Below are 47988 nucleotides of genomic sequence, written 5' to 3'. Positions count from 1 at the left end.
CCTGTCATTTCGCCGGAACGTCCGGCCATAACGTTGGAGTCAACATACACGGGGTACACCGGATCAGTTACCGCAACGATGCTGTCCTGAGCAAACAGTTCCTGAAAATTGCCTACATCAGGCTTGGCTCCATCACTGACAAAAACTTCGTCGGCACTGAGGTTCACACCGCGCGCTTTGTAATCGTACTGAACAATGATATCGCGCAAAAAGGCATACCCCTGCTCAGGCCCGTAGCCGTGAAAGTGCGCGGCATCGCCCATTTCGTCCACAGCCTTATGCAAGGCGTTGACAACGGCAGGCACAAGGGGGCGCGTAACGTCGCCAATGCCCAGGCTGATGACGCGCTTGTCCGGGTTGGCTTCCTTGAAGGTGGCCACCTTACGGGCAATATCAGCAAAAAGGTAGTTACTTTGCAGCTTGAGAAAATTGATGTTTACGGTAGTCATGTCAGTCCTCTGCGATCAGATATGGTATTCACCGGCAAAAACGGTTACAGCGCCGCCGGTCATGTACACATGGTTACTGCTTTCATCCCAATGAATTTGCAGGATGCCGCCTTTAAGCTCAACATCCACATCGCGTCCCGTGTAGCCGTTGAGAACGCAGGCAACTGCGACGGCGCATGCGCCTGTTCCGCAGGCAAGGGTTTCTCCTGCACCGCGCTCCCATACTCGCATACGTACTTTGTTGGAAGAGATGACCTCAACAAATTCTGTATTGGTGCGTTTGGGGAACAAGGGATGGTGCTCGAAGTTCGGGCCAATGCGGGGCAGATCCAGCTCGTCAATGCCCTTCATGAAAATAACAGCGTGCGGATTTCCCATTGAAACGGCAGTAATTTCATAAAGTTGACCACCCACATCCACAGGGTGGGCCACAAAGCGCTGTTGTCCACCGTCTGTTGATGCTTCTGTCAGCACGGGAATCCTTGCAGGCGTTAGCTCGGGTTCTCCCATATCAACGGTTGCGCCACAAACTTCGCCAGCTTCAAATAGCAGGCGTACAACTTTAACACCCGCTCCTGTTTCAACAGTGATCACATCTTTGACCTGAATGCCGTGGTCGTACACGTATTTGCCCACGCACCGCACCGCGTTACCGCACATTTCAGCTTCAGAGCCGTCTGCATTGAACATGCGCATACGCACATCGGCCGAAGCTGATGGCAAAATGAGCACAAGTCCGTCAGAGCCGACACCAAAATGGCGGTCACTTATTTTTTTGGCGAGCTCACCGGGGCTGTCAACGCGCTCTTCAAAGCCATTGACATAGACATAGTCATTGCCGATGCCCTGCATCTTCGTAAAGCGCAATGTCGCAGCCATATAGTTCTCCTTTACTCATCAAAGGCGTACAACGCCCTATTAAACATCATTGATTATATAATGAATAAACAACCTATTCTGATTCAAAATAAAAGTAAACACGAAGGCAGGCGCGTAAAATCAAAAAAGGCGAAGAGCCGCCAGACTCTTCGCCTTGTGGCCACCGGCCTTCGCCGTCCGTTGCGGCGAACGGCGAGGCCCGTGGCTCCCTGCGGGTTTGCCGCAGGGGCCGATAGCTGGGAGACCACCTTCCCCCCCGGGATGAGACTCCTGCTATCAACTTTCTTGGAGTACGTTACGTCTGACTGACCTCCACGAGGTTGTAACCGTACATTAATTCAATAACTATCGTCATAAAACCTAATGCACCCACAACAGCTCTGCGTACTTGGGCAGCACCCACAGGGTGTCGTCCACAATGCTTTCAAGGGCATCGGCGTGGTTACGGCATTCATTCATGGCTGAAAGAATGCAATCGCGTGCCACCTTGGCCTCTTCAAGAGCACCTTCGGTGCTGTGGGCTTTGGCTACAGCCTTTTCCAGTTCGGCTACGCCCTTTTGCAACGCTACAACATGGCCGCGCAGAGTATTGAAATATACCTCTTCCGCATCTGCACCCTTTTCACCCAGTACGGCTCGGGTCTTAATGACCGCATCAGCAGCACGAGCCTGTGCTTCAATGCACTGGGGCAGTACAGAAGTACGCAACATGTCGAGCATAAGATTGCCTTCAATGCATATGGTCTTGCAGTAACTCTCCAGCAATATTTCCTGGCGCGAAATGATTTCACGTTCAGTAAGGATGCCGTGGCGCAGGAAGACGTTCATGACCTCAGGGTCACTGTAGTGTTCCAGCGCAGTTACTGTGTTGTTATGGTTGGGCAAGCCGCGACGAGCAGCTTCTTCTGCCCAGGATTCCGCATAACCGTTGCCATTAAAGACCACGGGCATGTGTTCCTTGAACAGGCGGGGAAGCAGTTCCTGCAAGGCAGAATTCAAATCCGTACCTGCAGAAACGGACGCCTCAAGCTCAGTGGCAATGTCGTCCAGGGCGCAAGCCACGGCGGCATTAAGCACAATATTCACCGGAGCCACCGACTGCGAAGAGCCCACCGCACGGAATTCAAACTTGTTGCCTGTGAAGGCAAAGGGGCTCGTCCGGTTGCGGTCAGCAAGGTCAACAGGCAGAGGCGGCAGGGTTGAAACCCCTACTTCCATGAAGCCACTTTTTTTGTTTTTGGAACCACGGCCGCTATTGATGCCTTCCAGTACGTCGGTCAGCTGTTCGCCAAGATAGACAGACAGGATGGCCGGCGGCGCTTCGTTGGCACCAAGACGATGGTCGTTGCCAGCACCCACTGTACCAAGACGCAGAGCCGTACTGTGCTTGTGCACCGCACGCAGAACTGCGGCCAAAAAGACCAGGAACTGAGCGTTATCTTGCGGTGTGGTGCCAGGATTAAGCAGATTCTGACCATCGGAATCGCCCATGGACCAGTTGTTATGTTTGCCGCTTCCGTTCACACCTGCAAAGGGTTTTTCGTGCAGCAAGCACACAAAGCCGTGCCTGCCCGCCAAATGACGCATCATGTTCATTGCGAGCATGTTGTGATCGCAGGCGATGTTGGCTTCTTCGTAAACAGGGGCCAGTTCGAACTGCCCAGGAGCCACTTCATTATGTCTGGTTTTGGCCGGAATACCCAGGGCCAGCAGTTCTTTTTCCACGTCCTGCATGAAGCTCATGACACGGCCAGGAATAGCGCCGAAGTAATGATCTTCCATTTCCTGGCCTTTAGGAGAAGGAGCACCCAGCAGCGTACGGCCTGCCAGCAGCAGGTCAGGCCGCAGGGCCGCAAGGTTTTTATCTACCAGAAAATACTCTTGTTCCGGTCCAACCATGGCGCGCACATAGGCGGCTGAATCGTTGCCGAAGAGACGCAGTATGCGCAGAGCCTGCCTGGACAAAGCCGAAATGGAGCGCAGCAAAGGAATTTTGCGGTCCAGTGCTTCGCCGGAGTAAGAGTAGAAGTACGTAGGAATATGCAGCGTTGCCCCGTAAGGAGCGGGAATTATAAACACGGGAACAGAGGGGTCCCACGCTGTATAACCGCGTGCTTCAAAGGTTGAACGAATGCCGCCAGACGGAAATGAGGAAGCATCCGGTTCACCGCTGATAAGCATTTTTCCCGAAAATTCACTGATAACCTGGCCGTCTGCGGTGGGCGACAAGAAAGCATCATGCTTTTCAGCCGTCAGGCCAGTCATGGGATGAAACCAGTGGGTGTAGTGGGTTGCACCGTTTTCGATGGCCCAATCTTTCATGGCATTGGCCACCACATCGGCAATCTCGGGGTTCAGGCGTTCACCGTCACGAATGGTCTTGGCCAGCTTGCGGTACACATCCTTGGGCAGGCGTTTGCGCATGGTGGCGAGGCCAAATACATACCGGCCAAAACCTTCTTCCACGCCGCACCCTGTATCTTCTTTGCTGGTGGGCAGCACGGGAGAGGTATTTATAGCCTTGAACAAAGCCTTTTTACGGGGGGAACTCATACTTCTTCTCCTTTATCCTTTAAACAAAAGTTACTGCCATCGGAGGGAGCGCTCTTACAGAGCTGCATCGCCACGTTCGCCTGTGCGGATGCGAATGGCATCCTCCACATCACTGATGAAAATCTTTCCATCTCCAACCTGGCCCGTACGGGCTGTTGCCACTACTGCATTAATCACAGATTCTATCATATCGTTATGCAGCACTATTTCAATTTTTACCTTTGGCAGGCAATCCACCTGCATAATGTTGCCCCTGTACACTTCTGTGTGCCCACGCTGGCGCCCAAAACCTTTTATTTCAGTGTAGTTGAGGCCGTGAATACCCATTTCTGAAAGCATATCCCTGACCTTTTCAAACAAGCCGGGCCGGATGATAATTTCGAGCTTCTTCATACTGCTGTTCCTTTTCCTTGCGGCAAGGCTTACAGGTTGTAGCCACGTTCGTTATGTTCACCAAGATCAAGGCCTGTAAATTCTTCTTCAGGCGCGACGCGCAGGCCAACGATGGCATTTACAACATAAAGGATGATGCGTGTCGCGATGTATACAAAGACCCATGTGCCGACGATGGACACCAGCTGAATCCACACTTGGCCAGGGTTGCCGTAAAAAAGACCGTCTACATTGTTGATGGCCGCACTGGCGAAAAGACCAGTGGCAAGGGCGCCCCATGTGCCGCCAAGGCCGTGAATGCCAACCACATCAAGCGCATCGTCGTATCCAAGCTTGCCCTTCATGAAAACGCCGCCGTAGCACACAAGACCACCAACAAAGCCGATGAGCATGGCCGGCAGAATTTCAACAAAACCAGCCCCAGGGGTGATGGCCACCAAGCCCGCCAGCGCACCAGAGATTGCGCCAAGGCTTGTGGGCTTGCCAGTGTGCTTCCATTCGATAAGCAGCCAACCAAGAATACCGCAGGCAGAAGCCATATGGGTTGTCACCAACGCTTGACCTGCAAGGGAACCAGAAGCAAGGGCACTACCAGCGTTGAAACCGAACCAGCCAAACCAGAGGATGCCGCCACCAAGCAGGGTCAAGGGCAAGCTATGAGGAGAATGTTGCGTGCCAGTGGAAATCCGCGGTCCGAGGGCTTGGGCGCAGGCCAAAGCCGCTGCACCGGAAGACATATGCACCACCGCGCCGCCTGCGAAGTCAAGCGCGCCCATTTGTCCCATCCAGCCGCCGCCCCACACCCAGTGGGCCATGGGCGAATATACGCATATCAGCCAAAGTCCGGAAAAAAGCAGCATGGCAGAAAAGCGGATCCGTTCAGCATAAGCGCCTGAAATCAGCGCTACAGTGAGCACCGCGAACATGCATTGAAAGCCCATAAATACAGTGTGCGGAAGTTGGGGAGCCATCGGAGCGGATTCTCCGCCTACCCCTTTCAGGAAAAGGAAGTCGAAGTTGCCAATAAGGCCGCCTACGTCACCACCAAAAGCCAATGTGTACCCAATAAAGGCCCAAAGAACTGAGATGAGTCCCAAACAGGCATAGCTGTGCATATGGGTTGAAAGCACGTTACGTGCGCGAACTAGACCACCATAAAAAAGGGCCAGGGCCGGGGTCATAAGCATGACCATTGTGGCGCAGATAATAATAAATGCGGTATCAGAGGCGTTCATACGGGCATCCTTGATCTTTACGGCCACCTTGCGTCATCAGTGTGTCCACCTATGAAGCAACAGTGTGTCGTGTTGACTGAACCTCTTCAGCGGGTCGGCGCCAGACCCGCCACAACGACACAGTGTCGTTGCCAGTACAGCCCCTCTATCGCATTATTTGTGCCAAAGTCAAAAAAAGCTGTTTCTATTTCAACAACATTATGAAATTTTAGTGTTTTTTTGTATAGAGTCAGTTCGGTTGAGTGTATGGATTCATTTTAGGATGATGTTTTATTACATTTTGGTCGAAATATTTTTTGCACATCAACACATAAAAAATGACTTTTCTAGTTATTTTGCTAAAAGTTAATAAATTTATGATGTTATTGTTATTTTTTTGAAATATACAGTTTTGTCGATTCTTTTTTGATAGAGATATTTTATAGGTCTTAAAAAATAAAAAACCTGAAACAGCGGGCTGCTTCAGGCGAAATAACTGGTAACACTTGGATGTTTGAAATATCTACTTAAATGTAGATTGATATTTTTTTAGATGCTATCAGAGTCCAAAAGAAGGTGCGATGTGAGGAGTATTGCTCTCGGAGTTGAACTAAACTGAAGCGTGAGCTGCAGTGGAGATGGCCGCAGATTGAAAAGAGAAGGCCTGCCCTCTCCCACCACTGTTGGCTATAAGGTCAGGCCCCAAATTCGCAAATACAGCGGCCCGGAATGTAGTCATTGACCGCATAAGCGCACAGATGGTGCGTGAGCAGGCTTTATATCCGTTCACGCCTGAGGCGGAAATCTTTGTAGCTGATACCATATTTCTTCATCCGTAATGCCATTATTCTTTCAGTCAGGCCGAGGCTGGCGGCAGCTTTTCCCATTTGCCCCTGGCTGAATTCAAGAGCTTCAACAATGGAAGCTCGTTCTAGTTCGTCCAGTTGATCCTGCAAGCTGCCAGAGAACCCAGGCCTCAATGTGCAGACGTTTTCTCCATTCACATTGGTGCAGTGAATGCCGTGCAAGGCAGGGGGCAAGTGTTGCGGCAGGACAAGGCCTTCCCGGCCCAGAAGCAATACTGCCCTCTCCATAACATTTTCGAGTTCGCGAATGTTGCCCGGCCACGCATAGCGTTGCAGCATATCCATAACGGCCAGAGAAAGACGCACGTTTTCGCGCCCATTCGTCTGCGCAAATTTTTTAATGAAATGGTTGGCAAGTGGCAGAATATCTTCTGGACGGCCACGCAGCGGGGGAAGATATATGGGAAAGACATTAAGGCGATAGAAAAGGTCGCGCCGGAAACTTTCCTGATTGACCATGTGTTCAAGGTTTCGATTGGTAGCTGTAATAAAACGCACATCAACGTAGTGTGTTTCCATACCGCCCAGGCGTTCAAAAGCTCTTTCTTGCAAAACTCGTAAAAGCTTGGCTTGAGTCATGAGTGAAAGTTCGCCGACTTCATCCAGAAAGAGCGTGCCGCCGTTGGCCAGCTCAAAGCGTCCTTTACGTGTTGCGTTGGCTCCGGTAAACGCGCCACGTTCATGACCAAACAACTCACTTTCAATAAGATTTTCTGGCAAAGCGGCACAGTTCAGTGAAATGAAGGGTTTGCTTGCACGAGAGCTACCCGTATGTATGGCGCGAGCTGCCAATTCTTTACCTGTGCCGGACTCACCCTGCAAAAAAACTGTTGTGGCTGACGGGGCAACCTGTGCAATCTGGGCGTAAACTTTTTGCATGCCTTCCGAGTTGCCCACAAAACCTCTTGGCCGTAAGGGCGAAGAAGTGTCTTCATCCATGCGCCCCTGTGTTTCAAGGGCTGCATGACCCAACAGTGTGGAAACTATCGTGAGAAGCCGCATTTCATCTTCAAGCGTGGCATTATCCACAAGCAGATGGTCCACAGAGAGCGCCCCCACAACCTGATCATTAAGACGAATGGGAACACAGATGAAGGAAATGTCCTCTTTACCCAGATCGCGGGATCGAGTGCGGTTGAGGAACAATGGATCTTCGGACACGTTGGATATGTACATGGGGCGGCCACTTTCTATAACCCCCCCTGTGATGCCTTCACCGCGCACATAGCGGCCACGCCGGAGTTCCGCAGGTTTGAGGCCATAGGCTGCCTCTGTTCTGATTTCTCCGGTATGTGGTGAAATGAGGGTGATGGCGCCGCGCATCATATGAAGCTGATCCGCCATAAGCGAAAGAGCCTTGTTTAATGCCTGTGCAAGGTCCGTAGTGGTGTTCATGATCTGGGCAAGTTCAAAAAGCAGCTTGAGTTGCTGCTCTTGATGATCGCCCGTGGCATTGGATAAAATACCCGTGTGCTGACCGTTTTCAGAGGGGGGGATGGTGGTCTTGCGCATGTTCCCAATATACTCCAGAAATGCCTGGCGTGCAATCCGGCAGGAATGGGCCGAGAACAAGTCTGCGGCGGCCAGGGTGAACCCTATGGAAAGTATCATAAAAAGGGCTGACCACTAAGGTTCAGCCCTTTCAGTTACTCTATATTCCGAGTAGCCATAATTTTTCCAGACTAGGCGTTTGCCCTGCCAATGCAAAAATAGGCAAAACCGTGATCTGCCATAGAGACGGGGGAATACAGATTCCGTCCGTCAAAAAGCAACGGGGCCGTCAGAAGGCTGCGCACCCGTGTAAAGTCAGGATTACGGAACTGATTCCATTCCGTCACAACCATCAGCCCTTGAGCCCCTTGGCAGGCCTCATACTGATCATCCACGATTTCAACCAGCTTGTTGCCCGCAAAAATTGAACGCGCATTGTCAGCGGCAACCGGGTCAAATGCCCGAATTTTCATCCCTTTGGACGTTAGTTCGTTAATAATGGTAATTGCAGCGGCTTCGCGCATATCGTCGGTGTTGGCCTTGAAAGCCAAGCCCCACATGGCCAGAGTTTTGCCAGCAACACCACCCTGCGGTGCAAAGTATTCTTCAACACGGCTCGCCATATGCTTTTTCTGCCGGGCGTTCACAGCTTCCACCGCATTGAGCAGCTCAGGCTGCACGCCAGCATTTTCAGCAGTGCGAATAAGCGCTTTCACATCCTTGGGGAAGCATGATCCACCATAGCCCACCCCAGGGTAGATGAACTGGTAGCCGATGCGGGAATCAGACCCGATACCCGTGCGCACATCACGCACATCTGCGCCAACGCGTTCGCAAATAGTGGCAATTTCATTGATGAAAGAAATTTTGGTAGCCAGCATGCAGTTGGCGGCGTACTTGGTCATTTCAGCGCTGCGCACACCCATAACTATGATTTTGTCACGGTTGCGGGCAAAGGGCGAGTAGAGCTCGCGCATGACGGCGGCGGCTTTTTCCGAATCCGTGCCAATAACCACGCGGTCAGGCTTCATGAAGTCGGAAATAGCGTCTCCCTCTTTGAGGAATTCAGGATTTGAAACAACGTCAACGCGCAAGTTCACGCCACGCTTGGCCAGTTCTTTTTCAATAAGGCCGCGCACTTCATCAGCCGTTCCCACCGGCACGGTGGATTTGTCCACCACAACCATGTCTTTCTGCATATACTGGCCGATTTCGCTCGCGACCTGGCGAACAAAACTCAAATCGCATGAACCGTCAGGCTGGGGCGGCGTACCTACGCAAATAAATGCACAATCGGCTTGGGCAATGCCATCTTCAAGCTTGGTTGTAAAAGTCAGCCGACCATCGGCGCGGCTATGTCGCACCATAGGTTCGAGGCCAGGCTCAAAAATATGCACTGAACCAGCATTCAGCTTTTCCACAACGGCAGGATTAACATCAACGCAGGTAACGGTATTGCCCATTTCCGCAAAGCAGGCGGCGCTGACCAGGCCCACATAGCCGGTGCCGATAATGCAAAGTTTCATATGTAAATCTCCCAATGTTCAAAGCGGGCCGTACCCTTGACGTTACGGCCATGAACGGGTCAAAATAGTTCATCGAATGGCAGCCTATACGATATTTTTTTTCATTGGGCAACCAGCTCTTACTGAGTGAAACTCTCCGTCATACGCACCTTCGCGAGCGGTGGTACTAGATGATGATAGTCGGGTTAGGAATAGACATTGTTGACCTTGCACGCATAGAGAAATGCATTTCTCGTTTTGGATTGCGTTTTATGCAAAAAATCCTTGGTGAGGAAGAATTGACGCACATCCCCGGTCAGCCTGTCAACTATGTGGCCGGGCGTTTTGCAGTTAAAGAAGCCGCAGTCAAGGCTTTGGGAACAGGATTTAGCCAGGGCATAGGGCCGGATCAGATTGAAGCGATTTCCGGCCCTGGTGGCAAGCCGCAATTGGTTTTGCACCATGCTGCTCTGCAACAAGCCAATAGTATGGGTGTAACTCGCTGCCACGTATCAATCAGTCATGACCGATCCTCGGCTGTGGCTGTGGTGATCTTGGAGGCATAGTGATCGACTCCTCATTTATATCACAGTTTCAACTGCCTCCCCTGCCTTTTCCTCAGGAAGTTCGCGCATGGGATCGAGATGCCGAAGCTCTCGGCCTGCCTGAGATACTGTTGATGGAAAATGCTGCCAAAGCGGCATTTGACGTTATACATGAACAGTACCCAGATATTGCAGGCAAAGTCATCTGGTTAATTATGGGCAGCGGCAATAACGGCGGTGATGCCGCCTGCCTGGCCCGCTACCTTCTTGACGCGGGTGCAAGGCCTCTCGTTTTGCATACCAAGGCCTTGGGGCAACTCAAAGGGGCCAGTGGACAGCATGCAAAGGTTGCAAAGGCCTCGGGAGTGCCATTTTATCGCCTGCGCTATCATCGAGGCGGCTGGAATCTGCCGGATAATAGTCTGCCATACATTATTATAGATGGCTTGCTGGGTATAGGGTTTTGCGGTCCCCTTCGCTCTGATGTTCTGACTCTTGTTGAAGCTCTGAACAGCCTTGCGCCGGGACGAGTGGTTGTGGCTCTTGATGTCCCCTCCGGCCTCGATGCCTGTATGGGTAAACCCATGCCCACTGCCGTACGCGCCGACCTCACCATCAGCTTTGCCGCAGCCAAGCCGGGCATTGTTCTGCCTTGTGCCAAAACGTGGACGGGTTCCGTGCATGTATGTGGTATTGGCATCCCCGCTGCAATACGCAGCAAAGAGCGCTGCTCAGCATATCTGTTGGATGTCCAGTGTCTTTCGCCTCTCACGCGTCGTTCTGATCTGCCTGAAAACAGTTTCAAAAACACGTTCGGGCATGTTCTAATTTTAGGCGGCGCGCCGGGTTATGGCGGCGCTGCTCACCTTGCCGCCCGTGCTGCTCTTCGTACAGGGGCAGGTCTGGTAACCGCAGCGGCGCCTGCAGCAGCTGTTGCCGGCATTAAATGCGGCTGGCCCGAGATTATGACATTGGCTCTTGAGAATACAGAGCAGCATTGGCCATCAAGCATCTCGCCAAGGCTCGAATCTTTAATAACGTCTTGTACCAGCTTGGTTGTTGGCCCAGGCATGGGGCGAGGACAAGACGGAGCCGAGTTTCTACATGCCTTGCTGACACTGTCTCACCGTCCCCCAACAGTTTTTGATGCGGATGCTCTGGCTCTGCTGGCATACGACCCCAAACTATTCGCCAAAGTTCGTGAGGAAGATATTTTGACGCCGCACCCAGGCGAGGCTGGCATGCTTCTTGGGCAAACTGCGCAAGCAGTTCAGGCAGACAGGTGGGCTGCTCTGGAAAAATTGTGTGCCTGTAGCCACGGAGTGAATGTTCTTAAAGGGGCAGGCACAATGGTGCGGCAATCGGCCAGCCCAATATTGATTTGCCCCTATGATATTCCACAGCTGGCTGTGGGCGGTTCTGGGGATGTCCTTGCAGGTTGCTTGGGCGGTTTGCTTGCATCGCGGAGCGAAATTATACAAAAGTGCAGTGCAGAGTTGATCTGGGGCTGCCACCCTTCCCTGCTCACTGCGGGCATGGGAGTGGCGCTACATGCTCTTGCCGGGCGTAGCCTTGCCCAGCAATGGCCCTTGCGAGGTAACACATCAACCGAAACAGCAGACGCCCTGCCGCGTGTACTTCAAAGAATCGGCGAAAATCAGGAAGATATTCTTTCATGGTCCAAATAGTACTTTCAAGTATTGACGATACTGACTGCTTTGCCCGAATGCTCACAGAAGCTTTGAGCATTCATCCAAAAGTAAAAACACTTTTGCTGAATGGAGACCTGGGAAGTGGCAAAACTACACTGACACGCTATATGGTCCTGTCGTTACCGGGGGGATCTGAGTCTGAAGTAGCAAGCCCGTCTTTTACTTTATGCAATCACTATCCTACAGAACCGCCGATTCTGCATTGTGATCTCTATCGATGTGCTGGGGCTTTTCCCGAAGAGCTTTTTGAAGCACTTGATAACCCTAAATTTTTGAATATAATCGAATGGTCTGCATTTCTGTCAAAGCAGGATAGACCCGAAGAATATCTGGACATCGCCTTGAAGGCATGCGAAGAAGGTCGCTTGCTGACACTGCAAGCCTATGGACCATGTGCTGAAGCTTTGCTGCGTCATTTGCGCGGTCAATGGCCCATGCGCAAAGCCGATGCTGAGGGCCCGGCTGTTCCACACAGCTAGCCTGTTGTACTCTGTTAAGGATAGTGGGCAATGGATACAGGCATGAAAATTTTGGTGCAAAAGTTCGGCGGTACTTCCGTAGCCAGACTTGAGTGCATGAAGCAGGTGCGGGAAAAAGTTCTGCACGGCCTTGCTCAAGGTAATAAGGTTATAGCGGTACTGTCTGCCAGGTCTGGCGAGACCAACAATCTTTTAGCTCTGGCTGACGAATGGTCAAACACGCCAGACAAGGCCGAATGTGACGCTCTGGTAGCAACTGGCGAACAGGTTTCAATCAGCTTGTTCACTATGCTGCTTAAGGACGCAGGCATTCGCGCCCGGTCCTTGCTGGGATGGCAAATCCCTATTACCACAGACAATGATTTTGGCCGCGCGCGTATTCTGTCCATCAACAGTAAAGCCTTGCATGGGTTTCTTGAAGACTACGATGTTCTTGTAGTCGCGGGTTTTCAGGGCTGTACTGAGGACGGGCGCATCACAACGCTTGGCCGGGGTGGCTCCGACACCTCGGCTGTGGCTTTGGCTGCTGCGCTGGGATCAGTTGAATGTGAAATTTACACAGATGTTGACGGTGTTTATACCACCGATCCCAACATCTGTTCTACAGCACGTAAAATGGACCGTGTAGCCTACGAAGAAATGCTGGAAATGGCCAGTATGGGGGCTAAAGTTCTGCACATACGCTCTGTGGAATTTGCTAAAAAATATAAAGTTCCCGTGCGGGTGCGCTCCACATTCAGCAGTGATCCCGGCACTCTTGTTACTCAGGAGGATTCCAGCATGGAAGCCGTTCTTGTTTCCGGCATTGCTTATGACAAAGATCAAGCCCGTGTAACTATCCGTGACCTGCCCGATGTGCCGGGAATGGCTGCTGCGGTATTCGGCCCCTTATCTGAAAAAGGTATCTTGGTTGACATGATTGTTCAGAACACCAGTCTGGACGGTCATACAGATATTACGTTCACTATTTCCCGCAAGGACTTGCAGCAGACGTTGCAAGTCATGAAAGAAGTTGCCGAAAAAACGGGTGCTTCAGAAGTCCTGCACGATGTGAGCGTGGCCAAGGTTTCGGCCATCGGCGTGGGCATGCGCAACCATTCTGGCGTTGCTGCACGCACGTTTGCTGCCCTTACGCAGGAAGGCATCAATATTTTGATGATCAGCACCTCTGAAATCAAAATTACCATCTTAATCCAGGAAAAATACGTTGAATTGGCCGTGCGTATATTGCACGACACTTTCGGCCTTGATTGGGATATTGGTTAGCCAGCTTTTTTCCACATCTTGATAGTCTTTGCCACGGCAGATCCGTGTCGTGGTAAAGACTATCAGAGGCGGTTTTTTGTCTATGGCGCTAGTAAAAGTAACCGTTACCGAAATCAAGCCAGGAATGTTTATAGTTAATCCTGGGATTTCTTGGATAAAGGCTCCCCTCTTGTACATGCAAGAGGGGCTGATAACTTCGCACGAAGAAATTGACTATATTGTCAAGCAGGGCTACGCAGAGGCCTATCATGACCCTGCCCGCTTTCGTCGCATGGAGGAGTTTGCTGAAGACCCGGATGCAAATTCTCCTATTTGGCCAGCACCACGTGGCCCTCAGGTCTCTTTAGATGAAGAGATGCTGCAAGCCAGGGCTGTCTATGCCGATTCCTTTGAGCATGTAAAAAGCTTCATGCAGGCAGCTCAAGGCGGCGCGGTAGACGTTGCTGCATCCCAGCCTTACGTTGAATCCATCGTGAACAGCCTCAACCGAAATGTTGACGCGCTCATATCTTTGTCCAAACTCAAAAGCTCCGACGAATACACCTACACACATTCGGTTAATGTGACCATCTTTGCCGTGGCATATGCCCACTATCTTGGCCTTTCAGAGAACAAGCTGCATCTTGTGGGCATGGCTGGCTTGTTTCATGATTTTGGTAAAGCATTTGTTCCGCAAGAGATTCTTAATGCCCCCCGGCCGCTGACGCCCAAAGAACAGGAAATCATGCAATCCCACGTGCTGCTTGGCTACAATCAGCTCAAAAAAGTGGAAAACATGCATCCAGAAATTTTGCAGGGCGTAGTACAACATCATGAAAAGCACAATGGCACAGGCTATCCATACCGTTTGGCCGGAAAGAAAATTGGAATTTACGGCCGTATTCTTTCAGTGAGCGACAATTATGACGCTCTTTCAGCTAAAAGAGTGTACAAAACGCCAATGCCCGCAAATGTGGCGCTGGCTGTTATGTATAAAATGCGTGGCCAAACCTGGGCGCCCGGCTATGTTGAGCGGTTCATAAAAATGATGGGAATTTATCCTGTAGGTACCCCCGTACAGCTATCCAGCGGCGAACGTGGAGTTGTTTGCCGCTCGAACCCCAGCTTTCCCGCTCAACCCTGCATTATGGTTGCCTTTGATCCGGTAGGTAGACCCATAAAACCCAGCGTTCTGGATTTGAGCAAACAACCAGGTCTTGAGATTGAGCGCTCTCTATCAGGTAATGAAGCTGAAGATATGGATATCACCCTGCTTCTGTCCCAAAGCAATCATTAACGCAGATAAACTTTGAGATAACACAGGCTCGTTACGGCGTTTACAGCGCAAATATATAGTATTTGCGTTTGCGTGGCGAGGGTTGCTCATGCAGCTGTCAGAGCGTTTCAAGATGAAAGCTTCCGAGCCTTACTGATCTGTCAGCAGCTTACGCAGTGCTTCCATGTCACGGCATATCCAATCCGCCTCGGCCTGTATCAACTCAGATTCTGGACCATAACCGTATAATACTGCGGCACAGGGCATGCCCACCTCATGTGCTCCCAGCACATCGTATTTACGGTCCCCAACCATGATGCAGCTGGAAGACGGCGAAACGCCCAATTTCTGACATGCATAATGTAGCACAGCTGGCTTGTTGTTGCGCGGCCCGTTCAATTGCGCCCCGGCCACGCAGCTAAAATAGCTGGCAATGTCAAAATATTCGACAATACGCACCGCAAACGGCTCAGGTTTTGAAGTAGCCAATGCAAGCGTTTGCCCGCTTTCTGCCAGATGTTGCAGCAACTCACGAGCGCCGTCATAAAGACGATTTTCAAAAATACCACGTTCGGCGTAGTATTCTCTGTATTTATTGATTGCCTCTTGAATTTTGTTTTGATCATCAGGAAAAAACTGAGCAAAAGAATCCCGCAACGGTGGCCCAATAAAGGGAATCAGTTTTTCTTGCTCAACTGAGATGTCAAAATATTCCAGCGCATATTGCACGGATTTGATGATTCCCTGTTCCGAGTCGGTAATGGTGCCATCCAGATCAAAAAAAATGGGATTGAATTTCACGCTGCTTACTCCGTGTAGGGTTGCTCTATGGGGTACAAAAGCCGCCCCGTACTCACAGGGCGGCTTTTGTAATGCTCTTTAACTGCCAGGCTTCGCTATGGAATATCGCTCAGCATCGGCATTTCTTTGGATGAGGTAATAGTCACGGAATGCTTAACTTCAGCCTTTCCGTCGCCAGGCACCTCAATATTCCACAACAACATCTGTTCGTCGGTCACATGTTGCGCTGGCGGCGTATCATTATAGGTAGCTGTCACACCCTGATCAACAATCATCGGCATTGGCCGCTCAAGGCGAACATTAACAGGAGACTTGTGGGTATTGGTCAGCACGTACGTCCATGCCCAGGTCCAGGTGCGGCTTTTTTCAATAAAGCCACTTTCACCGCGTCTTCTGCTGTTAACAATGACATTAACATGCACACGCGGGTCTGGCCCGAAATACAATGTGGCTTCGCCACCTCGCGGAGTGAAAAAGCCCTGGCCAACACCTTGGCCGTCCACACAGAACTCTGCGGATCCATCTGGCCAAGAGTGTTCCGAAGGTAGGGTGTATTTGCCCATAAGCCATACGCGGCTATCACCCACCATAGGACGGGTCAGCCACTGCAGGGCAGTTTTCCACATATCCTCAACGATGAGCAAACGGGAGCGTCCTTCAGGCAGACCGCGTACGGCCAGGTTCCAGCGGGCAAAAACAGCGCTGTTGTCATGCACCACAGGGGGGTCAATAGAAGCAGTGTCAGCCTCTGCTGCCATCATCATGACACGGCCCGCCGCCTTGCGTGCGGTGGGAGCAGGCTGCGGCGCAGGTGCGGCCTGAGAATCAACAACCCACTTGTTCAACGGTGAAGGTTCTCGTGGGCCCTCGCCCCTGGAAATAAGGGTAATTTGGGCATTTTGCCAATCAATGCCCGAAAGTTGCCAGATTTCTGCCATCAGGCGAACAGAGGTTTCATTGCTTTTGCCGTTACCGGTTTTGGCGTCAAAAGTATAAACTGGCCGCCAGCCACAGTTACGCAATTGATAGCTGTAGGTCACGGGCAGATTTTTAGCCGTGACCGGTTTACGTAGAGCAATGGTAACGCGCTGTCCCATTTCAGGGCTCAGAGGCGTTTGGTCCAGTTGCTGGCGCAATACAGACAAATGGCTTTCGAGGTTCGCCTGCTCCACAATCAGTTCGGGAATGGCGCCGCTTTGCCTCTTTTCCCGCTGGGTAAGATCCTGAAAGGTACTGCTGGTCGGCGGACTTTGCCAGAGAGCCAACTGTGCCTTGATTGCAGCCAGTTTGCCGTTGATCTGATTTATTTCTGCAGTCAAGCCTTCGCGAATGGCGGCAAGATGGCCTTTACGTTCAAGGGCTTGCGGAGTTGAAGTCCAACGGGCGATGACATGTCCCGGCACACTGACCTGTAAGTTTTCAGCTCCGCCAGGCAAGACAAAACTCAAAATTCCCAAATCATCATTCATAACGACAGGCAAAATTTCTTCAACCTGTACCTGCCCACCGGATGGTGAAAGAATTGCGGAAATAGGGCTTGTTGGCGCAATTGCTACAGTTCTTTCCGCAGCAGCCCATGCGCCATCGGCTGCCATAAGGCCCACCAATAAAACGAGAAATAAAACCTTAACGCAATCGGAAATCTTGCCGATGCGAACGCGGTTCTGTGAAGTTTTCCCTGTGCGCATCTGCCCTCCCAAGGACCTGTTCCCCCGCGTCAGCCGTCTGCCACGGGGGAACGGCGCTTATCGTGTCAGTTTACGGAATTTGAGGCGGTGTGGCGTATCGGCATCCTTGCCGAGCCTTTTTTTGCGGTCTTCATCATAGTCCGAATAGTTGCCTTCAATAAAAACTACGTTGGCATCGTCTTCAAAAGCCATGATGTGCGTGGCTACCCTGTCCAGGAACCATCGGTCATGGCTGATAACCAGTACGCAGCCAGCAAAGTTGTCCAATGCGTCTTCAAGGGCGCGCATGGTGTTGACGTCTATATCGTTGGTAGGTTCGTCAAGCAGCAGTACATTGGCCCCTGATTTAAGCATGCGAGCCAAATGCAACCGATTACGTTCACCACCAGAAAGCACGTCGGCTTTTTTCTGCTGGTCTGCTCCGTGAAAGTTGAAGCGGGTGCAGTACGCACGCGCGTTGATTTCACGGTTGCCAAGTTTGACCGTTTCTGCCCCATCACTGATGAGTTCATATACCGTTTTGCCCGGCGTAAGGGATTCGCGTCCCTGGTCAACATGAGCAAATTGTACGGTTTCTCCGATTTTCATAGTGCCGGAATCAGGCTGTTCCAGACCCACCAGCATTTTGAAAAGAGTCGTTTTACCAGCCCCGTTGGGGCCGACAATGCCAACAATGGCTCCGGGAGGGATGATCCCACTTGCGCCATCCATCAGCATGCGGTCACCCACCGCCTTGCTGAGACCGGCAATTTCAATGACGCTCTTGCCCAGACGCGGTCCCGGCGGAATATAAATTTCCAGGTCTGGGGCCCGCTTTTCACTTTCGTGCGAAAGCATAGCCTCATAGGCATTGAGGCGAGCTTTGCCTTTGGCATGACGCCCCTTGGGCGACATACGAACCCATTCAAGCTCACGTTGCAGTGTCTTTTGCCGCTCGGCTTCGCTTTTTTCTTCGTGGGCCAGGCGCTTCTGCTTTTGCTCAAGCCAGGACGAGTAGTTACCCTTCCAGGGAATGCCCCTGCCACGATCGAGCTCAAGAATCCAGCCTGCCACATTGTCGAGGAAGTAGCGGTCATGCGTAACGGCAATGACTGTACCCGGGAATGTGGACAGATAGCGCTCAAGCCACGCCACCGATTCAGCATCAAGGTGGTTGGTAGGTTCGTCGAGCAGCAGAATATCAGGGTTCTGCAACAGCAGGCGGCACAGTGCTACACGACGGCGCTCACCACCAGAAATCTGCGGTACAGGCATGTCGCCAGGAGGACAACGCAACGCGTCCATCGCCATTTCAAGCCTGGAGTCCAGATCCCAGATATTTTTGGCATCCATGAGTTCCTGCACTTCAGCCTGCCGCGTGATAAGCGCGTCCATTTCCTCCGGTTCCATAGGTTCGGAGAATTTGGCATTGATTTCTTCAAACTGGCGGGCAATGGCAGTAAGCTCACTGACCCCGTCTTCAACAACCTCACGCACAGTGCGCGTTTCGCTGGCAAGTGGTTCCTGCTCCAGATAGCCAATGGTGTATCCGGGTGCCAGAACGGTTTTGCCTTCAAATGATTGGTCCACACCAGCCAGAATTTTCAACAGGCTGGATTTACCCGAGCCGTTTAACCCAAGTACGCCAATTTTGGCCCCATAAAAATAGGAGAGGGAAATGTCTTTCAGCACTTCCTTCTGGCCGTGGCGCTTGGTCACACGGATCATTGAATAAATAATCTTGTCCGGTTCGTTGCTCATGATGCTCCTCAAAATTTGGTGACGTTTTCGCCCCGTGCAAAGTGCGGTGCGAAAACGCGCGCCAAATGGGCGCGCTCTTAAAGTAGTAGACTACCTGCTTGGGAAAGCTTTTTCAAGTGACGTTCATGCTGAGAGGTGGCTGAATCATAATCCTTGTTTCATCCAACCCATTATTCTCAGTAACTTTTTATCTCGCCTATTGCCAAGCCAACGTCACTCTGCCAGTATGCCCCACATAATCTTGTAACGCCTCAGGCGGAGGGATTGTCTTGCTGCGCCTTGCAATTAAAATCAGCGCCACCATCACACGCTATATGGGCATAGTGGTTATTGCCTGTTCGGTTCTGGCTCTCTGGAAGCCAGAGTTTTTTTTGTGGGTGGCCCCATATATCACAATTTTTCTGGGCCTTATCATGTTCGGTATGGGCATGACCCTGCGAGTGGGCGATTTTAGCCATGTATTGGCCAACCCCGGCCGCATTTTAATGGGGATAACCGCCCAGTTTGTTATTATGAGCTTGCTGGCCTTTATCCTTTGCCATCTTTGTGCTTTGCCACCCGACATAGCTATGGGACTTATCCTTGTTGGCGCTGCGCCAGGAGGCACCGCGGCAAACGTTCTGGCTTACATTGCCAAGGGTAATGTGCCGTATGCCGTAACCCTGACTTCGGTTGGAACCTTTCTTTCGCTTATTCTCATGCCCCTGTTTACCTGGTTTCTTGGTGGCGTGTGGATTCCGGTGGATGTTTGGGGCTTGATGCTGTCCATCAGTAAAATTGTCGTCGTTCCCGTCTTGTTGGGCCTTGTGGCACACCGCTTTTGTAACAGTTTTACCCAAACTGCCCTGCCCTTTCTTCCCCTGCTTTCGGCACTGATCATCACTCTTGTTGTGGCGGGCATTCTGGCGATTAACGCTGAAAACATCTTGATGGCTGGCCTCGACATTCTGGTAGCTGTTGTATGCCTTAATATTTCAGGGCTTGGACTTGGTAGCTTTCTTGCCCGTTTCATGCGTTTTGATACAAGTACAGCGCGTGCCTTTTGTCTTTCAGTCGGAACCAAAAACTCAGGTCTTGCCACGGCGCTGGCTCTGGCACATTTCTCTTCGTCAGCAGCCATTGCAGGCGCTCTTTACAGCGTGTGGCAAAATATTTCTGGTGCCCTGCTCTCCAATTTTTTTCATACCCGCCAGCAAGAATTCCCCCCAACCAAGGATAAATAATGAATTTTCGTCTCCCTCCTGTACTTGGCGGCACGACCCTTGTGGCCGGAACCGCCATTGGCGCTGGTATGCTGGCCTTACCTATGGCTTCGGCAGGAATGTGGTTTTACTGGTCCACTGCTCTCATGCTGGTGTCGTGGTTTATCATGCTGCGCTCAAGCCAAGCCTTGCTGGAAGTGAGCCTGCACTTTGAACCTGGGCACAGCTTTCACACAATAGTGCGAGATTTACTTGGTCCCAAATGGAGTTTCGCCAATGGCTGCGCTGTCACTTTTGTGCTTTACACTCTTATCTACGCTTATGTCAGCGGTGGTGGCTCAATCATTGAACAAAGCATAACTTCAATGACCGGAGATGCGCCGCCAAGGGTTCTCGCCAGCCTCATTTTTGCACTACTGCTTACAACTTTTATCTGGTGGAGTTCCAAGGCCGTGGATAGGTTTTCCATTCTGCTTGTTGGCGGCATGGTTATAACCTACCTCTTTTCTATCAGCGGTATGGTAACCCATTTGCGTATAGATACCCTGATGGATAGCAACGGCGGCGGCGGGGAAATGATTTTCCTGTGGGGAGCAGTTTCAACCTACCTGACATCATTCTGTTTTCACGCATCAGTGCCCAGTTTGGTCAAATATATGGGCAAGGAGCCTCGCACAATTAACGCAAGTTTGCGTTATGGAACAGTTGTGGCCCTTGTTTGCTATGTGTCGTGGTTAACGGCGGCCGATGGCAATATTTCCCGCGAAGACTTCAAAGCAGTCATTACCGCTGGTGGCAATGTTGGCGACCTTATGGCTGCGACAGGCAATAACCTTGGCAGTTTTCTCATCCTGCGCATGCTGGAAAGCTTTTCTTTGCTGGCAGTGGCAACGTCTTTCCTTGGAGCAGGGTTGGGGCTTTTTGACTATATAGCCGACCTGTGCAAATTTGATGACAGCAATTTGGGCCGAACCAAAACACTGCTGGTTACTTTTGCCCCGCCCATTCTAGGTGGTATTATCTGGCCTGACGGCTTTTTGCCTGCTATTGGCTGGGCTGGTCTGGCATCGGCATTCTGGGCGGTCATTATACCAGCGTTACTTTTAGCCGCAGCCCGCAATCAGTTCGGAAAAACTAGCTACGTGACCCCAGGGGGCAGTCTTACCATCCCCATGTTGCTGTTTTATGGTTGCTTTGTGGCTGTCTGTCATACACTTTTTGTTTTCAATCTTTTACCCATGTACCACTGATAGAGGAGCGAAACATGAACAAGCAAGTCGTTAGCACGGATAAAGCCCCTGCCGCTGTTGGCCCCTACAGCCAGGCTATCAAAACAGGAAACCTCATGTTTCTTTCCGGTCAGGTACCAATTGACCCGGCCACAGGCAAACTGGTTGAAGGCGACGCTGCAACCCAGGCTGCTCAAAGCTGCAAAAATGTGTTGGCTATTCTTGAATCGCAAGGTCTTACAGCCGAAAACCTGGTTAAAGTCACGGTCTTTATTACGGACATCAGCAAGTTCGGCTCTGTAAATGAAGTATACAAGCAGTATTTCACAGCGCCTTGCCCCGCGCGGTCCTGCGTCGAAGTGAGTGCACTTCCCTTGGGTGCCAAAGTTGAAATTGAAGCCATTGCAGCTTGCTAAAGCTGGGTGACAATTAAAAAGAGGCGGGGTATGCAATCCATCCCCCGTCTCTTTTTCTGTCTTTTCGAGCGATAAAAGCCCCTTATTGAGCTTTACATACGCCCAATTTTGATGTGACAGTTTTCCCTTGCCATTTTGACTGCTTTGCAAAATAGTGATGAAAGACATAGCTGGCGGCCATAAAAAAGGCAGACTACATGAAATGGTTGAATTGGAACATTAAGGGAAATTCAGCCCTCAGTAAGCAGCAGAATTTGTTGCAGCAGTGTTTGGCTGTCTGGCCGCGCAGAGGAAAAACACTGCTGGAAATCAATTGTGGTCAAGGGGTGTTTTCTCCGTTGTTGTGGGAATGCGGTTTTGACCTGACTGTCACGGAATTGCGCCCTGAATTACGGTCTCAGGTTGCCGCCATTATGGGGGGGCGGGCTGAAATATTGGCCGCTTCCGAAAATTACCTGCCTTTTGATGATAGTTTTTTCGACAGCGTGGTACTGCACCTTGCCGCCATCGATAAAAAAGGAATTGACATTGCTGTGCGCGAAGCCTTGCGCGTTGCTTCCAGTGGTCTTGCGGTTACCTTTTGGAATAGTGCTTCTTTGGCCTATGCCTTGCATCGCATTCAGGGGAGCAGGAGTTCCTGGTCAGGCCCGGTACACAATTGGTGGCAAGTCTGGCGAGCACTCAAAAATACAAAAGTTGGCCGACTTTGTGGAACAAGCACGCTTGCAGGTCCACGAAGTTTTTGGAATGGTATTTGCCCGTTAAGTTGTTGCACGCGCATGTTGAGCTTGCCCTTTGGGGCTTGGGGCGTCATTCGCCTTGATTTGGAATCGGCACGCCCGGTCACTCCTATGCCGCTCAAAATCAAGAGGCCCCGTTTGCGCAGCCCTCAACCGGCAATGGAGTGCGGTTCAAAAAATTCTTTGAATTCTCCATAGAAGTTCTTGCCACAGGTATATCATGAAGCTCCCTTTTCTTCCTACGATCGTAGCTTTTGTAAAAAAACATACGCTTGTGTTGGCAGCGGCTGTTCTTGTTATTATTGTCGTTGTTATGGGGGTCAGTGGCTGGCGTTATTTTCAGTATCGCCAGTCGAGTCAGTATGCCTATGAAACTTTGCGCGACGCCCTAAAAACAGCTGATACTGAAAATATTGCTGAGTTTGTTGATTTCAATACGTTTTCAGCGAATTTGAGCAAAAACTTGATGCAGAGTTATCCTTTCCTCAAAGCGGGGCCAGATCAAGAACGGCAATTGCGTGATATGATACAGACTTCTTTACTCAAGCAGGTTCGTACCAAACAGGAACCCGCTAAAGAAGAACAGGATCTGAAAACAAGATTAAGAACCCCCCTGTATGCTTTGCCGCAAGATTTCATCACTCAGATTGTCAACACCCTTAGCTTGCAAACTTCCAGCGAAGGCACTGCCCTTCTGACAGCCAAGGTGCATCATCCTCTTCTGGATAAAAATTTCTTGCTCATTTTTCGAATGGACATGGCACCTGAGGGATGGCGTGTGCGCAGTTTGATAAATGGCCCTGAACTGGTGCGCCAGTTCCGTGAAGCTCAAGAAGAGCGCATGAATGCGCAACGCCAAATGATTTTAGATAAAAACATACAGACTGAGCGGCGCATCAAGGATCTTTTTCCTCTTCAGTCCTGCTCGGCCAGTGCAGGGCTTATTTCAGATGGCACCACGCTGCTTTTGGTAACGCGTGTTCTGGCGCGCAATATTGGCACTGTCAGTGTGAATAATATGAACCTATTTGCTGAATTTAGCACTGCTTCAGGATCTGTTTTGCTGGCACGTAATCTTAATGCGGTTCAGCCCACGCACCCTGGTGAGGACTTTGAACACAGCTGGACAATTGAGCTTGATGGCAGCAGCGATCTCGGGAAGCGTATTTTGAGCGGGCAACCTTTGCAATGCAAGGCTTCTTGGAAAACACTTGGACTCAACAGTGGCGAAGTACTGCATATATCAGAAGCTCCAGCCCCAATTGAAGAATTTCAATAATCGTGGCACGTAATTGACGCAAATATGACTTTTCTCTCCCCTGCTTCTATGGCATAGTCAGAATTGTTATTCTGGCCACGTGGAACCAAAATTTATGTTAAAAATCGGTGCGCCTACTGCCGAATCTGTTCAAAAATATAGGCGTATTGCCGTACCCGTGTGATTGATTTTTTTTTGACGTCACAGTTATTGTTTAGCAGGCAAGTTTCAGCAGGACGGCCTTGGCCTTGAGCCTGACCGTTCCCATCGTCAACATCTAAGGAGCCGTCACATGTCGGGCCTCAGCCGATCCATTCATCTTACGGTGCATATTCATAAAGATCCTGCGGCTATGGCGGAACGTGCCGCGCATATTCTTGCTGCCGCCTGCGAAGAAGCTGTTGCTGACAGAGGCGTTTTCCGTATCGCTCTTTCTGGTGGTCAGACCCCCATCCCTCTTTTCCGGCTTTTGGCTGGCGACGACTGGGCTGATAGGTTGCCGTGGGATAAAATGAGCATTTTTTGGGTTGACGAACGCTGCGTCGGCCCTGAGCACGCTGACAGCAATTACGGTCTGGCACGTAAAGAATTGCTTGGTCATGTTCCCGCTACGCATTTCTATCGCATGCGTGGTGAAGAGGACCCTGTTGAAGCTGCCGTCAAATATGAAAAGCAGCTACGGACAGAATTCGACCTTGGCCCGCAGGAGATGCCCCGCTTTGACTTTGTGCTGCTTGGTATGGGCGAAGATGGCCACACTGGTTCCATCTTTCCTAACTCGCCTGCTTTGGCAGAGAAAAAACGCCTTGTTATTGATCAGTATGTACCGGAAAGGAAGGCTGACCGCCTGACATTGACCCTTCCTGTCATCAACAATGCGCGCTGCTGCATGTTTCTTGTGACTGGTGCGGAAAAGCATGCCGTTCTCTCACGAGCTCTTGACCTGCTTGCTCCCCCAACCTTGCCGGCGCAAATGGTGCGCCCAGGTTTTGGTGATCTGGTGTGGGTTGTGGATGAGGCCGCGGCAACAGGCGTGTAACTCGAGCTGACTCGCTTTTGAAATTGACGACAAGTTCAAAGCCGGCATTTAGTTGAAAACCCGGGTTTCGACATAATCAAAGCTTTATTGCGAGCAGAGGGCTCTGTCTATCCGCCGCCAGCAGATATTTCGAAGTTAAAATACTCCAGGAATCAAACTTTCAGACGATAAAGGCCCCCTGCTTTCGCGGAGGGCCTTTATCGTCTGACTTGAAAGGTCAGCAAATATATTCGCTGCTCATAAATTTTGTAGTTACTATTGCAGTTTTTTTGCCAACAGTTCGTTAACGAGAGCCGGATTGGCCTTACCCTTGGTAACGCGCATAATTTGGCCCACAAAGAAGCTTATGAGTTTGGTTTTACCACCCTTGTACGCTTCAACTTCCGAGGGGTTGGCGGCAATGACTTCGTCGACAGCCTTTTCAATTGCTGAGGTGTCGGAAATCTGAACCAGCCCTTTTTCTTTCACATAGGTTTCGGGCATGGCCCCACTTTCAAAAATATCGCTGAAGATGTCATTGGCAATCTTTGCGCTGATCAGTCCTTGGTCAACAATGTGTACCAATTCTGCCAAAGCTTCAGGACGCATGCTCCATTGGGCGGGATTTGCGGCGCTGACGCCACGAATATTGCATTCGCGCAACAAGGGGCCAAGTACAAGATTGGCGGTTTTGCGTGCATCTGAAAGTTTTGCAGCGGCTTCAAAAAAGTCGGCCAGCCCACGGCTCTGAACCAAAACTTCAATCTCAGCTTCGGGTAAACCTGTCATCTGCATAAAACGGGCAGCCCTGCTTTTGGGCAACTCAGGCAGCTCTTCCTTCCATATGGCCATTTCTTCATCGGAAATTTCAACGGTCAAAATATCCGGATCAGGGAAGTAGCGGTAATCGTGCGCTTCTTCTTTACTACGCATAGAGGCCGTGGTGTTTTTCACGGCGTCATAAAGGCGCGTTTCCTGTATAACCTTATCACCGTCGTCCAGCACATCTTGCTGCCGGCCAATTTCATATTCGATGGCCCGCTGTACATTGCGGAATGAATTGAGATTTTTCAATTCAGTGCGTGTGCCGAAAGCTTCTGCGCCCACAGGCCGTAAGGATACGTTTGCATCACAGCGGAAGCTGCCTTCTTCCATATTTCCATCACATACGCCAAGGTACGTTACAATAGCGTAAAGAGCCTTAAGGTATGCTACAGCTTCAGCTGCGGATCGCATATCCGGCTCAGAGACAATTTCTACCAAGGGTGTGCCAGCCCTGTTCAAGTCGACGTAGCTGACGTTTTCACCCTGGGCATGAATGTTTTTACCAGCGTCATTTTCCATATGAATTCTGGTAATACCTACCCGTTTGACAACGCCATCTGTCTCAATATCCAGATGGCCATGCTCACAGATGGGCAGCTCAAACTGGGAAATTTGGTAACCAGCTGGAAGGTCAGGGTAAAAGTAATTCTTGCGCGCAAAAACAGAGCGAGAATTTATGGTGCAGTCGGTAGCAAGCCCCACCAACGTCGCGAAATGTATGGCCTGCTTATTAGGCACTGGCAACGCGCCAGGCATGCCTGAGCAAACTTCGCAAACATTGGAGTTCGGCGGTTGACCAAATGTGGTCGAGCAAGAACAGAACAATTTGGAGGCCGTGGCCAGTTGCACATGCACTTCCAGGCCGATAACGGCTTCATAGGCGGCCATAAATTAACTACTCCCTTAAGTAATCAGCTCTAATGAGGAATGCTTGCATCAAAGTATTTGCCCACGCCGTATTCTCCTCTGCGGAAGAAAAGTCTGGCTTCTGGGCCGATGATCTGCATTTCGCGGTTTTTGCTCTGCACATCAAGAGCGATATGCATTTCCTTGGTGCAGCCGGTAGAATACGTTGAGTCTTTGCCAGACCACTGCGGCGGAACCTTGCGCCCAAGAAGTGCAAAACTTTCCTCAATATCCTCAAATGTTTGAAAGCGCCACACATCAATGAGACCGCTACGTTGCACGCGCTCCCACATGTACATGAGATCGTCCCCGTCCATACCATCAATGAAGTGCTCAGCGGGGTTAATTATCAGGATATTATCCATTTTTTTACGTAAATTGTCCACAAAAGCGTGAACCAGGTTGATTGCCGTAGAAGTTTCACCCGGGATGCTGCCGATAACGCAGCTGTAGAACATAATGGTACGGCCTTGGCTTTTCGCTTCGCGCATACCGGCAATAATACTTTCTGCTTGCGCGGCAATGGCATCTTCGCTGAATTTTTTAACTTCAGGGGCATGCTTGCGCAGCTTGATATGAAAGCCATTATTATCACGCCAGTAGCAAATGACATCTCGTGTAAATTCCTGGCTGGTGCCGAGCAGAACATCAGCTGCACGCCAGCCTTTGCCAAGAATGACATCTGCTTCTTTCCACGCTCGAGAAAAAGTCACAGAAACGCGGTATAAATTAAGTCTCTCTCGCGTGCCATCGCCGATCACTACAAGGCGATGCTCTCTTAAGTGCCGCAATAGGTCATTTTTACTCAATTTATCTTGACGTAAAACAACGCCGCCGCGCAACCAGGGCTTGAGCGATGGGTCGGTCTCCACGTCTTCCAGTGTCGGCGCATAGAAATAAAAGCCAGTTTTAACTGCAAAAATGACTCTGTGTCCCATGCGGATAAGGCTCTGCACCATCACCAGATCAAAAAGAGTGCCCCCATCAGCATCACAAAGAAAAAGTATCGTCCCTGACCGTCCGGCGCTGGCTTCAAAATAGAGGCGCAAATCATCACAGGCCGCGTAGGCCTCGTCCATTGCGCGGCGAATTTCTTCGCTGGATGGCTGTTTTTCAAGCCAGTCTCGCGACATGGCTGAAAGACAAAGCAGGCGGGTCACTTCAATATAGTCCATGCTGCGACGCGCTTTGGATATGCCTGTAGGCATTGGTCCTTTGGGCATGGCCTCAAGGTTTTCATAAACTTCCGGCGTCGACAACACTTCCTGCTGTAGCGCCGTGGATGTTCGCCGCCGGTCTTCCCAGGGGTCGTCCAGCATATGCCCTTGAGCCAATACAAGGCCTGTCATTCTTTTAACAAGGCGTGAGGGAATAAGGGTATGCTGCGCTATATACTGTGAAAACCGATAGCGGCAGAACTGCAAGATACGTCTACGCGTGGCTTTATCCGGCACAAAAGAACGCACCAGTCGCATAATGATGCGCCAGGATCTGTTGTACTGGTTGCGCAATTCCACAGAAGGGGCTTGGGCACATAGCATGGAAAAGGTGGCGTCCGAGCAAGGCAGATATATTTGATCGGGTGCAAGATGCACCATAAAAGACATTTGCTCCGGACTGACAATGAGGTCAGGATTCATTCTGTAAGCCAGGTTGTTGTCCATGAGCATACTATACAGCCATGCATCGAACCGGACATTCTCACCCAGGTGAATATCCCGAACCTTTACGGGAGCAAGCTCTTTATTCATAGGTTTTCTCCCGTGTTGCTTCCGGTTGAGCCCTGTAAAACAAAGCCTCTGGTGCGTAGACGTTCAAAAAAGGAAGTACCCTCCCCCATAAATTGCACGGCTGCAGGCAAACCGGAAACATGCAGAATGTCGCCCATTTCAAGCTTTTGCCCTTCTTGACCGTCCACAGTCAGATAACAGTCTGTAGAGCCACGCAAAATCTGAAGTTGAATATCTGTTTTACCAGGAAAAACCATTGGAGAAATCGTATTAAGGAAGGGGCACACAGGTGTAAAACCGATGGCATCCATTAAAGGATAAAGGAGTGCGCCGCCCGCAGAAACATTGTAGCCTGAACTGCCAATTGGCGTGCACAGGATGATGCCGTCACTGCGCAGAGACCCCATACGCTGTCCGTCAGCCCAAATATCAAGACAAACCAAGCGTGAGAGGGCTCCCCGGCTTACGACAACGTCGTTAATAGCCACTCCCTCGGCAAGCCTTGCGCCAGACCGTGAAACGGACCAGTGCAAGGCCATACAGGATCGTATGGGTTCCTGTCCCTTCAGGCATTCTTCAAGCTTTTCACGCCAATCTTCAGGCTGGGCGTCGGTTAGAAAGCCCACGCGCCCAAAGTTGACACCCAGCACAGGTACGCCTCGCCCAACAAGGCGGCGGGCAACGCCGAGCATGGTACCATCACCGCCAAGCACCACAACAAAATCAAGATCAGATGCTGCGTATAAGGAAGAGGGCAATCCTGCCTCAACCAAATCAGCTGAGTGTCCCTGCCCGGTCAGCCAAGCGCGGATTTCTTCACCGAGTTGCGCGGCACGTTCGTGACGGGCTTTGCAAACCAAGAGGATGTGGCGTTTGTGTTGATTTTGCATAAGTCAACAATTTACGTTATCAAGGCTTTTACCGCAAGCCCGCCGACCTCGCTTGTCAGGGCTGTCGCTTTGTCATATGAACAGTAACTTCCATGTCACAACCCCATAGGCCGTTATTTCATGAATGACAGCGCACTCGACATAATAGCCGCGCATGCGCGTGATGGTGCCCGACTGCGAGAAATTTTCTTCGCGGAACAGGCCATTAATTTACGTGACACAGCTTTGCGACTTGCAACCAGTTTGGCGCAAGGTGGAAAAATTTTGCTCTGTGGCAATGGCGGCAGCGCGGCGGATGCGCAACATCTGGCTGCAGAATTTGTTAACCGATTTTTGGTTGATAGACCTGCCTTGCCGGCCATAGCGCTCACAACGGACACTTCTGCGCTCACTTCAATCGGCAATGACCTTGATTTTAAACAGATTTTTTCTCGACAGGTTGAAGCTTTGGGCCGCAAAGGTGACGTTTTGATAGGCATATCCACTTCCGGTAACAGCCCCAATGTTGTGACGGCTCTGGAGGCGGCGCGCAGCGCAGGCATGCTTACTCTTGGCTTTACAGGCCGGGGGGGCGGAAAAATGGCTTCCTTGTGCCACATGCTGCTGGATGTGCCCAGTACAAGTACACCTTTGATTCAGGAAATTCATATTACAGCCGGTCATCTGCTTTGTCAGCTCACGGACCATTATCTTTTTGAAAATGTGGCGGCACTGACGCCCTATCTGCACGCGGATACAGTAAACGAGGATTAATCATGCCCATTTATGAGTACTGTTGCGAAAAATGCGACCAAAATTTTGAAGAATTGGTTTATGGCGATGCGGCCCCGGCCTGCCCGCATTGCGGATCACACGCAACGCACAAGCTTATGTCCTGCTGCGCCCATCGTGGCGGCGGCGCACATGGGGATGATTACGCACCCTCTTCTGGCGGCGGTGGTGGTTGCGCCGGATGCTCCGGTGGTAATTGCGCAAGTTGCGGGCATTAGGTGGGGACCGGCATGCGCAAAACAATCACTATTGCCACGCGTGGCAGTCGTCTCGCCCTCTGGCAGGCAGAGCACATCAAGAGTTGCCTTCAGGACATAGCGCCTGAGGTTGAAATTCTTCTTAATGTTATCAAAACCAAAGGCGACATCATTCTTGATGTACCTTTGGCAAAGGTTGGCGGCAAGGGGCTCTTTGTTAAAGAGATAGAAGAAGCCCTGCTTAACGACGAAGCCGATCTGGCCGTGCACAGTATGAAAGACGTGCCTATGGAGCTGCCGCAAGGTCTTCTTTTGGGCTGTGTTCCGCCGCGCGAAGATCCCACGGACTGCCTGCTTTCATATAAGTTCGATTCGCTGGAAGCCTTGCCGCAAAATGCGTGCGTTGGCACCAGTAGCCTACGCCGTCAAGCACAACTGCTTGCACAGCGGCCTGATCTGCAAATCGAAAGTCTTAGAGGCAACGTTGATACCCGTTTGCGCAAATTACAGGACGGCGTGTATGATGCCATTGTTTTGGCCTCTGCCGGACTGAATCGTCTGGGATTAAGCGCTCCTTACATGCACTCTCTTGCCCCGCAAAGTTTTCTTCCTGCCGTTGGGCAGGGAGCCTTGGGCATTGAATGCCGAGAAGACGACCATGATCTGTTCACGCTGCTTGCCCAACTGGAAGACACCCCAACCAGGGTGTGTGTAGAGGCTGAGCGAGGGTTTCTGGCAGGACTTGAGGGCGGATGCCAAGTGCCCATTGCTGGTCACGCACGCCTGCTGGACGATGAAACGCTCTGCCTTGAGGGTTTGGTGGCTGAAGTCGACGGAACCCGTATTCTCAGAGCTGAAAAATTGGGGCACACATCACAGGCGCGCCAGTGGGGCTTTGAGCTTGCCGAAGAAATACTCAATCAGGGTGGCCGTTCCATCCTTGAAAAACTTTACCGACAGTAATAGGTATACCAGATAGATATGTCTAAAATCTCATCGTTACCCGGTTCAAGATTGCACGCTACGCTGGACCCGGCGCGTCTCCCTTGGGATGACAGCCGGGGTATTCCTGTCCAACGCAATGGGCGCAGGACTCCTTTCCAGCCCCGCGCCATGCAGGCACTGGATATTGCCCTGCAAATCAAAGCTCGTGGCTACCATGTCTATCTTTCCGGCGAAACGGATCTTGGGCGCACGCACATGTTGCTCAATTACTTGCGCCCGCAGGCACGCAAAGCGCCTACACCGCCTGATATTATCTATGTACATAATTTTTCAGACCCTGACAGGCCACTTCTTTTTGCTCTGCCCGCAGGGCTTGGCAAGAAGTTCAAGCAAAACTTTAAAGAAATGCTTGATGGCATCGTAAAAGAACTGCCTCGCCGATTTGAAGCCAATGCGTATATGAAACGCCGGGCCAAGCTGGTGGACAAGTTTCAGACCGCGCGTATGGGCCTTTTACGTAAAATGAACTCCGTAGCCGTAGACAAGGGCTTTAACCTTGATATGGACGAAAACGGCGGGCTTACCCTTTATCCCCTTGTTGAGGGTAAACGCCTGAATGAAGAGGAGTTCGACAATCTTGACAGTACGATCCGCCTGAAACTCAAAAGCCGTGGCGACAACCTGGTGCAATCCATGGCTGGCTTCATGCGGCAATTGAACAAGGCTGAAGAAAATTTTCAGGATGACGAGCGCGGACTAGAGCGCGAGGCAATGGGACAGGTGCTGGATGCTCTGCTCTCGCCAGTTGAACAAAAAACGCTCAAAGCCTGCTCTAACGACGGTCTAGCTGGATATTTTGAAGCCCTTCGTGAAGACATGCTGAAAAATACCGACGCATTTCTTCAAAGAGAAGGCGTTCCCCTTTCACAGGGCGGCGAAGGGCATGGCGGTCCAGGTGCAGACAGCGTGCTCTACCGCTATGCTGTCAACCTGCTGGTTGATAATAGCAAGCAGGAAGGCGCCCCCATTATTGTAGACGACCATCCCACAGCGGTTAATTTGCTCGGTTGCATTGAGCGCGAATCAGAAATGGGCGCACTGGTGACCGATTTTACACTTATTCGCGCGGGAAGCCTGCATAAAGCTAATGGCGGCTTTCTTGTGCTGCATATTGAAGATCTTTTACAGCATCCGACTGCGTGGGAAGGTCTGTTACGGGCATTGCGCTCAAACCAGGCGCGCATTGAAGATGCAGGGGAAGCGCCAGATACGGCCATTCGCACCAAAGGGTTAACCCCCGATCCCCTACCTTTGGATTTGAAAGTTGTTCTGGTTGGCGGTGAAGAGTTGTACGAAGGGTTGCTTGTCAATGATGACAGGTTTTCCAAGCTTTTCCGCATCAAAGCCCACATGGCAGATGAAACTGAGCGTAACTCTACGAACATTCGCCATTACATAAGCCATATCGCCCACATAATTCAGGGCTGCGAACTCCCTCCTTTTGATCGTACGGCTCTGGCCTGGCTTGTGGATCTGGGGTCCCACTTGTGCGAAGACCAGCGGCGTCTTTCGCTCAAGTTCCCCTTGCTGCGCGAATTGATGATTGAAGCTTCTGCTTTGGCCAATATGCGGGGCGAAGAAATAATCAGCGCTCCTATTCTTGAAGAAGCGTACACAGCGCGGATGTATCGAGCCAATCTTGTGGAAGAAATATTCATGGAAGAATATGACCGTGAGATGATCAAGGTTCGAACATCAGGTTCGGCCATTGGTCAGGTCAACGGGCTTTCAGTCACTTGGCACGGAGATTTCGAATTCGGGCTGCCCCACTGTATTTCTTGCACTGTTGGCGTGGGGCATGAGGGCATCATTGACCTTGAGCGTGAAGCAGAATTGGGTGGTCCCATCCACACCAAGGCCATGATGATTCTCAAAAGCTATCTGACCGATCTTTTTGCCCGCAAGAAGCCCTTAGTTCTTTCCGGATCGTTATACTTTGAACAAAGTTATGCCGGAATTGAGGGCGATTCAGCATCAGGCGCAGAGCTTGTAACCCTGCTTTCGGCTCTGGCCGAAGTTCCGGTTCGCCTTGATCTTGCCTTTACAGGGGCAGTCAGTCATGCAGGACAAATCATGGCTGTGGGCGGTGTTACCCGTAAGATTGAAGGCTTTTATAAGGTTTGTGCGAGGCATGGGCTTACAGGCACGCAAGGGGTAATCATACCACACGATAATGTGGACCACCTCATGCTCTCCCCGGAAGTTCTCAAGGCGGTAGAGAATAAGCAGTTCAGCATCTATGCAGTGCGCCGGATCGAAGAGGCTCTGTTGCTGCTTACCGGTCTCGCCGCTGGGCGCCGCTTGAAAAACGGCGGCTTTACGCGAGGCAGTCTGTACGACCTTGTGGATAGAAGACTTGAACAGCTGGGCGACTACGCCCAAAATGCCTTCAGGCGCAGCAAGCGTAGTTGAGTGTTGAAGTTGGGGGGTGCCAGCGCTCCACTCTGAGTTGACTTTACCGACATTTGCAGATATTCTAATAGAATATCTTGTAAATTATTGAATGATCATCCAACCTGTGCCCGCGAAAACTATGATGAACAAAAGCAAAAAAGAATCATTGCTCCAGGCGGCTAAGGACTTGTTTGGCGAATGTGGTTACGTAGAAACAACGTTTAAAAAAATTTCTGACAGGGCTGGAGTCGCTCTTGGCCTGTTGACCCACCATTACGGCAACAAGGAAAAGCTTTTTTTGGCCTGTGGGCTGGATGTACTGGAGCATTTTCTTCAAAGACTGCGTCAGGCCACTGCTGAGGCTGATTCAGGCTTTGATGGAGTCATGCGCTTTTGCAAAGCCTATCTTGATTTTTCCATTGACAAGGATTCCAGCTGGTTGGTGCTTGTACGCTGTTCACCTTACAGCGATATGAAAACAAAAACTGACCGCGACATTATGGATTCTATGTTTTCACAGGTTCATCAAGAGCTGGAAAGAGTCATCGCACGCGGCATTGAAGATGGCAGTCTTGTGACTGTGGACAGCAGATCTACAGCCCAGGTTATCATTTCGTTGATGGTAGGCGCTAACCGTACCCGCGTGCTTACACCCTACGCAATGCCAACTCTGTACAAAGATGTGCTGGATTTCGTGGCCAGATCTATAAAAGCCTAGAAATTTTTACTGCCATGCTTACGCTGCAGGTCTTTATTGACAGTGCAGTGGAGAAAATGTAAATTTTTGTTATGAAACTACTAAGAGCCATCCGCGACGTTCGATATTATTTTACCGGAGTCATACGCTGACCCCAGGATCGCGGATTTATGGCCATTGTGCTTATAAGGCAACATAGCCGCCGACCACAGGGGTCGGCGGCTTTTTTTGATTGTGCGCTTTTATCCGCCGGAGGGCTCATGGACCTGATTTCAACGCTACAGTTGATGGATTCCGCAGTGCTCATTGCAATGGCGTTATTGGTTGGCTCTTTTGTTATGGCGCTCATCAACCTGGTGCGCCAGACTCAAAGGGGTTAGACATGTTGGGCGACGCTCTCATCTGGCTTGGGTACATCGCGGCGTTCATCTGGTTGGCGCGCAAAGGGCAAGGGCATGACGCGATGGCGACGGGCCGTGTGGGCTTTGTCATTCAGGCTTTGGCCTATGTGGCAACCTACATTTCCGCCGTGGCTTTGGTGGGCTTCGGCGGACTTTCATACCTGTATGGCATGCAGATGCTGCTTGTGGCTGCTGGCAACGTATGGCTGGGAACTTGGTTCGTCTACCGTTATCTGGCCTGGCCTACACGGATATGCCAACGTAATCTTCAAGCCCGCACGCCTACACAGCTTCTTGCCAAGGGGCACAAAAGCCCTCTGCTGGGTAAAGCCCTTGCACTGATTTTTGCCATTTTTCTTGGCGTGTATGCTTCGGCGGTTATCAAGGGCGCGGCTCTCATGCTTGCCCAGATATTGCCTATCCCTGTGTGGGCATTAGTCTGGATTGCAGCCGTGGTGGTAGGCGTGGTGGTCTTTATTGGCGGTCTACGCGGAGTCCTTTACACCGAAGCAATGCAGGGCGTTGTTATGCTCATTGGCATTGTTTTGCTCATATGGGCCGTGCTGGACAAAGTTGGCGGCCCGCTGGAGGGCATTACTCAGCTTGCGCAGCTTGCTCCCACACCACGAGCCAATGAGGGCTTTCTTGCCCTTTCAATGGGCGAACAAGGCTGGTTTATTATTTCCCTTGTGATGGTCACATCAGTGGCGGTATGGTCACAGCCCCAAATGATGCAACGGCACTTTGCGCTTAACTCTACACGCCAAATCAACCGCATCACCCCGCTGGCTATGCTTGTGCTTACCGTGCTTGTTGGCGGAACCTATTTTGTGGCGGCTCTTTCTCGGCTGATTTTGCCGGAGATTGCTTCTGCTGATGATGTTGTGCCCCACTTGGTGAAAATGCTTCTGCCGGATGTTGGCCTTCAGGTATTCGTTCTGGCTATTGTTTCTGCATCGCTGTCAACAGCTACTGCCCTTTATCACATTGCTGTATCAGCCATTGCCGAAGACTTGCCTGGCAAGCCAGCTACCAGATTTTCCTGGTTTTTAGGTATTGTCTTTTGCGTGGTCGTTTCTGGTGGCAGCGCCCAGATCAAGGGGCAGCTCATCGCTCTTTTATGCACCACCAGCTGGAGTATTGTGGGGGCAACTGTACTCATCAGCTATGTGGCGTTGGTGCGTTTTGGCAAACGCAGTTCCTTGGCCGCGTGGTTGAGCTGTGGCCTTGGTTTTACTTCGTGCCTGCTGTGGTACCTGCTGGCCAACAAAGCAATTTCGCCTACCCCTGTCCTGGGAATGCAGGCGGCGCTTGTTCCGCCCTTCTTTGTGGGATTGGCCTTTTCTCTGGTAGGCTGGTTCGTGGGATGGGCTCTTGACCACGAAGGCCGCAAGGCTTCAACCTTCTGGCCAGCGCCTAACGCCTAACTATACAGCAAACACAAGATAAAACGCACAGCGCCCGCAGCCTTCCATTGACGGCTTTGCGGGCGCTTTTTCTATGACACTGGCCGAAAACATTTCGGACGCATGTTTCATCAAATGAACACTGGCATGCTGATACGTCTTCTGCTATTTCTGATTCGGCATTTCCCCAGTTTATCGCGTTGCCCCGAAGATCGCCCTCTGCCCACGCATCGCATGCACATTCATCGTTGCGCTTGCCAGACGCGCGCACCACATTGACAGCAGCCTGTGAGTATAAGCAATGAAGACCTCTCTTGTCCGCGATTCCATAATTGTTGGTGCAGCCTTGTTTTCAATGCTTTTTGGTGCGGGAAATGTGGTTTTTCCCCCGTATATAGGGTTGACGGCAGGTCCGGAATGGTTTTTGGGATTCATCTGCTACTACATAGCTGATGTAGGCTTGGCCCTACTGGCCATTTATGCCATGCTGGCTTCTTCCTGCATTGACAGGAAGGAAGGCATCATGCACCGCCTTGGAAACACGGCAGCTATGCTTATGATGTGCGCCATCATTCTTTGCATTGGCCCTTTGCTTGCAATTCCTCGCACTGGGGCAACAGCCTTTGCCATTTCTTTTTCACCCTTGGGGTATTCTTCAAAAGGGATCAGTGCGGCTAAGATTGTTTACTCACTGGCTTTTTTTGGAATATCTACCGTATTGGCGTTAAAAGAGTCCAATATGGTAGATGTCATTGCCCGCTACCTCTCGCCCATCAAGATTGGCGGTTTTCTGCTCATAGTCGCTGCTGCCCTTTACATGCCCATCGGCCCAGTCAGTGAGGTCGTGCGCGATGATAACGTGGCGTGGCACAGCATTCTGTCCGGGTATCAGACTCTTGATGTTATGGCGGCGCTGGTTTACGGCCTGATCATTGTGACTGCCCTGAAAAATAAAGGCTACGAAACCAACAGACAGAAAGCACTTTCTGTGGGTATTGCCAGCCTGGTAGCAGGAGCCCTGCTTTTTATTATTTATTTCGGGCTATGTTACCTGGGAGCCACAGGCTCTACCTATTACCCCGTAGATATAGAAAAAGGGGCATTGGTAACCAAACTGGTGGGTAGGCTCTTCGGCAGCACAAGCACAGTGTTACTGGCCATTATTGTGACGGTTTCATGCATGGCCACCTCTGTGGCGCTTATCGGAACAACTGGAACGTTCATTTCACAGTTCAGTAAAGGGCGGCTTAGCTATAGAGCTGTTGCCATTGGCACGGGGCTTTTCAGCATGATCGTTTCCAATTTCGGCCTCGACAATATTATCGCCTTTGCAGCGCCTATCCTTACTTTTTTGTATCCTGGCACTCTGGTTGTCATTGTACTTTCACTTTTCGACAAGTATATCATCAATGACAATATTTTTAGATTTGCTACGGCAGGCGCTTTGTTTGCCAGCGCCCTCAGCGTGCTGGATGACTGGGGAATATCTTTGGCCATCACATCACACCTGCCCTTCAATTCTGCCGGGCTTGGCTGGATTGTGCCGGCCTGTGTTTTTGGAGTAATTGGCTATTTTGTACGTTCATCCAGGCAGCCCTCCATCCGATAAGCAACGCAGCACGGCTTTCTTTCTCCATCAACTTGAGGCGCTGTAACAAAGCCGGGGCAGAGCTTAGAGCTTTTTTAAAGTTTAAATGCTCTAAGCTTTGAAACTGTACACCCGCAACGTCACTCTGCCCTAATTACTGTGCGGCTCGAACGCGAAGGCGCTTCTGGGCCGCACGCCCGGCATCGTCTACTACACGAACCTCGGCATCTCCGGGCACAGCCTTCCACAAAATGATCTCCCCGGGAGCTCTGCTGCCAAGGTAACTCCCATTGACGAACCAGTGCAGGCTTTTCACCCCAGCCTCTGCATGGGCAATGAATGCCACACTTTCGTTTCCTTTGTTGCTCAAACTCAGCCTATACACCAAACCATCTTTAGGCTGAACAATGCGTGGGGGGCTTCCTGCCTGAAGATCCTTGCGTTCGCATTCTGGCATAAATGGCGGTGGCTCTGGTTTGGGCATGCCCGCCCGAGCAAACATTTGTGCGAGTTCTGTAGGCCAGAATTCCCATGTCTGGATTTCAGTGCGGCCATCCTGCGGCATGCAGGCCCGCAGCCCGGTTGTTTTATCAACAAGTATGGACCGGAACACTCCTGATGGCGCAAGCGGTGAAACTCCGGGTATGAACCATGCTTTTGCCGTGTCTGCGCAGAGCGAAGTATCCAGATCACCCGTTGCCGCGCAAACTTCAATATATTCTACGTTCAAGCCGTGATCAGGCCTGGTAAAATGGTCTTGCATTGGTTCTGAAGCGGCTAACTCGCGTGCAATTTGCGAAAACAAGGGCACTGCGGAAATTGCTCCGACCAAAAGAGGATTAGGCTTGTTGTCAAAATTTCCCAGCCAGACCACAAGCACATATGGGCCTACTATACCTGCGGCCCAGGCGTCACGAAAACCATTGGATGTACCTGTTTTGATGCGGAGAGGGAGCACTGTGCCCCCGTGCGATCGGACCTGATGATCAGGATCGCCATCCTCCAGCATTGAAAGCGTGACAAAAGCGGCTTCCGGCGACAGTAAGGGCAAGGCCTTATCCTCATGGTCTGTTGCATGCAGAATTCGTAATGGCCGCCACACGCCCTTGTTGGCCAGCATGGCGTAAAGCCCTGCAAGCTCCCGCATGGTTACTTCCGCTCCACCGAGTACAAGGCTAAGCCCGTAGTGGTTTTCATCAGATAAAAACTCTACACCTGAGTTACGCAAGAAACCGTAGAAATTAGGATTTTTTAACCGCGCAGCCAGGGCAATGGCGGGTACGTTGCGGCTGGTCCGCAGGGCGTCAGCCGCACCAATAGGGCCGCGAAAGCTGCCATCGTAATTTTCAGGATCATAGCCGGAAAAACTGCGCGGCGTGTCGGCAAGAAGTGTCATTGGGTGGATCAGCCCTTGACCCAGAGCCAAAGCGTATATAAAAGGCTTGAGTGTGGAGCCGGGTGAACGCCGAACGCGAGTACCGTCCACTTGTCCCATAATATCATTGTTGAAAAAATCAGCAGAACCGACAAGCGCGCGCACTTCCATGCTGGGCCAATGTACCAGTAGCGCCGCGCCGTTAGTGAGCCCATACGAATGCTGTCTGGCCGTAAACAGACGTAAATGGCGTTCAATTCTCTTCTGATTAGCGGGATCAATGGTGGTGCGTAGCTGGTTGTCGCCTTGTTGCTGCAAAAGTTCTGTGCTTAGGTGCGGGACGGCAAAAGGTAGATCATTTGTGCCAAATACTCGCAGCGGCGCGTGCTCCTTCCGGCCATGCCACGAAGATTCCAGCCTGTACAGCGCGGCAGTAAAGTTTGCATTATCTTGTGCTGGACGCCGCTGAACAGGATTTTGCGGCACCAGCATGAGAGCCATGCTCTCACCGGGCGTCAACTCTGATGGCGACTTATGAAAGTACACGATGGCCGCCGCGCCAAGGCCTTCTACGTTGCCTCCATAAGGGGCTAGATTAAAATATGCCTCAAGAATTTCTTCCTTACTGAAATTCCATTCCAATTGAACTGCCAACAGTATTTGGCGCAGTTTGGCCCCGATTTTTCCAGTTTCCAGTCCATATGTCAGGCGCGCCACCTGCATTGTGATGGTAGATCCGCCCATAAGGCGCTTCCCTGCTAAAAGACCAAAGGCTGCTCGGGCAAGCGCCAGGGCATTGACCCCTGGGTGTTGCCAATAATAGTGATCTTCATAGCGAAGCACGGCATCTACCGCAGCAGGGGGAATATCAGCAAGCCGTGTGTATACACGGTATTTTTGATCTTTAGACAGGCTCAGACGCATAAGGCCGCCTTTGCTGTCACGGATTACACGTGAAAAACTGACATCTTCCAAAGGATGGCGGCATGGCGTCAATTGCAGCCAGAGCATAAGCACTGCTAGCCCCGTAACCGGTAGTATCAGCCACCAGCGACTACGGCGGCATACAGAGCAAGACGCGCGTTTTAACAGCGTCTTGCATGTTCCAAGAAAGTTGGATTCAACCTGTTTACGGCTGATCGCTGCTTTTTTTGTCATAGAATAAGGTGAACATTTTTATTTGGTTGAATTTGAGCATGGCCTGTTCAACAGCCATAACCAGCAGGGAAGCAGGGCAATGACTGGGCCGCTCTCAAGCTCCAGTACATTGCCCTGCTTTTCAATTTGGTAGAGAAAACTAGTCGATAATTATCTGGCCGCCCCCCACCCGGGCATTGATAGCAGGTTCGTACATGGCTTCTGCTGTTGCAGAAGGCAATACAAAGCGTCCTCTGGTGGCAGCACGAACCTTATAGGTAAAGGTGCGAGGATCAGAACCGGAATTCACAAAGAAAATACCCCGGTCTTCACGCCGTTCATGACGAATCAGCCCCTGCTGCGGTTCGCTTGCTTTCTTATCCAGCACAGGTTCAAAACCGCCGGGTAGCAAATCTACCAAAACCACATTGCTGTATTCTTCAGCAGAACGCACACTTAGCTCTACGGTGAGCACTTCACCAAGCCTGGCGCTGGTGACGACTTCTCCCTTACTATCCACATAGCGCCGCTGCAATTCAATGCCGTTCGCAGCAGAAGGCAAAGGTTTACGCTCAAAGCCTTCAGTTACTGTATGCAGATTCCAGCCAGAATCTCCTTTGGGGAGATTCACGCTGTAATTCTGGCAACCGGGGGCATTAAGTTCAAGAACAGGGCCACGCAGCTCGGCCTTACCAACGCTGGGCGTGAAGCCTTGACCGTAGCGTGCGCAGGTCAGTGTAATGCCATCAGGTGCAGGTGCACCTTTTTCAGCCAGCATAATCAGGGTGCGGGACAAAAGCCCCATATCAACGGTAGTGGCCGTGGTATTGAACGCGGCATCAAGCAGGGCCGCAGCGTTGATTTCTTTCTTACGCTCAGGGAAGTGGCGCAATATAACTGCGGCATGAAGCGCTCTGCCTGCGTCTTCATCCAGCATGTAGTCGGTAGTTGCAGCATTGAATGATGCTGGCATGCGTTGCTGCGCGCGGCGTTCCATGCGCAACATCTTATAGCAGTCTGCCAGTAGCACTGCCACAAGCTCATTGTTCCAGCCTTTGGTGTTTTCTTTATACCATTGCTCCAGCCGCTCAACTTCCTGGGTCATTATGCGTCCGTCGCGCAAAAGTACCCATGCTCCGTAGACTTTGATACGACCGTCATCGATATCCACGGGTGAACGGCGTACAGTGTTTTCCAGCGTATCAAGAATATTACGCGTCAGCCCTTCAGGCACAACAACGCCGCTTTCGCGCAGCGTCAGTAGAAAATCACCTGCATATGCTGTTACAAAGTCATTAGCTGGTGCTGAAGGCCAAAGGCTTACCCCCTCATAGTAGGAAAAATTGCTGCGTATTGTATCAAGAGCGGCGCTGATGACAGCATTGCCCCGCTTTGCCAGCATTTCAGGCGAAGCCTTGGGATTAAGCAGAATTTTTTCACGCAATGCCGGATTACCTAGCAAAGCGGCATAGGGCATAGCTCGGCTGATGAGTTGTTCAGTGCAGCCATAGGGATACGTATCCAGCCGATCCAGCAAGGAGCGCAAGCCAAGCACCGGAAGAGCTGAAATACTGGCCTGCCCTTGGGCGTCATACGGGTATATATCTCTGGCAACGGAGACGTCCATATTGCCAGTGAGGGGAACCACCTGTTCTGTACGTACGCGAGGAGCGGGAGGACGCACTGACAAGCTCTGATTGCGCTGGGTACCCGGTTTGCTCTGCCCTTCGAAGCTGGCGTCAAAACGCACGTCAGCCGAACCCAGACGGTCCAGTGCCTTCATACGAAAACGTACCACAGCTTCGCCATTTTCATCGATAATAAGTGGAAGTGGGTTCTGCCCGCTCAGGAATGCCAGCTCTGGGCCGCACTCCATTTTTACATTGACTTTAGCATTCTTGCCACTGCCTTCGACGGTATTTGCGATGACCAAAGCCCCGTCAAACTCGTCCCCAGGAGCCACAGCCAAAGGCAGAAGAGGCTTCAAAATAAGCGTACCGCGCACCTCAGTGCTGGCTTGGGCATTTCCTGCTGTTGATGCCGCACCTTGCGCAGTGCTGCTGCCCACTGCCATTATGCGAATGCATCCACTCACATACTCCGGAATAGTAAGGGTGATGTCCGTCCCATCGGCATTGACAGCTGTCACTTCCTGCCAAAAAGCAAAAGGAGGCTCGCCGCGTCGTTTGAATGGATTAAGAAAACGCCCTCCTGCCCCTGCCATATCACCACCAAAGCCCGGAATACGGCCCTGCAGGCGCGCATGGTCGGGCATGAGCAGGTCAAAAACCTGCAGCGTTGAAACATCAAGGGCGCGGTCGCTCAAAAGCTCGGTCAGTGGATCAGGCGTGGTAAAGCCGGTAAGTTGCAGAACACCTTCATCTACAGCAAAAATCAGAGCTTTCCCAGGCACACGCGAACTTAACCGAACGGTGATTTTTTCACCGGGCAATACGCGCGCGGGAGCCGTGAGCTTCAAGCCCATATTTCTCTGGCTTATCCCTGCGGTAAAGGGGGCAATTCCAAACGTGTGGGGATTCATATATATTGCTTCGGACCCAAGTGAGCGCACAAAAGATACGTTAACGTAACCGCGCCCTTCGAACCCCTCAGGAATGCGTATTTCCTGCACACTTTCTCCAGCCTGGGCCGTGAACCATGCGTGGGTCAGTACATTTTCCCTTTCAATGGTTATAAGCCCTGTTCCAGAGTACGGCGCGGAAAGACTCATTTTTATGGTTTCGCCAGAAGCGTATTGATCCTTCTCAAGCTTCAGACGCAGGTTGCCCTTGGCCAGAGAACGCGTGGAAAGGTCAGAAGGTTCAGCCAGGCGCGTGCCCGCAACCGAAAAAGGAATAAGGGCCAGGATATTACCGCTGTTTTGACGAATTGTGACCAGGTAGTCTCCGGCTTCGGCTGTAGGCATGGGCCAGACCAGCCCTTTTGAATCAATATCAACAGTCTGGCGCGTTATTTCCGTATCAACAGGAGTGGCGTCATAACGGTATTCACCGCGAGAATCTGTAACAAGGCTATTCACATAACGCCGGGCAGAAAACACTATCTCCGCACCGCGCAAGCCAGCAGGGGCAAGATCATTGTTGACGGCCAGCAATCGTAATGACGCCTGGGCATTTTGAGGCACGTACTCCAGATTGTTGGCCTGCCCTTCCGGTTTGAAGCCCAGGGCAACTTCCAGCGGTGAAAACAGGGCTGACAGTTGCCGGGTGACGGCCCTGCCGCCCGTGGGTTCAAAACCTTCAATCAGCACTGTGCCGTAGAAGGTACTGCCTTGCAGTTTGCCTAACGGTAAAGCCAGCTTGGCAAGGCCCTTGCTGTCAGTAAAAACGTCGGGCAGGTCAATGTATTGATCCTGCGCGCCGGAAGATAACGCGTCATAAAAGGTATAGTCTTCATATCCGGGAAACCTGAGCGTGCCCTTGCGCGCGTGGAAAGCTGTGTGAATGCGGTGGCTGGTCGCAGGTTCACCATAAAGATTGTCCAGCCGGGCCGCTGCCACTGCGGGGGGCATATTGTCACCAGTACGAATCCAGCCCTTTGGGGCGCCGGGTTCAAAGCTTGCAGCCAAGGCCAAAGTATCGGGCTGAAATTCTTCAACCCTTGTGGAAGTGCTGCCAAGAATCGGCCCACCATACGTCGGCTTGTCCGAGGCAAGGCGGATGTCCATACGATATTGTCCGACTGCGGCATCCTCAGAGCTCGTCCAAGTGAAATTCTGGATCCCTTCAGGACCAACCATAAAGGAACGACGCATAACTTCCGCCCCTGTAGGGCTTACGAGCACGGCTTCAAGCGGCATGTCGGCAGGCAGGGCTTGCCAGTCAAATCTACGTACAATGCAGCCAAAATGCAGTGTTTCCCCAGGCAGATATAGGCCACGCTGGCTGAAAACCGAAGCACTCAGGCCATTACTTGCAGCATGACGGCCTGATACTGAAAAGTTGCTGTAGTCCACGTTACGGGCATAGTCGTCAAGAGAAAGCCATGCCATATCCTGACCGCCACCTTGAGCCGCAGTAAGGGCCACAAGGGCTACCGGGCGTTTTTCCCTTTCAAGTCCAACGGTAGATGGCAGATCGGCACGCCCCTGTGGGTTGGTGGTTGCGCTGCATACTGGTAAACCGTTGGCTCCAAGCAGGCGCACTTCGGCATTGGGTACAGGCTTGCCCGTAGCAATATTTTGTACAAATACTGCGCGAGTTCCGTCAGAAGCGGTTTTTACACTGAGGCCCATGTCGGTAATCAGCAGCAAGCGTGTGGCTTCCGCCACTTGTTTGTCGCCATCGCGCCCGGTAAGTACCATGCGCATGAGGCCATGACGCAGCCCATCCTGCCTTTGCGACAGTGGAGCCATATCCAAGACGCTAAAAAATGCTTCGCCGGGGGTATTCTCCTGGCTACCTTTGCGCACATTGATATGCCCCTGCACCACATCACTCAGAACAGTAAAATCTGCATCAATTTCTTCAAAGCCGCCCCCTCTGGCCAAAAGAGCCATAAAGGGGTCGCGCACACGCTCAGCCCGCCAATCAATATCAGTCAAGCCCAAGGCATAAATATCAAGTTTTTTGTCTCCACTGAGCGCAAGAATATTGCCGGGCTGCAGAAAGGAGAGTTCCGCTCCCATACTGGGAACTGTAAGAATAAAGCGGCGAACATCCGACAATGAAAATCCACCAGTAGATGTAAGGCCTGGCTTCACAGCTGTAAGCAGTCCTCTTCCGGCTGCTGCTTTGACCCGTAAAACAACCTGATCCGTGGGTTCGTCCGTAGCCTGAACAAGCTGGGGATGAAGCTTCTCACCTTGCGCAATGTCCGCCGCACTGATGGCCGGCATTTTTTCCCAGTTGGCTTCCTGCCCTGCTTCAGGCGTGATTTTGCGCGGCAGTTGAACGACATCAAGATAGCGCAACACCTCTGAGGGCAACACACGTAAGCTGGTCTTCACTACAAGCTGGTATTCTTTATCCAGCCCTTTATCATACGCGGCCCGCACGCTGATATCACTGACATTCATAATACGGTCACGGCCAGTAACATAAAGCATAGCCTCGGAATTTTCCGGGCCTTTGACTTTTGAGATTTTTACTGTGCGCTTGCTGTCTTTTTCAATAAACCCGGGCAGGCCTTTGACAGATATGACGGCAGCAGCATTGTCCTTGGGAAGTGCCGTCACAGTGGCAGAAATGACGACTTCGTCGCGGCGTTCGTTCCACACAAAGCGCGGAGCACCAAGGGCCAGACCACTCTTGGGATCACTTGGCCGCAGAGTTATATTTTCTTCCATACTTTGCGGATTGACAGGCCATATAAAATATACTGGAACAGAGACGGCGTTAGCTCCCTTGGGTGAAGGGTCCGTCCAGAAAGTTTCCTTGCCGATCCGTGCGGCTTGGGGCTGCGTAGTGTAACGAACCTGCCGATTTACTTCATAGCGTGAAGGCAAAGACACTTTATCAAGCGAAATGGTATATGAGGTTTGTGGGCGCAGGGGCTTTTCAGGTTGAAAAACCATTGTTGAGCCATATTCCCACCGCCATTGTCCCGGAACAGGCGGGGTCATCTGTACGCCTTCAACCAGGTGTCCTTCCGGGCCAGCAGGTGGACCGGAGCACTGGCGTGACCAGTCTGTGCCGTATTGTTTTTTGCAGCGCTCTATATCAACTTCAAAACTTATGGAAAAACCATCTGCTCTACGCCAATTATCATTTTCAGGTTGGCTGGGCTGAGCAACACGGTAGGCCGGGCCCGCCACAGCACCGCTAACAAGGCTCATCACCAGGGTGCATATCGCAAGGCTATATACAAGGTATTTATGAAACATAGTATCTCCACGAGTTACAAAAGCGGCAAAAGCATTACCCTACTGCTGTAAATTGCGCAGTGTGCTAACAATCGTATTGTCCAATGCCGCCAGGCTATGCCCATCATTGGTTTCATGAATAGATGCGTGGTTTTTCCAATAGGCGCGCGCTTCTTCAGGATTCAGTAACGTATCGGCCAAACCAAGCACTAAAAAACGATTCACGGGAGCACTTCGCACATCAGGGAAAATGGCATAACTGTCGCACATTGCGTCCGTGAATTCCCAGTGTTGGCCGCCGTAAAAATAGGTATTGGGGCCCACAAATTTCCGTAACGATTGGGCAGGCCAAACTGCAGGATTGAAAAGAGCGCAATTGCACCCAAGCAGTGCCGACAGTTGAGAAGCGTAAAATCCGCCAAGTGATGAACCGACCAAAACCAAGGATGATCCGAGGGGCATATTCAGAGCACGAGCCTGTTTTTGCAGTCGGGCAAGGTTTTCGGGAAATAAGCCACTGGAGGGATAATCCAGTGCCTGAGCATCTGGAAAAATTTGTCGGAGCAACTTAAACGTATTGCTTTCAGGACTGGAGTTAAAACCATGAATATAGGCAATCATACACTCCTCCCATAAATGCCACAGAAAATTGATTCATTCTGAATGAATGATGAAAAAATGATTCACGGCCTATGCAACCGAAATATGGAGATGATATGTGGATAATTTTACAGCACAAATGGTTTACAATTACATTGAAACATTTTTTCGATAAAATATGATAATTTTTTGGTTACATACATTGAACTAGAGTGAAATTGACAGGCTTTATTGTTGATTTCAGATGATCAGACGTTCAAGCGGGTTATCAGTGGTGAGGCTTTGTTTTATTTTTTAAGTAGATCCAATTACTATTAAATTATCTTCTGCTTACAATTGTGTCAAACGTATATAAATGTATATCAACTACCATAAAAAAGCGCTCGTAAGAGCGCGTAGTTGCAACGAGAATATTGCTTTCTGCCGTTTGGGCACCACCATTCGGCGGTGCCCAAACGGCAAATAAACATTATCGGATTTTGTGAGTATTCGTAACGTGGGTATAAAACGAAACCTTGCCGATGGTTAAAGAAGGCCTACGCATCATTCAGCCGTTAACGAATCAGGCTTCAAAAGTGAACGTTGTCAGGCTGTAGCGTGAACCCACAAGATCATCCAGATCTAGAACAACCCGGTTACCTTACCAGTTTCTACATCCACATCAATATTGCGGAATGATGGTTTGGAACCAGTGCCAGGCATGAGGCTGATATCGCCAGCCACAGGCGCAACAAGTTTTGCACCGCCGAAGAAAAGAACATCGCGCACGTGCAGTTTCCAGCCTGTGGGCACTCCCTTCAGAGAAGGATTGTCAGACAAGGAATACTGGGTTTTTACCATGCACACGCCGAGCTCATTCGCATCTGGCCGTTCTTGCAGGGCCTTGAGCCTTTGGCTTGCAAGGGGTTCAAATTCCACGCCGTCTGCTCCATAGACGTTCCGCGCAATACTTTCAATTCGCTCTGTGATGGGCTGCTTCCAGTCGTAAAGAGGACGGAATTCATTCTTTTCCTTGCAGGCGTCCATAACGGCGTCTGCCAGTTCAAGAGCGCCATCGCCACCCTTTTCCCAATGCTCGGACAAAGCCACCCTGGCCCCCGCCTGTTCACATATGCGGCGAATAGCGTCCACTTCTGCCTTGGTGTCGGTATGGAATTTGTTGATGCATACCACTGCAGGCACGCCAGAGCGACGTACAACGCCAAGATGGTGAAGCAAGTTGGCGCAACCAGCTTCAACAAGCCCCACATCTTCCCTTGTATAAGGCTCTGGAAGAGGTTGACCGGGTTTGGGCTGTGGCGCACCGCCGTGATTTTTGAGAGCACGAACCGTGGCCACCACCACAGCCGCATCCGGGGTAAGACCACTATAGTGGCACTTAAGGTTCCAGAATTTTTCATAGCCCATTTCGGAGGCAAATCCTGATTCTGTCACATGGTAGTCACTGAGTTTGAGCGCTACCCTGTCTGCAATTACCGAACTTTGCCCAAGGGCAATGTTGGCAAACGGCCCGGTATGTACAAAAACCGGTTGGCCTTCGATG

35 protein-coding genes are annotated in these 47988 nt (G+C 51.2%); 18 read left to right on the top strand and 17 right to left on the bottom strand.

Annotated features, from left to right (window positions below; translation table 11 throughout):
* From QM579_RS10000 to QM579_RS09970, 7 genes are all read right to left on the bottom strand, one after another.
* Positions 1 to 449 (bottom strand): aminotransferase class I/II-fold pyridoxal phosphate-dependent enzyme (locus tag QM579_RS10000; protein WP_414999015.1); only part of this gene is annotated, 449 nt, incomplete at its 3' end.
* Positions 450 to 464: 15 nt separating this feature from the next.
* The gene (gene dapF / locus QM579_RS09995; protein WP_414999014.1) at positions 465 to 1328 is read right to left on the bottom strand and encodes a diaminopimelate epimerase; all 864 of its coding nucleotides are present in this window, start codon (positions 1326 to 1328) and stop codon (positions 465 to 467) included.
* Between the two features lie 360 nt (positions 1329 to 1688).
* A complete protein-coding gene (locus tag QM579_RS09990; RefSeq protein WP_414999013.1) occupies positions 1689 to 3881 on the bottom strand; it encodes a glutamine synthetase III in 2193 nt (730 codons plus the stop codon).
* 54 nt (positions 3882 to 3935) lie between these two features.
* Positions 3936 to 4274, bottom strand: coding sequence for a P-II family nitrogen regulator (locus tag QM579_RS09985; RefSeq protein WP_414999012.1), 339 nt, complete (start codon positions 4272 to 4274; stop codon positions 3936 to 3938).
* Positions 4275 to 4303: 29 nt separating this feature from the next.
* Positions 4304 to 5509: an ammonium transporter gene (locus tag QM579_RS09980; RefSeq protein ID WP_414999011.1), complete on the bottom strand. Its 1206-nt coding sequence runs from the start codon at positions 5507 to 5509 to the stop codon at positions 4304 to 4306.
* Positions 5510 to 6264: 755 nt separating this feature from the next.
* Entirely contained in the window at positions 6265 to 7866 is a 1602-nt protein-coding gene (locus tag QM579_RS09975) for a sigma-54 interaction domain-containing protein (RefSeq protein WP_414999010.1), read from the bottom strand.
* 170 nt (positions 7867 to 8036) lie between these two features.
* Entirely contained in the window at positions 8037 to 9371 is a 1335-nt protein-coding gene (locus QM579_RS09970) for a UDP-glucose dehydrogenase family protein (RefSeq protein ID WP_414999009.1), read from the bottom strand.
* A gap of 173 nt (positions 9372 to 9544) precedes the next feature.
* Here QM579_RS09970 and QM579_RS09965 point away from each other — a divergent pair, with 173 nt between their 5' ends.
* From QM579_RS09965 to QM579_RS09945, 5 genes are all read left to right on the top strand, one after another.
* Positions 9545 to 9916: a holo-[acyl-carrier-protein] synthase gene (locus QM579_RS09965; protein WP_414999016.1), complete on the top strand. Its 372-nt coding sequence runs from the start codon at positions 9545 to 9547 to the stop codon at positions 9914 to 9916.
* The gene (locus QM579_RS09960; protein WP_414999008.1) at positions 9916 to 11583 is read left to right on the top strand and encodes an NAD(P)H-hydrate dehydratase; all 1668 of its coding nucleotides are present in this window, start codon (positions 9916 to 9918) and stop codon (positions 11581 to 11583) included. Before QM579_RS09965 ends, QM579_RS09960 begins: the two co-directional genes overlap by 1 nt.
* The gene (tsaE, locus tag QM579_RS09955; RefSeq protein ID WP_414999007.1) at positions 11571 to 12086 is read left to right on the top strand and encodes a tRNA (adenosine(37)-N6)-threonylcarbamoyltransferase complex ATPase subunit type 1 TsaE; all 516 of its coding nucleotides are present in this window, start codon (positions 11571 to 11573) and stop codon (positions 12084 to 12086) included. The genes QM579_RS09960 and tsaE overlap by 13 nt, the downstream gene beginning before the upstream one ends.
* A 42-nt stretch (positions 12087 to 12128) precedes the next feature.
* A complete protein-coding gene (locus QM579_RS09950) occupies positions 12129 to 13352 on the top strand; it encodes an aspartate kinase (protein ID WP_414999006.1) in 1224 nt (407 codons plus the stop codon).
* A gap of 82 nt (positions 13353 to 13434) precedes the next feature.
* Positions 13435 to 14628, top strand: a complete 1194-nt coding sequence (locus QM579_RS09945; RefSeq protein WP_414999005.1) for an HD-GYP domain-containing protein — start codon at positions 13435 to 13437, stop codon at positions 14626 to 14628.
* Between the two features lie 129 nt (positions 14629 to 14757).
* Here the strand turns inward: QM579_RS09945 and QM579_RS09940 are convergent, their stop codons facing one another.
* From QM579_RS09940 to ettA, 3 genes are all read right to left on the bottom strand, one after another.
* Positions 14758 to 15408, bottom strand: a complete 651-nt coding sequence (locus tag QM579_RS09940; RefSeq protein ID WP_414999004.1) for an HAD-IA family hydrolase — start codon at positions 15406 to 15408, stop codon at positions 14758 to 14760.
* A gap of 95 nt (positions 15409 to 15503) precedes the next feature.
* Positions 15504 to 17096, bottom strand: a complete 1593-nt coding sequence (locus QM579_RS09935) for a DUF4139 domain-containing protein (RefSeq protein WP_414999003.1) — start codon at positions 17094 to 17096, stop codon at positions 15504 to 15506.
* Positions 17097 to 17153: 57 nt separating this feature from the next.
* Complete coding sequence (ettA, locus tag QM579_RS09930; RefSeq protein WP_414999002.1) at positions 17154 to 18836, bottom strand: energy-dependent translational throttle protein EttA; 1683 nt, start codon at positions 18834 to 18836, stop codon at positions 17154 to 17156.
* A gap of 269 nt (positions 18837 to 19105) precedes the next feature.
* Between ettA and QM579_RS09925 the strand changes: the two genes are divergently transcribed.
* The 6 genes from QM579_RS09925 (at position 19106) to pgl (ending at position 24720) form a co-directional block, all read left to right on the top strand.
* The gene (locus QM579_RS09925; protein ID WP_414999001.1) at positions 19106 to 20059 is read left to right on the top strand and encodes a bile acid:sodium symporter family protein; all 954 of its coding nucleotides are present in this window, start codon (positions 19106 to 19108) and stop codon (positions 20057 to 20059) included.
* The gene (locus tag QM579_RS09920; RefSeq protein WP_414999000.1) at positions 20059 to 21288 is read left to right on the top strand and encodes an aromatic amino acid transport family protein; all 1230 of its coding nucleotides are present in this window, start codon (positions 20059 to 20061) and stop codon (positions 21286 to 21288) included. Before QM579_RS09925 ends, QM579_RS09920 begins: the two co-directional genes overlap by 1 nt.
* A gap of 14 nt (positions 21289 to 21302) precedes the next feature.
* Positions 21303 to 21683, top strand: coding sequence for a RidA family protein (locus QM579_RS09915; protein ID WP_414998999.1), 381 nt, complete (start codon positions 21303 to 21305; stop codon positions 21681 to 21683).
* 197 nt (positions 21684 to 21880) lie between these two features.
* Positions 21881 to 22621, top strand: coding sequence for a class I SAM-dependent methyltransferase (locus tag QM579_RS09910; protein ID WP_414998998.1), 741 nt, complete (start codon positions 21881 to 21883; stop codon positions 22619 to 22621).
* A gap of 22 nt (positions 22622 to 22643) precedes the next feature.
* Positions 22644 to 23702: a DUF2939 domain-containing protein gene (locus QM579_RS09905; protein WP_414998997.1), complete on the top strand. Its 1059-nt coding sequence runs from the start codon at positions 22644 to 22646 to the stop codon at positions 23700 to 23702.
* 271 nt (positions 23703 to 23973) lie between these two features.
* Complete coding sequence (gene pgl, locus QM579_RS09900) at positions 23974 to 24720, top strand: 6-phosphogluconolactonase (RefSeq protein ID WP_414998996.1); 747 nt, start codon at positions 23974 to 23976, stop codon at positions 24718 to 24720.
* 255 nt (positions 24721 to 24975) lie between these two features.
* On the opposite strand, the gene gatB is transcribed toward pgl, so the two are convergent.
* The 3 genes from gatB to QM579_RS09885 are packed head-to-tail and all read right to left on the bottom strand — an operon-like array spanning position 24976 to position 29050.
* Positions 24976 to 26412, bottom strand: a complete 1437-nt coding sequence (gatB, locus tag QM579_RS09895) for an Asp-tRNA(Asn)/Glu-tRNA(Gln) amidotransferase subunit GatB (protein WP_414998995.1) — start codon at positions 26410 to 26412, stop codon at positions 24976 to 24978.
* A 29-nt stretch (positions 26413 to 26441) separates the two neighbouring features.
* On the bottom strand, positions 26442 to 28181 hold the full coding sequence (locus QM579_RS09890; protein ID WP_414998994.1) for a hypothetical protein: 1740 nt from the start codon (positions 28179 to 28181) through the stop codon (positions 26442 to 26444).
* A complete protein-coding gene (locus QM579_RS09885; protein ID WP_414998993.1) occupies positions 28178 to 29050 on the bottom strand; it encodes an NAD(+)/NADH kinase in 873 nt (290 codons plus the stop codon). Before QM579_RS09885 ends, QM579_RS09890 begins: the two co-directional genes overlap by 4 nt.
* A 120-nt stretch (positions 29051 to 29170) precedes the next feature.
* On the opposite strand from QM579_RS09885, the gene QM579_RS09880 reads away from it, so the two are divergent.
* From QM579_RS09880 to brnQ, 7 genes are all read left to right on the top strand, one after another.
* Positions 29171 to 29803: a D-sedoheptulose 7-phosphate isomerase gene (locus tag QM579_RS09880; protein ID WP_414998992.1), complete on the top strand. Its 633-nt coding sequence runs from the start codon at positions 29171 to 29173 to the stop codon at positions 29801 to 29803.
* A gap of 2 nt (positions 29804 to 29805) precedes the next feature.
* A complete protein-coding gene (locus QM579_RS09875; RefSeq protein WP_414998991.1) occupies positions 29806 to 30039 on the top strand; it encodes an FmdB family zinc ribbon protein in 234 nt (77 codons plus the stop codon).
* Positions 30040 to 30051: 12 nt separating this feature from the next.
* A complete protein-coding gene (hemC, locus tag QM579_RS09870) occupies positions 30052 to 30981 on the top strand; it encodes a hydroxymethylbilane synthase (RefSeq protein ID WP_414998990.1) in 930 nt (309 codons plus the stop codon).
* Positions 30982 to 30999: 18 nt separating this feature from the next.
* Positions 31000 to 33435 (top strand): Lon protease family protein, encoded by a 2436-nt coding sequence (locus tag QM579_RS09865; protein WP_414998989.1) that lies wholly within the window; start codon positions 31000 to 31002, stop codon positions 33433 to 33435.
* A 124-nt stretch (positions 33436 to 33559) separates the two neighbouring features.
* The gene (locus QM579_RS09860; RefSeq protein ID WP_183719648.1) at positions 33560 to 34135 is read left to right on the top strand and encodes a TetR/AcrR family transcriptional regulator; all 576 of its coding nucleotides are present in this window, start codon (positions 33560 to 33562) and stop codon (positions 34133 to 34135) included.
* A gap of 361 nt (positions 34136 to 34496) precedes the next feature.
* Positions 34497 to 35942, top strand: coding sequence for a sodium:solute symporter family protein (locus QM579_RS09855; protein WP_414998988.1), 1446 nt, complete (start codon positions 34497 to 34499; stop codon positions 35940 to 35942).
* A 280-nt stretch (positions 35943 to 36222) separates the two neighbouring features.
* Positions 36223 to 37530 carry a branched-chain amino acid transport system II carrier protein gene (brnQ, locus tag QM579_RS09850; RefSeq protein WP_414998987.1) on the top strand — a complete coding sequence of 436 codons (1308 nt, stop codon included), beginning with the start codon at positions 36223 to 36225 and terminating at the stop codon, positions 37528 to 37530.
* Positions 37531 to 37663: 133 nt separating this feature from the next.
* Here brnQ and pbpC read toward each other — a convergent pair whose 3' ends face one another.
* The 4 genes from pbpC to QM579_RS09830 form a co-directional block, all read right to left on the bottom strand.
* Positions 37664 to 39895, bottom strand: a complete 2232-nt coding sequence (gene pbpC / locus QM579_RS09845; RefSeq protein WP_414998986.1) for a penicillin-binding protein 1C — start codon at positions 39893 to 39895, stop codon at positions 37664 to 37666.
* Between the two features lie 286 nt (positions 39896 to 40181).
* Positions 40182 to 45866 (bottom strand): alpha-2-macroglobulin family protein, encoded by a 5685-nt coding sequence (locus tag QM579_RS09840; protein WP_414998985.1) that lies wholly within the window; start codon positions 45864 to 45866, stop codon positions 40182 to 40184.
* Positions 45867 to 45905: 39 nt separating this feature from the next.
* Complete coding sequence (locus QM579_RS09835) at positions 45906 to 46466, bottom strand: YqiA/YcfP family alpha/beta fold hydrolase (RefSeq protein ID WP_414998984.1); 561 nt, start codon at positions 46464 to 46466, stop codon at positions 45906 to 45908.
* 600 nt (positions 46467 to 47066) lie between these two features.
* Positions 47067 to 47988: formate--tetrahydrofolate ligase (locus QM579_RS09830; RefSeq protein ID WP_414998983.1), on the bottom strand; the 922-nt coding region annotated here is incomplete at its 5' end.

It is taken from the genome of Desulfovibrio sp. (assembly GCF_047607245.1).
Classification (GTDB): domain Bacteria; phylum Desulfobacterota; class Desulfovibrionia; order Desulfovibrionales; family Desulfovibrionaceae; genus Desulfovibrio.
This window is presented reverse-complemented; position numbering and strand designations above follow the sequence as displayed.

Coding starts and splice junctions, on each gene's coding strand:
- dapF (WP_414999014.1), bottom strand. CDS start 1,328: ATGGCTGCGACATTGCGCTTTACGAAGATGCAGGGCATCGGCAATGAC.
- QM579_RS09990 (WP_414999013.1), bottom strand. CDS start 3,881: ATGAGTTCCCCCCGTAAAAAGGCTTTGTTCAAGGCTATAAATACCTCT.
- QM579_RS09985 (WP_414999012.1), bottom strand. CDS start 4,274: ATGAAGAAGCTCGAAATTATCATCCGGCCCGGCTTGTTTGAAAAGGTC.
- QM579_RS09980 (WP_414999011.1), bottom strand. CDS start 5,509: ATGAACGCCTCTGATACCGCATTTATTATTATCTGCGCCACAATGGTC.
- QM579_RS09975 (WP_414999010.1), bottom strand. CDS start 7,866: ATGCGCAAGACCACCATCCCCCCCTCTGAAAACGGTCAGCACACGGGT.
- QM579_RS09970 (WP_414999009.1), bottom strand. CDS start 9,371: ATGAAACTTTGCATTATCGGCACCGGCTATGTGGGCCTGGTCAGCGCC.
- QM579_RS09965 (WP_414999016.1), top strand. CDS start 9,545: ATGATAGTCGGGTTAGGAATAGACATTGTTGACCTTGCACGCATAGAG.
- tsaE (WP_414999007.1), top strand. CDS start 11,571: ATGGTCCAAATAGTACTTTCAAGTATTGACGATACTGACTGCTTTGCC.
- QM579_RS09950 (WP_414999006.1), top strand. CDS start 12,129: ATGAAAATTTTGGTGCAAAAGTTCGGCGGTACTTCCGTAGCCAGACTT.
- QM579_RS09945 (WP_414999005.1), top strand. CDS start 13,435: ATGGCGCTAGTAAAAGTAACCGTTACCGAAATCAAGCCAGGAATGTTT.
- QM579_RS09935 (WP_414999003.1), bottom strand. CDS start 17,096: ATGCGCACAGGGAAAACTTCACAGAACCGCGTTCGCATCGGCAAGATT.
- ettA (WP_414999002.1), bottom strand. CDS start 18,836: ATGAGCAACGAACCGGACAAGATTATTTATTCAATGATCCGTGTGACC.
- QM579_RS09920 (WP_414999000.1), top strand. CDS start 20,059: ATGAATTTTCGTCTCCCTCCTGTACTTGGCGGCACGACCCTTGTGGCC.
- QM579_RS09915 (WP_414998999.1), top strand. CDS start 21,303: ATGAACAAGCAAGTCGTTAGCACGGATAAAGCCCCTGCCGCTGTTGGC.
- QM579_RS09910 (WP_414998998.1), top strand. CDS start 21,881: ATGAAATGGTTGAATTGGAACATTAAGGGAAATTCAGCCCTCAGTAAG.
- QM579_RS09905 (WP_414998997.1), top strand. CDS start 22,644: ATGAAGCTCCCTTTTCTTCCTACGATCGTAGCTTTTGTAAAAAAACAT.
- pgl (WP_414998996.1), top strand. CDS start 23,974: ATGTCGGGCCTCAGCCGATCCATTCATCTTACGGTGCATATTCATAAA.
- gatB (WP_414998995.1), bottom strand. CDS start 26,412: ATGGCCGCCTATGAAGCCGTTATCGGCCTGGAAGTGCATGTGCAACTG.
- QM579_RS09890 (WP_414998994.1), bottom strand. CDS start 28,181: ATGAATAAAGAGCTTGCTCCCGTAAAGGTTCGGGATATTCACCTGGGT.
- QM579_RS09885 (WP_414998993.1), bottom strand. CDS start 29,050: ATGCAAAATCAACACAAACGCCACATCCTCTTGGTTTGCAAAGCCCGT.
- QM579_RS09880 (WP_414998992.1), top strand. CDS start 29,171: ATGAATGACAGCGCACTCGACATAATAGCCGCGCATGCGCGTGATGGT.
- QM579_RS09875 (WP_414998991.1), top strand. CDS start 29,806: ATGCCCATTTATGAGTACTGTTGCGAAAAATGCGACCAAAATTTTGAA.
- hemC (WP_414998990.1), top strand. CDS start 30,052: ATGCGCAAAACAATCACTATTGCCACGCGTGGCAGTCGTCTCGCCCTC.
- QM579_RS09865 (WP_414998989.1), top strand. CDS start 31,000: ATGTCTAAAATCTCATCGTTACCCGGTTCAAGATTGCACGCTACGCTG.
- QM579_RS09860 (WP_183719648.1), top strand. CDS start 33,560: ATGAACAAAAGCAAAAAAGAATCATTGCTCCAGGCGGCTAAGGACTTG.
- QM579_RS09855 (WP_414998988.1), top strand. CDS start 34,497: ATGTTGGGCGACGCTCTCATCTGGCTTGGGTACATCGCGGCGTTCATC.
- brnQ (WP_414998987.1), top strand. CDS start 36,223: ATGAAGACCTCTCTTGTCCGCGATTCCATAATTGTTGGTGCAGCCTTG.
- pbpC (WP_414998986.1), bottom strand. CDS start 39,895: ATGCTCTGGCTGCAATTGACGCCATGCCGCCATCCTTTGGAAGATGTC.
- QM579_RS09840 (WP_414998985.1), bottom strand. CDS start 45,866: ATGTTTCATAAATACCTTGTATATAGCCTTGCGATATGCACCCTGGTG.
- QM579_RS09835 (WP_414998984.1), bottom strand. CDS start 46,466: ATGATTGCCTATATTCATGGTTTTAACTCCAGTCCTGAAAGCAATACG.